The 47,071-nt window shown below is 67.2% G+C and carries 36 protein-coding genes (1 of these 36 cut by a window edge); 13 read left to right on the top strand and 23 right to left on the bottom strand.

Annotation, left to right across the window (positions count from 1 at the left end):
* A partial coding sequence (locus NED98_RS17860; protein ID WP_265313905.1) for a hypothetical protein occupies positions 1 to 221 on the top strand: 221 nt, incomplete at its 5' end.
* Between the two features lie 579 nt (positions 222 to 800).
* On the opposite strand, the gene NED98_RS17855 is transcribed toward NED98_RS17860, so the two are convergent.
* Positions 801 to 2,162, bottom strand: coding sequence for a hypothetical protein (locus NED98_RS17855; protein ID WP_265313904.1), 1,362 nt, complete (start codon positions 2,160 to 2,162; stop codon positions 801 to 803).
* A gap of 1,010 nt (positions 2,163 to 3,172) precedes the next feature.
* Positions 3,173 to 3,502, bottom strand: a complete 330-nt coding sequence (locus NED98_RS17850; protein ID WP_179513442.1) for an NIPSNAP family protein — start codon at positions 3,500 to 3,502, stop codon at positions 3,173 to 3,175.
* A 188-nt stretch (positions 3,503 to 3,690) separates the two neighbouring features.
* Here NED98_RS17850 and NED98_RS17845 point away from each other — a divergent pair, with 188 nt between their 5' ends.
* Positions 3,691 to 4,572, top strand: coding sequence for a TolB family protein (locus NED98_RS17845; protein WP_265313903.1), 882 nt, complete (start codon positions 3,691 to 3,693; stop codon positions 4,570 to 4,572).
* Here the strand turns inward: NED98_RS17845 and NED98_RS17840 are convergent.
* Entirely contained in the window at positions 4,545 to 4,931 is a 387-nt protein-coding gene (locus NED98_RS17840) for a hypothetical protein (RefSeq protein ID WP_265313902.1), read from the bottom strand. The genes NED98_RS17845 and NED98_RS17840 overlap by 28 nt on opposite strands.
* A 121-nt stretch (positions 4,932 to 5,052) precedes the next feature.
* On the opposite strand from NED98_RS17840, the gene NED98_RS17835 reads away from it, so the two are divergent.
* The gene (locus tag NED98_RS17835; protein ID WP_265313901.1) at positions 5,053 to 5,676 is read left to right on the top strand and encodes a hypothetical protein; all 624 of its coding nucleotides are present in this window, start codon (positions 5,053 to 5,055) and stop codon (positions 5,674 to 5,676) included.
* 118 nt (positions 5,677 to 5,794) lie between these two features.
* Here the strand turns inward: NED98_RS17835 and NED98_RS17830 are convergent, their stop codons facing one another.
* Positions 5,795 to 6,961 carry an acyl-CoA dehydrogenase family protein gene (locus NED98_RS17830; RefSeq protein WP_265313900.1) on the bottom strand — a complete coding sequence of 389 codons (1,167 nt, stop codon included), beginning with the start codon at positions 6,959 to 6,961 and terminating at the stop codon, positions 5,795 to 5,797.
* A 111-nt stretch (positions 6,962 to 7,072) separates the two neighbouring features.
* On the opposite strand from NED98_RS17830, the gene NED98_RS17825 reads away from it, so the two are divergent.
* On the top strand, positions 7,073 to 7,711 hold the full coding sequence (locus NED98_RS17825) for a TetR/AcrR family transcriptional regulator (protein WP_265313899.1): 639 nt from the start codon (positions 7,073 to 7,075) through the stop codon (positions 7,709 to 7,711).
* A gap of 39 nt (positions 7,712 to 7,750) precedes the next feature.
* On the opposite strand, the gene NED98_RS17820 is transcribed toward NED98_RS17825, so the two are convergent.
* The 12 genes from NED98_RS17820 to ggt form a co-directional block, all read right to left on the bottom strand.
* On the bottom strand, positions 7,751 to 9,370 hold the full coding sequence (locus tag NED98_RS17820) for an alpha-D-glucose phosphate-specific phosphoglucomutase (RefSeq protein ID WP_265313898.1): 1,620 nt from the start codon (positions 9,368 to 9,370) through the stop codon (positions 7,751 to 7,753).
* Positions 9,371 to 9,537: 167 nt separating this feature from the next.
* Positions 9,538 to 9,894 (bottom strand): HesB/IscA family protein, encoded by a 357-nt coding sequence (locus NED98_RS17815; RefSeq protein WP_179513435.1) that lies wholly within the window; start codon positions 9,892 to 9,894, stop codon positions 9,538 to 9,540.
* Position 9,895: 1 nt separating this feature from the next.
* The gene (locus NED98_RS17810) at positions 9,896 to 10,366 is read right to left on the bottom strand and encodes an SUF system Fe-S cluster assembly protein (protein WP_179513434.1); all 471 of its coding nucleotides are present in this window, start codon (positions 10,364 to 10,366) and stop codon (positions 9,896 to 9,898) included.
* A complete protein-coding gene (locus NED98_RS17805) occupies positions 10,363 to 11,520 on the bottom strand; it encodes a cysteine desulfurase (RefSeq protein ID WP_265313909.1) in 1,158 nt (385 codons plus the stop codon). Before NED98_RS17805 ends, NED98_RS17810 begins: the two co-directional genes overlap by 4 nt.
* Positions 11,521 to 11,570: 50 nt before the next feature.
* A complete protein-coding gene (locus NED98_RS17800) occupies positions 11,571 to 12,644 on the bottom strand; it encodes a SufD family Fe-S cluster assembly protein (RefSeq protein WP_265313897.1) in 1,074 nt (357 codons plus the stop codon).
* Positions 12,641 to 12,949 (bottom strand): hypothetical protein, encoded by a 309-nt coding sequence (locus NED98_RS17795; RefSeq protein ID WP_179513432.1) that lies wholly within the window; start codon positions 12,947 to 12,949, stop codon positions 12,641 to 12,643. The genes NED98_RS17800 and NED98_RS17795 overlap by 4 nt, the downstream gene beginning before the upstream one ends.
* Positions 12,946 to 13,689, bottom strand: coding sequence for a Fe-S cluster assembly ATPase SufC (sufC, locus tag NED98_RS17790; RefSeq protein ID WP_179513431.1), 744 nt, complete (start codon positions 13,687 to 13,689; stop codon positions 12,946 to 12,948). Before sufC ends, NED98_RS17795 begins: the two co-directional genes overlap by 4 nt.
* A gap of 58 nt (positions 13,690 to 13,747) precedes the next feature.
* Positions 13,748 to 14,053: a hypothetical protein gene (locus NED98_RS17785; protein ID WP_265313896.1), complete on the bottom strand. Its 306-nt coding sequence runs from the start codon at positions 14,051 to 14,053 to the stop codon at positions 13,748 to 13,750.
* Positions 14,050 to 15,513, bottom strand: coding sequence for a Fe-S cluster assembly protein SufB (gene sufB, locus NED98_RS17780; protein WP_179513429.1), 1,464 nt, complete (start codon positions 15,511 to 15,513; stop codon positions 14,050 to 14,052). Before sufB ends, NED98_RS17785 begins: the two co-directional genes overlap by 4 nt.
* Positions 15,513 to 15,938: an SUF system Fe-S cluster assembly regulator gene (locus NED98_RS17775; RefSeq protein ID WP_179513428.1), complete on the bottom strand. Its 426-nt coding sequence runs from the start codon at positions 15,936 to 15,938 to the stop codon at positions 15,513 to 15,515. The genes sufB and NED98_RS17775 overlap by 1 nt, the downstream gene beginning before the upstream one ends.
* Positions 15,939 to 16,129: 191 nt before the next feature.
* Entirely contained in the window at positions 16,130 to 16,984 is an 855-nt protein-coding gene (locus NED98_RS17770; RefSeq protein WP_179513427.1) for a helix-turn-helix domain-containing protein, read from the bottom strand.
* Between the two features lie 315 nt (positions 16,985 to 17,299).
* Positions 17,300 to 19,078: a gamma-glutamyltransferase gene (ggt, locus tag NED98_RS17765; RefSeq protein ID WP_265313895.1), complete on the bottom strand. Its 1,779-nt coding sequence runs from the start codon at positions 19,076 to 19,078 to the stop codon at positions 17,300 to 17,302.
* 133 nt (positions 19,079 to 19,211) lie between these two features.
* On the opposite strand from ggt, the gene NED98_RS17760 reads away from it, so the two are divergent.
* Complete coding sequence (locus tag NED98_RS17760; protein WP_179513425.1) at positions 19,212 to 20,996, top strand: AMP-dependent synthetase/ligase; 1,785 nt, start codon at positions 19,212 to 19,214, stop codon at positions 20,994 to 20,996.
* 107 nt (positions 20,997 to 21,103) lie between these two features.
* Here NED98_RS17760 and NED98_RS17755 read toward each other — a convergent pair whose 3' ends face one another.
* Positions 21,104 to 24,010, bottom strand: coding sequence for a M16 family metallopeptidase (locus NED98_RS17755; protein ID WP_265313894.1), 2,907 nt, complete (start codon positions 24,008 to 24,010; stop codon positions 21,104 to 21,106).
* A 198-nt stretch (positions 24,011 to 24,208) separates the two neighbouring features.
* On the opposite strand from NED98_RS17755, the gene NED98_RS17750 reads away from it, so the two are divergent.
* Positions 24,209 to 25,072 (top strand): aspartyl/asparaginyl beta-hydroxylase domain-containing protein, encoded by an 864-nt coding sequence (locus NED98_RS17750; RefSeq protein ID WP_265269308.1) that lies wholly within the window; start codon positions 24,209 to 24,211, stop codon positions 25,070 to 25,072.
* A gap of 43 nt (positions 25,073 to 25,115) precedes the next feature.
* Here NED98_RS17750 and NED98_RS17745 read toward each other — a convergent pair whose 3' ends face one another.
* The 4 genes from NED98_RS17745 to NED98_RS17730 form a co-directional block, all read right to left on the bottom strand.
* The gene (locus tag NED98_RS17745) at positions 25,116 to 26,156 is read right to left on the bottom strand and encodes an isoaspartyl peptidase/L-asparaginase family protein (RefSeq protein ID WP_265313893.1); all 1,041 of its coding nucleotides are present in this window, start codon (positions 26,154 to 26,156) and stop codon (positions 25,116 to 25,118) included.
* Positions 26,157 to 26,193: 37 nt separating this feature from the next.
* On the bottom strand, positions 26,194 to 27,597 hold the full coding sequence (locus tag NED98_RS17740; RefSeq protein ID WP_265313908.1) for an efflux transporter outer membrane subunit: 1,404 nt from the start codon (positions 27,595 to 27,597) through the stop codon (positions 26,194 to 26,196).
* 130 nt (positions 27,598 to 27,727) lie between these two features.
* Positions 27,728 to 28,936: an efflux RND transporter periplasmic adaptor subunit gene (locus NED98_RS17735; protein WP_179513423.1), complete on the bottom strand. Its 1,209-nt coding sequence runs from the start codon at positions 28,934 to 28,936 to the stop codon at positions 27,728 to 27,730.
* Positions 28,929 to 32,120 (bottom strand): efflux RND transporter permease subunit, encoded by a 3,192-nt coding sequence (locus tag NED98_RS17730; protein WP_179513422.1) that lies wholly within the window; start codon positions 32,118 to 32,120, stop codon positions 28,929 to 28,931. Before NED98_RS17730 ends, NED98_RS17735 begins: the two co-directional genes overlap by 8 nt.
* A gap of 203 nt (positions 32,121 to 32,323) precedes the next feature.
* On the opposite strand from NED98_RS17730, the gene NED98_RS17725 reads away from it, so the two are divergent.
* The 7 genes from NED98_RS17725 (at position 32,324) to NED98_RS17695 (ending at position 45,283) form a co-directional block, all read left to right on the top strand.
* A complete protein-coding gene (locus NED98_RS17725) occupies positions 32,324 to 33,232 on the top strand; it encodes a LysR substrate-binding domain-containing protein (protein ID WP_265269311.1) in 909 nt (302 codons plus the stop codon).
* A gap of 90 nt (positions 33,233 to 33,322) precedes the next feature.
* Entirely contained in the window at positions 33,323 to 34,588 is a 1,266-nt protein-coding gene (locus NED98_RS17720) for an efflux RND transporter periplasmic adaptor subunit (RefSeq protein ID WP_265313892.1), read from the top strand.
* On the top strand, positions 34,585 to 37,743 hold the full coding sequence (locus tag NED98_RS17715) for an efflux RND transporter permease subunit (RefSeq protein WP_265313891.1): 3,159 nt from the start codon (positions 34,585 to 34,587) through the stop codon (positions 37,741 to 37,743). Before NED98_RS17720 ends, NED98_RS17715 begins: the two co-directional genes overlap by 4 nt.
* On the top strand, positions 37,740 to 40,991 hold the full coding sequence (locus NED98_RS17710; protein WP_265313890.1) for an efflux RND transporter permease subunit: 3,252 nt from the start codon (positions 37,740 to 37,742) through the stop codon (positions 40,989 to 40,991). The genes NED98_RS17715 and NED98_RS17710 overlap by 4 nt, the downstream gene beginning before the upstream one ends.
* Positions 40,988 to 42,442: an efflux transporter outer membrane subunit gene (locus NED98_RS17705; protein ID WP_265313889.1), complete on the top strand. Its 1,455-nt coding sequence runs from the start codon at positions 40,988 to 40,990 to the stop codon at positions 42,440 to 42,442. Before NED98_RS17710 ends, NED98_RS17705 begins: the two co-directional genes overlap by 4 nt.
* Positions 42,443 to 42,540: 98 nt before the next feature.
* Complete coding sequence (locus NED98_RS17700; protein WP_265313888.1) at positions 42,541 to 44,064, top strand: DUF1800 domain-containing protein; 1,524 nt, start codon at positions 42,541 to 42,543, stop codon at positions 44,062 to 44,064.
* A gap of 10 nt (positions 44,065 to 44,074) precedes the next feature.
* Positions 44,075 to 45,283, top strand: coding sequence for a DUF1501 domain-containing protein (locus NED98_RS17695; protein ID WP_265313887.1), 1,209 nt, complete (start codon positions 44,075 to 44,077; stop codon positions 45,281 to 45,283).
* A gap of 127 nt (positions 45,284 to 45,410) precedes the next feature.
* On the opposite strand, the gene NED98_RS17690 is transcribed toward NED98_RS17695, so the two are convergent.
* Positions 45,411 to 46,586, bottom strand: a complete 1,176-nt coding sequence (locus NED98_RS17690; protein ID WP_265313886.1) for an acyl-CoA dehydrogenase family protein — start codon at positions 46,584 to 46,586, stop codon at positions 45,411 to 45,413.
* Positions 46,583 to 47,071: the 3' portion of a MarR family winged helix-turn-helix transcriptional regulator gene (locus NED98_RS17685; RefSeq protein ID WP_179513414.1), read on the bottom strand. 21 nt of this gene lie beyond the right edge of the window; only the last 489 of its 510 coding nucleotides appear in the window; its start codon lies off the right edge, out of view; the stop codon is at positions 46,583 to 46,585. Before NED98_RS17685 ends, NED98_RS17690 begins: the two co-directional genes overlap by 4 nt.

The raw sequence follows: 47,071 nt of genomic DNA, 5'->3' as shown, positions 1-47,071 counted from the left end.
CGCTTCGCCAGGTCGATGGCGAGGATGTGGACGTCGGTCATCTGCTCCTCCTTCGCTTGGCACCTCCCGGTGCCGGTCCGGCATCATACGACGCCGCTCGAAGGGGGCATCCACCCCATCAGTTCAGATCGCTCAAATCGCTCAAATCGCTCAAATCGCTCAAATCGCTCAAATCGCTCATTGATCGGCCTCTTGTGCAATTTTGCACGCCTATAAACTGAGGCCATGATCCTCCCGTCCGTGATCGATCGCTTGGGCGCCTCATCGATCGACCGCCCTGGATCGAGCTGGATCGCCAGCTACGGCGCGCGACGTTCCAGCGCCTTGGGGAGCGCAGCATCACGGCGGCGGCCCTCGATAATGCCAGCCATGTGCTCTTTCGCCGGGCCGTGCTCGACCGCCCGTTCCCGCGATGATCGCCTTCATCGACGATCATTGAGACCACGTCTGATCCCGCGCAAACCAGCAAAACGCCCAAGCCGTTCCCCTATCATCATCCCATCCGATTCTGGCTTCCCGCGAGACGTTCGATGGCAGCTTCAGTCGATACCCGACGTTCGTCGGCTCTGACTTGAGCGACCGGCTTTGGTCGCCCGCTGCCGCGACCGATCGCTGGATCGTGGGACGACGCCGTCGTTCGCCTGCCGGATGCCGAAGGCCGGCTTTCGGCAGGAGCGGACATTCGCATCGCTCCGGTGAGGGCCGCCTTGCTGAGATCGACTGATATTTTGAGACGGCATCGGTGCAAGTGCCGGTTTTTGCACCGGTACAGGGTGGGGCAGAAGTAATGGCCGACGAAGCTATCCTCGGATCGTCGCAGCTAACCTCCTTAAATCCTCCGATCGCCCAATCGCCTGGCCTATGGACAGGATCTCGAAGAAAATACCGTCCATGGTGTCGACGCGAACTTTATTGATCAATTCTTCCACGAATGCGTAAATTTTCTCCTTTTTCTTATTGGTAGCACGAAGGTGTACACCGCCTCCAACATTTGCAACATATCCAACGATATCGCGTCGCGGTATTTCCTCTCCCCGACGAATGGCCCCTGGGGCATCTAGATAATTCGAGAGATGCCATCTTGTATTCACGAGTCCTGCCAGATCATTATCTTCTGGCTGCCTCCGCGCATCGCGAAGAATGTTGAATGATGCGACAGCAAATCCTTCTTCGGCATCCGCGCTCACGCCGGTGTCGGGATGGTCTACCCGTGCGAAGCCGATCATAGCTGCCTGTAGACCGTTGATCGTAGCGCCGCCCGCGATCAGCGCAGCGACGCGCCCGATTTCGTGACCCTGCTTTGCGGCGAGGGCAATGACGTCTGGGCCCAAGACAATGGGCTGTTTTTTAAATCCGAACTCGCGCCATGCCGCTCCCAAATAGTCTTCTACGAGCAGTCTGCGTAATGCGGCGCTCCCTCGCCGTATGTCCGCATCAGACGGTGGCTCGTACAGCGTGCACCATTCCTTCTCGAACCACTCGATATCGTCGGCGACTGAGTGCCAGGGATCGGCGGGATGGCAAAACGGGGCCGCACGCGACTGCTGTCTCTTGATGAGTTTCTCGACGATCTTCTGGTCGAGAAAGAAGGAGAATTGATGGCCGCCGTCCAACCTTATGATCAGGATGGTTCGGCCTGAAATGGGGTCCTCAGCCACTGTCACGGCTTCAGTCTCTCTCGGCCGAATGTCGACTTTTTGAATTGCTGTTAGATCATCTGTCAGCTGCGCGTCGTGCCATTCACCGGCCGCTTTCGCACCGCGCTCGACGATCTCAAGCATTGCGCCGCTTTGATCGAATGGCAGTACGAACTGGTGTTCGAGGCCGGATTTGCCCTTGAACGAGAAAATCATCTCGCCGGTTTCGGTATTCACGCCACCATTCAGGGGTGCCTCGAGTTCCGTGCGTTTGACTACGGGCTCGGCCCCGTCCGTACTGTCTTCGGCCAGTGCAAGTTGCAGCTGATCGATCAGACGATAAGCGTCAGTACGCGTTAGCCTCAGATGCATACTCGATTTGCCATCTTGAGCGCCGCTGATCTGACTGCTGATCGCAATCCTGTGTGGGGATTGGTTTTCGCGAGCCAGCTTCAACGGTGTTGCCGGATCAAGCCAGATATTTCCTAGGTCATCACCCTCAGCAACGACGATCACCTTAACCATCTGACTCAGCTCCGATTGCCATGACCGCTCCTGAGCGTCGGATTTGAAGTTAGATTGTAGAGACGGCTTTGGGACTTGGCGAAGGTGCCTTCGCATGGATCGGATTGGTAGCGTTTAAATTGTTCGAAAATGTCCAAATTCGATTTTCGCCTATATGGTTCCCCATCATGCGATTTTGACCATTCTCTGATCTCATTTGACGGTCCACCGGTTTCTCATCCAACCCGAGGCCGAGTATCCGATGGCCGGAATGGCCGATCAGAGGATATGGCAATCGTCGGGAACACGGCGATACTCGCATGCCGAGCCGTAGGGCTCAACGAGGCGGGGGGGGAATCAGGACTGCATGAACGAACGGCTGGTTATCCCACTTTTGCTTGGGATTCCGGTCAGTCGCCTAGGTCCTACATTGCCACCTTCCAAAGTAAGCTCCTTTAGCGTCTGCTTTCAGGCGATCGGGGGGTAGCCCGGGCGGCCGATCTGCTCGATGAAGCGGGAACGGTGGGTTTTGGCAAGAGCAGCCGTTCTGGCGCGGGTCTTGAAACGGCGCGAGTTGGCTGGGAGGCGTCACGCCTCATCGCTATGGGAAATGGCGGCTATCAGGGGTCCGCCGACTGGAACCTGAATGTCTCCTGACGGCCCAGTTCCCGAAGTACGAATGGTGTTCGGAGTGACGCCCTATTTTTCGAGTGCTGCGAGGTGCGTCTCCCGCGCCCGACTGGGCGTCATAGGCGGCGCAGTTGAGATTCTCTTGGCACCTATATGGCACCCAGCGCAAATTGAGACCGAAATGGCCGCAAAAATCACCATGCTAACCAATTGAAATTACTCGATTTTCGGTTCGCCGCATCGAACGAACACTTGGTCGCGGAACCAGTTTTTGAGTCCGCTGCGTCTACCAATTCCGCCACACCCGCGTGCCGATTGGCGCTTGGAAGGCCAATGGATCGACTGAGCGCGCCTATAAGCGAGGCTTTACGAGATTGCCAGACGGGAAAATGTCGTTTCGCTCAGCCGCCGTGCAACATCGTCGCCTGGACATTTTCGACGAAGGTGCGTTCCTCGCGCCGGATGATCTTTTCGGACTGGGCGAAGGCGAAATTCGCCCTCGCTTCAGGGTCGTCGCGCAGGCGTGCGCGATATGCCTCATAGGCCGCAAGGCTGTCGAACGCGATCAGCCCCCAGCCGATGTCGTTGGTGCCTTCGTGGGGGAGGAAATAGCCGATCAACTTGCCCCCGGCGCGCGGGATGATCGTCGCCCAGTTTTCGGCGTAGCGGCGAAAGGCATCGCGACGCGCGGGATCGATCTCGTAACGGATGAAGCAGGTGATCGCGGGCATGGAGCGTCTCCCGGTAAAGCTGAGGCCGACGGGCCAGGGGAAGCACGCCCCGAACGCGATCAGCGCCGCGGCGCCGACTTCTCGACGACTGGCATCGCACGCGACCGGTTCGGGGATGGACATCATGCGTTTCTATCAGTGCGGGCGGGATTATGCTTCGCTCCCGATCGAACGATGGGGTTCATGCGATGATGAGATCCGCGGTGATGATGCTTGCGGCGGCAGCGACCGCACCCGCCGCGCCCGAGGTACGCCAGCTCGATCTTCCCGGCATTTCCAGCGCGATGTGGGAATCGCATCCGGCGATCGACCCGCTAACAGGCGATCTCTGGTTCGTGCGCAGCGACGCCGGCTTTTCCGGCTGGCGGCTGTACGTGTCGCGCTGCGTACGCAACCGATGGACCGCCGCCACGCCCGCGCCGACCGCCGCCGCCGGGCTCGAGGCGGATCCGTGGTTCACCCGCGACGGCCGCACCCTGTGGTTCATTTCCAGCCGCGCGACCGGCAGCGCCGCGAGCAAGGGGCTGGATATCTGGCGCGTCAGCCGCGCCCGCGACGGCGGGTGGGAGGCCCCGGAAAAGCTGCCCGCGCCGGTCAATTCGGATGATGCCGAATGGTTTCCGCGCGTCGCACCCGACGGATGGCTCTATTTCGGGTCGCGGCGGCCCGGCGGGCTGGGCAAGGACGACATCTGGCGCGCGCGCCAGGCGGCCGACGGGCGCTGGACGGTCGAGAATGCCGGCCCCGCGATCAACACGGCGGACGCCGAATATGAGTTCGCGCCCGCGCCGGACGGCAAATGGGGCGTTCTCGCCACCGACAAGGGGTTGTTCCGCATCGAGCACACGCCCGCGGGGTGGCGCCGCGCCGGGCGGTTCGGGCCGACGGTCAACGCCAATGGCACCGAGATCGGCCCGCTGATCGCGCGCGACGGGCGCAGCTTCGTCTTCTCGCGCGATGCGGGCGCCGGCAAATCGGGCGAATTGTTCGTCGCCCGGCTCGGCGCGTCACGGGCGGGGCCGGCCCGATGCGACTGGCCGCCTCAGCGCGGGTCGTCGTGGCGGCGATAGGCGCCCTTGGTATCGCCGGGGCGATGCAGGCTGCCGTCGGGCGCCACTTCGAGTTCGAGCTTGTCGAACGCCGGGCGCTCGTCGCCGCCGGATTCGGCGGTCAGCGTCACCTTGTCGCCATCGGCGCTCCAGCGCCCCGTCGCATCGACATCCATCGCGCCATAGGACAGATACCATTGGAAACGATGATCGGGCAGCAACAACAGCTCCGATCCGATCTCCATCACGCCTTCGAGATAATAATGCCCGGCGAGCGCCGGCGCATCGGGCGCCGCGACCGCCGCGCCGGATAGTGCGAGCGCGCCCGCGAGCCAAAATGCTGCTTTGGGCAACGTCCGCCACGCCAGCTTCATCTTCATTCCCTTTTCGCTTCGCGCCGAGCGGCCCGGCGCGATCTTCTCACGGCCGGGCCAATCGCGGTTCTCTTTCGCCCGTGCTTCCAATCTATTGTCTCCTACGATGACGCAAGGGACACAAGCGGTGAACGATCAGGCCGCAATGGGGCCGCTGGCGCGGCAATTGCTCAAGCTCGAAGAGGGCGAGCGCGCGCAACAGCTTCATATCGGGCTGCAGCTCGCCCGCGCGAGCCAGGTCACGCTGCTGCGCCTGCAGCTTGCGCTCCACGGCGCCGACCGGCGCGGCGCGATGGCGGCGCTCGACAGCCTGCTCGATCTCGATGCCGAGATGGAAAGCCTCGCGGCGGCGACGCTCGGCAGCGAGGGGTATGAAACCGCCCAGGATCAGGCGGTGGCCGAGCATATCGCGCGCGAGAAGGCGGCGATCGCGGCGGAAAAACATCTGCTGACCGGGCATGTCGGGCGCGCCGATCCCGGCGGCGACGGGGATTTCCCGGGGGAAGCGCCGAGCGAGCTCCACTTCGCCGCCAGCCCGCCGGTCCCGACGGTGGTGCTCGCCGACGATCCCGAGGCGGACGCACGCTATGCCCCCGAACCGCGCCGATCGCGCTGGCCGGTCGCGCTGGCGCTAATCTGTCTGCTGGCGATCGGTCTCGGCGTGTTCGTCTATCTCCGGCCGGAGCAGGCCGCCGGCCTCGCCGATCAAGCGCGCGCGCAGGCGATGGCGCTGATGGCCCGGTACAGCTGAAGAAGCCTCTTCCGTCATTCCCGCGAAGGCGGGAATCCATTGTCGCTGCGGTCGCGATTCTTTCGCTAGGCCTGCGAGAATAGATTCCCCCCGTCGCGGGAATGACGGGAAGGGTTACTCAATAGGATTTGGGCAGCCCCAGTTTGCGCTCGGCGATATTGCTGAGGATCAGTTGCGGGCTGACCGGCGCGATATAGGGCACCCAGATTTCGCGCAGAAAGCGCTCGACGTGATATTCCTTGGCATAGCCATAGCCGCCGTGGGTGAGGATCGCGGTCTGGCACGCCTTCATCCCTGCCTGTGAGGCGAGCAATTTGGCGGCGTTCGCCTCCGGCCCGCACGGCAGCCCTTTGTCGAGCAGGCTGGCGGCGGCCATCACCATATGGTTCGCCGCCTCGAGCTCGGCCCAGCTTTGCGCCAGCGGGTGCTGGACGCCCTGGTTCATCCCGATCGGGCGATCGAAGACGACGCGATCCTTGGCATATTGCGTCGCGAGCCGCAGCGCGCCCTGCCCGATCCCGACGGCTTCCGCCGCGATCAGGCAGCGTTCGGCGTTCATCCCGTGGAAGATGTAATCGAGCCCCTTGCCTTCCTCCCCGATGCGGTCGGCGGCGGGCACGGGGAGGTTGTCGATGAACAATTCGTTGGTGTCGACCGCCTTGCGCCCCATCTTTTCGATCTCGCGCACGTCGACGAAATCGCGATCGAGCCGGGTGTAGAACAGGCTCAGCCCGTCGCTGCGCTTCGTCACCTGGTCGATCGGGGTGGTGCGCGCGAGGATCAGCATATGATCCGCCACCTGCGCAGTGGAGATGAACACCTTCTTCCCCGAGATGTAATAGATATCGCCCCTGCGCTCGGCCTTCACCTTGAGCTGGGTGGTGTTGAGCCCGGTATCGGGCTCGGTGACCGCGAAACACGCCTTGGTCTCGCCACGGGTGAAGGGCGGCAGCATCCGCCGTTTCTGCTCCTCGGTGCCGAACAGCACCACCGGGTGCAGCCCGAAGATGTTCATATGGATCGCGGAAGCCGCCGCCAGCGCCCCGCCCCCGGCGGCGATGGTGCGCAGGAACAAGGCCGCCTCGGTGATGCCGAGCCCCGCGCCGCCATATTCCTCCGGCATCGCGATGCCGAGCCAGCCGCCGCGCGCCACCTCCTGGAAATAATCCTCGGGGAAACCGCCGTGCAGATCGCGGTCGAGCCAGTAATCGAGACCGAACTTTTCGCAGATCTTCTCCGCCGCGGCGATGATCGCCTGCTGGTCGGCGCTCAGCGAATAATCCATCTCTGCCCGCTCCTCTGCCGCTCGACTCGCTTCGGCGAATTTTCTAACAACCGTTGGACTTTTATGTCGTGCGACGTCAACGGCACCGGCCGGGACCCGAAGGGAGGAAAAGTGTCCGACACCGCGCCGAAGCGGCTGAAGAAACGCGATGTCACCCGCGCGACGATCCTCGCGGCGGCGGCGGGGCGCTTCGCTGAAAAGGGCTATGCCGATTGCTCGCTGCGCGACATCGCCGCGCTGAGCGGATTGCAGGCGGGCAGCGTCTATTATCATTTCTCCTCCAAGGAGGAATTGCTCGACGAGGTGCTCAAGGCCGGGATCGAACGGCTGACCAAAGCGGTGACCGCGGCGGTCGACGCGCTCGGCGAAACGGCATCGGTGACCGAGCAATTGCGCGCGATGATCCGCGCGCACGTCGCCTGCTTCCTCGATCCCGAGGGCGATGCGAATACCTATTTGCGGATCTACGAATATCTGCCCCCGGTGATGAAGCGCAGCCCGCGCAACAGCCGGCTGGCCTATGCCAAGATCTGGTTCGCCGCGTTCGATCGCGGGTTGGCGGCGGGCGAATTCGCCGCGTCGATCGACGGGACGATGTTCGTCTCGTTCCTGCTCGATTCGATGAACGGGGTGACCGAATGGTTCCGCCCGGCGCGGATGACGATCGACGGGGTGTGCGAGGTGATCGAAACGGTGATGCTGGGGGGGATATCGACTGCATCGGAGGGCGCAGCCGAATTGCAACGCTGAACTGCTCCCCTCCCTGGTGAAGGGAGGGGAGAAGGAAGGTCAGGTGATAACGTCCGGTGCCGTCCGCCCGGTGTGCCGCGTGATCCCCGCGATCGCGTCCGCCGCGGCGACCAGATCGGCGAGCATCGCCCCGGTCTCCGCCGCCAGATCGCCCACCGGGGGCTCGTAGCGTTCGAGATAGACGCGCAGCGTCGCCCCGCTGGTGCCGGTGCCCGACAGGCGGAAGACGACGCGGCTGCCACCCTCGAACAGCACCCGCACGCCCTGATGCGCGCTGACCGAGGCGTCGGTCGGATCGCGATAGGCGAAATCGTCGGCCTCGACGACGGTCAGCGCGCCGAAGCCGCGGCCCGGCAGCGTATCGAGCGCGGCGCGCAGATCGCGCATCAGCGCATCGGCGGCGGCGCTGTCGACGCCCTCATAATCGTGCCGCGCATAATAATTGCGGCCGAAGCGCGCCCAATGCTCGCGCGCGATCTCCGCCACCGAGCGGCCGGTCGCGGCGAGGATGTTGAGCCACAGCAGCACCGCCCATAGCCCGTCCTTCTCGCGGACGTGATCCGATCCGGTGCCGGCGCTTTCCTCGCCGCAGATCGTCGCCATCCCGGCGTCGAGCAAATTGCCGAAGAATTTCCACCCGGTCGGGGTCTCGAACGCGGGGATGCCGAGCGCGGCGGCGACGCGATCCGCCGCGGCGCTGGTCGGCATCGAGCGCGCGATGCCCTTCAATCCGACGGCATAGCCCGGCGCGAGCTGCGCATTGGCGGCGAGCATCGCCAGACTATCCGACGGGGTGATGAAGATCCCGCGCCCGATGATCAGATTGCGATCGCCGTCGCCGTCCGAGGCGGCCCCGAAATCGGGGGCGTCGGGGGCCATCATCGCGTCATAGAGCGCGCGGGCATGGACGAGATTGGGATCGGGGTGATGCCCGCCGAAATCCTCCAGCGGCACCGCGTTGCGCACCGTGCCCGGCGCGAAGCCGAGCCGGCGTTCGAATATCTCGACCGCATAGGGGCCGGTCACCGCGCTCATCGCGTCGAACGCCATCGAGAGGCCGGCGGCGCGGATCGCGGGAAAATCGAACAGCCGCTCCATCAGATCGGCATAATCGGCAACCGGATCGATCACCTCGACCGTCATCCCCGCGACCTCGCTGGTGCCGAGCGTGTCGATATCGACATCGGGCGCGGCGGCGATGCGATAATTGTCGAGCGTCGTGGTGCGGCGGAAGATCGCGTCGGTGATCGCCTCGGGCGCGGGGCCGCCGTTGGCGATATTATATTTGATCCCGAAATCCTCGTCGGGGCCGCCCGGATTGTGGCTCGCCGACAGGATCAGTCCGCCGATCGCGCCGCGCCGGCGGATCAGGTTCGACGCCGCCGGGGTCGAGAGGATGCCCCCTTGCCCCACCACGACGCGCGCGAAGCCGTTGGCCGCGGCCATGCGGATCGCCTTGCCGATCACTTCGCGATTGAGGAAACGCCCGTCGCCGCCGATCACCAGCGTCGCGCCGGCCTTGCCCTCGACCACGTCGAACACCGACTGGATGAAATTCTCCGCATAATGCGGCTGCTGGAACAGCCGCACTTTCTTGCGCAGCCCGGAGGTGCCCGGTTTCTGATCGGAATAGGGGGTGGTGGCGACGGTTTCGATCATGCGACGGTTACACTCCCAGCATCGTCATCCCAGCGAAAGCTGGGATCTCGCGCCTCAAGCACGGCGCCTGACGCAGGAGACCCCAGCTTTCGCTGGGGTGACGGATATTTTCGCTGGGGTGACGGATAATGTCGCGCGAGTGAAGGGGAAATTGACGCGCCTATCGATCAGACGGTGAAGCTTTCCCCGCAGCCGCACGCGCCCTTGGCATTGGGGTTGTTGAACACGAAGCCGGCGGTGAAATCGTCCTCCACCCAGTCCATCGTCGAGCCGATCAGATAAAGGATCGACCCGCCGTCGACATAGAGCGTCCCGCCCGGGGTCTCGATCTTCTCGTCGAACGGCTTGGCCTCGGTGACGTAATCGACCGAATAAGCGAGCCCGGAGCAGCCGCGTCGCGGGGTGGAGAGCTTGACCCCGATCGCGCCCTCGGGCGCCTTGGCCATCAGCGCGGCGATGCGCGCCTCGGCGGTCGGGGTGAGGATCAGCGCGGCGGGGCGCGCGCGGGTCTTGACCTCGGTCATCTCACAGCATCCCCAGTTCGAGCCGCGCCTCGTCCGACATCTTGGCCGGGTCCCACGGCGGATCCCACACGAGGTTCACATCGACGATCGCGATCCCCGGCACCGCGCCGACGCGCAGCTCGACCTCGCCCGGCATCGATTCGGCGACCGGGCAATGCGGCGTGGTGAGCGTCATCGTCACCGCGCAATGCCCGGCATCGCTCACCTCGACGCCGTAGATCAGCCCGAGATCGTAGATGTTGACCGGAATTTCCGGGTCGTAGATTTCCTTGAGCGCCTCGATCACCGCCTCGTAGAGCGCGCCGCCGGGCTCGCCCGCGGCGATGCCGGTCGGCTGCTGCGCGAGGAAGCCCGCGAGATAATCGCGTTTGCGCGCGAAGGTCTCGGCCGGCGTATCCGGCGCATCCTCCACCCGCGCGCGCGGCGGCGCGGGCACCGCGTCCACTTCCTCGATGCGGATCGGGTCGTTCATCCGAAAATCCTCGTCACTCGCTCGATACCCTTGACCAAAGCGTCGATATCCGCCGCCCGGTTGTACACGCCGAAACTCGCCCTTGCGGTCGCCTCGACGCCCAGCGCCTCCATCAGCGGCTGCGCGCAATGATGACCGGCGCGGATCGCCACCCCGGCCTCGTCCAATATGGTGCCGACATCGTGCGGATGCACCCCGTCGACCGCGAAAGAGACGATTCCCGCCGCGTCCGCCGGGCCGAACAGCCGCACCGAATTAATCCGCCCGAGCCGCTCGCGCGCATCGGCGACGAGCGCGGTTTCATGCGCGTGGATGCGATCGAGCCCGATGCTCTCGACATAATCGATCGCGGCGTGGAGCCCGACGACGCCGACGATATGCGGCGTCCCCGCCTCGAACCGCGTCGGCGGCGGGGCATAGGTCGTTTTGGCGAAGGTGACGCGATCGATCATCGATCCGCCGCCCTGATAGGGCGGCATCGCCTCGAGCAGTTCGGCGCGCCCCCACAACACCCCGATCCCGGTCGGGCCGTAGAGCTTGTGCCCCGAAAAGACGTAGAAATCGCAATCGAGCGCGGCGACGTCGACCGCCATGCGCGGCACCGCCTGGCACCCGTCGACGAGCAGCTTGGCGCCGACCGAATGCGCAAGATCCGCCGCGCGGCGCACATCGAGCACCGAACCGAGCACGTTCGAGACATGCGCCAGCGCGACGAGCTTGTGCTTGGGGCACAGCATCGCCGCCATCGCATCGAGATCGATCCGCTGGTCGGGGGTCAGCGGCACCACGTCGATATGCGCGCCGACGCGCTCGGCGACGAGTTGCCAGGGGACGATATTGGAATGATGTTCGAGCTGGCTCAGCAGGATGCGGTCGCCGGCCTTGAGCTGGGTCCCCGCCCAGCTATGCGCGACGAGGTTGATCGCCTCGGTCGCGCCGCGGACGAAGACGCAGTCATTCTCCTGCGCGCCGATGAACCGTGCCACCCGCCGCCGCGCCGCCTCATAAGCGAGCGTCATATTGGCCGAACGCTCATAGACCCCGCGATGCACCGTGGCGTAATCGGTGCCATAGGCCCGCGCGATCGCATCGATCACCGCGCGCGGCTTCTGCGCGGTCGCGGCGGTGTCGAGATACGCCCAACCCGCGGGGATCGCGGGGAAATCGGCGAGCGTGTCGAGCGCCTGTTCGGCGGCGGTGACGGTCACAGCGCCGCCTCCAGCCACGCATCGGCATCCGCCTCGAACGCGTCGCGCACCGTCTCATGCCCGATCCGCCCGATCGCGTCGGCGACGAAGGCGTGGGTCAGCAGCGCCTCGGCGCGCGCCGGCGGGATGCCGCGGCTTTCGAGATAGAACAGCGCGCGCGCATCGAGCTCGCCGACGGTCGCGCCGTGCGCGCATTTCACGTCGTCGGCGAAAATCTCCAGCTCGGGCTTGAGATTGACCGTCGCGGTGCGATCGAGCAGCAGCCCGCGCAGACTCTGCTCGCCGTCGGTCTTCTGCGCGTGGCGCGCCACCTCGGCGCGCGCCGCGAGGCTGGCCTGCGAGCGATCGGCGGCGACTGCGCGCCACACCTGACGGCTGGTGCCGTTGGGCTCGGCGTGGTGGACGGCGACCGCGCATTCCTGGCGCTGCTCGTCGCGAGTCAGCAGCGCGCCGCCGTAATCGACGAACGCGCCGTCGCCCGCGAGCGTCAGCGTCGCGTCGATCCGGCTGCCCTGCCCGCCCGCGCCGAGGAAGATCGTGACGAGGCTCGCCGCCGCGCCGATCGTCGCTTCCTCGCGCAGCGAGACGAACCCCGCCGGCTGGAGCAATCGCACCGAGCGCATCAGCCGCGCGCCGGTGCCGAGCGAGACGCGGGTGAAGCGATTGGCCCAGCCCGCGCCGACGAAGGTTTCGACCACCTCCGCCACCGCATCGTCGCCTAGCACGATCTCGGACGGCAAATGGCTCTCGCCGGACGTGGCGATATGGATGATCTGCACCGGATCGGCCGCCGCCTCGGCATCGAGCCGCAGCGACCAGCCCTGCCCCGCGGCGCGGCGCCCGAGCGGGTGATCGCCCGCCTCCAGCGCCTGCAGCGTCACGCGGCGCAGCATGCTGCGCTCGGCATCGAGCACCCCGTCGACGAACACCAGCCGCGCGCCGGGCAGGTCGAGGAAATCCGCCTCGGGCCGCGCGATCGGCGCCAGCGCCGCCGCCGCGGCGAGCCCGCCGAGATCGGCCCAGCGCCACGCCTCCTCGCGGGTCGAGGGAAGATCGAACACCGCCGTCATTGCCGCACCTTCGCCAGCTCGGCGCGCAGATCGGCGAGCAATCTGGGCTTGCGCCGATCGACGCACGCCGACACCGCGCCCTGCTCGGTCGCGCCCTTGCGCACGCAATCGGTCGCAACGCGGCACAGCGCAGCGTCGAGCTTGCCGTTGCCGCTGCTGCCGTCGAGCGCGCAATGATAGCGCCCCGCGGCATCGCGCGTCACCGATGCGGAGAGCCCGGCCAGCCGCTGCCCGATGACGACGATATCGTCGGTCGGCGTGGCCGCCGCCTGAAGCGCGATCGCCGCTGCCAGCGCAAGGATCACGCCGCCGCCTCCGCATAGCCTTCGCGTTCGAGCTGGAGCGCCAGCTCCGGCCCGCCGCTGCGGGTGATGCGGCCGTCGGCCAGCACGTGCACCACGTCCGGCCTCACATAATCGAGCAGCCGCTGGTAATGGGTGATCAGCAGCACCGCCTTGTCGGCCTTGCGCATGATGCGGTTGATGCCCTCGCCGACGACGCGCAGCGCATCGATGTCGAGCCCCGAATCGGTCTCGTCGAGGATCGCGAACTTGGGGTCGATGATCCCCATCTGGACCATCTCGTTGCGCTTCTTCTCGCCGCCCGAGAAGCCGACGTTGACCGGGCGCTTGAGCATGTCCTGCGGCAGCGCCAGCGCATCGGCCTCGCCCCGCGCGAGCTTGAGGAATTCGGCGCCGGTCAGCGGCTTCTCGCCGCGCGCGCTGCGCTGCGCATTGAGGCTTTCGCGCAGGAACTGGACGTTCGACACGCCGGGGATCTCGACCGGATATTGGAAGCCGAGGAACAGCCCGGCCGCGGCGCGCTCGTGCGGCTCCAGCGCGAGCAGATCCTGCCCGTCGAAGGTCACTTTGCCGTCGGTCACCTCATAGCCGGGCCGCCCGCCGAGCACATAGCCCAGCGTCGATTTGCCCGCACCGTTCGGGCCCATGATCGCGTGGATCTCGCCCGCATCGACCGTGAGCGACAGCCCCTTGAGGATCGGCTTGCCGTCGACTTCGGCGTGGAGGTTTTCAATCTTCAGCATCTGTTTCTCGGTTCGGAAATGATTTCACGGAGAGCGGGCGTATCAATCGGGCTTGCGATCATTGCCCGCCCCTTTCGCGGACCAGCGCGGCGACCTTCGCCTCGACGCAATCCGCCAGCGGCTCGGGCTGCGTCACGCCGCCGTTGAAGCAGGTTACGGTCGCCGCGCACGCCGCGCGGTCGATCCCCTCGTCCCCACTCGATACGCGCGCGTGGCAGCCGGTCACCTTGCCGCCGTCGACCTGCGTCGCGATGCGCAATTTGCGCAGCGAGGTCACGACCACGTCCGGCGCGGGCGCACTCGCAGCCGGGGCGGGCGCATTCGCAGCCGGGGCGAGCAGCAGCAGGGCAGGGAGCAGGATCAACCGACGCTCCCTTCGAGCGAGATGCCGAGCAGTTTCTGCGCCTCGACCGCGAATTCCATCGGCAGTTGCTGGAGCACCTCGCGCGCGAAGCCGTTGACGATCAGCGCCACCGCCGCTTCCTGATCGAGCCCGCGCGACATGGCGTAGAACAATTGATCCTCGCTGATCTTGCTCGTCGTCGCCTCATGCTCGATCTGCGCCGAGGGGTTCTTCACCTCGATATAGGGCACGGTATGCGCGCCGCATTGATCGCCGAGCAGCAGGCTGTCGCATTGCGTGAAGTTGCGCACCCCCTCCGCGGTCGGCGCGACGCGCACCAGCCCGCGATAAGTATTGTCCGACCGCCCCGCGCTGATCCCCTTCGACACGATCGTCGAGCGGCTGTTCTTGCCGAGGTGGATCATCTTGGTGCCGGTATCGGCCTGCTGGCGGTGGTTGGTCACCGCGACCGAATAGAATTCGCCGACGCTATTCTCGCCCGCCAGCACGCAGGACGGATATTTCCAGGTGATCGCCGAGCCGGTTTCCACCTGGGTCCAGCTCACCTTGCTGTTCCGGCCCTGGCAAAGCGCGCGCTTGGTGACAAAATTATAGATGCCGCCGACGCCATTTTCGTCGCCGGGATACCAATTCTGCACCGTCGAATATTTGATTTCGGCATCGTCGAGCGCGACCAGCTCGACCACCGCGGCGTGGAGCTGGTTCTCGTCGCGCATCGGCGCGGTGCAGCCTTCGAGATAGGAGACATAGGCCCCCTTGTCGGCGACGATCAGCGTGCGTTCGAACTGCCCGGTATTCTCCGCATTGATGCGGAAATAGGTCGACAGCTCCATCGGGCAGCGCACGCCTGCGGGCACATAGACGAAGGTGCCGTCCGAAAAGACCGCGCTGTTGAGCGTCGCGAAATAATTGTCGTGCTGCGGCACGACCTTGCCGAGCCACTTCTTCACCAGATCGGGATATTCGCGGATCGCCTCGGAGATCGACAGGAAGATCACCCCCGCCGCCTTCAATTCCTCGCGGAAGGTGGTGGCGACCGAGACGCTGTCGAACACCGCATCGACCGCGACCTTGCGCGCGCCCTCTACCCCGGCGAGCACCTTCTGCTCCTCGATCGGGATGCCGAGCTTCTCATAGGTGCGGCGGATTTCGGGATCGAGCTCGTCGAGCGAGGCGAGCGTCTTCTTCTGCTTCGGCTCGGCGTAATAATAAGCGTCCTGATAATCGATCGGCGGGATCGACAATTTGGCCCAATCGGGCGGGGTCATCTCCAGCCACTGGCGATAGGCCTTGAGCCGCCAGTCGAGCATCCATTGCGGCTCGTTCTTCTTGGCCGAGATATAGCGCACCGTGTCTTCGGACAGCCCCTTGGGGGCGAAATCCTGCTCGACCTCGGTGGCGAAGCCCCATTCGTACTTCTTCGATACGGCGGCGAGCGCCTCGGCATTCTTCGTGGCCATTATGCCAATACCTCCTGCCGCTCGCTCACCAGGCTGGCCAGCGACACTCCCGCGAGCGCGCCGCGCACCGCCTGATTGACGACATTCCAATGCGGCTTCACGCGGCAATTCCCTTCCATCGCGCACTCATGATCGCCCATGTCGACGCACGACGTGAGCGCGATCGGCCCTTCCACCGCCTCGACGATATCGGCAAGGCTGATCGTCGCCGGCGGCCGCGCGAGGCGAAATCCGCCGCCGGTGCCGCGCGCGCTTTCGATCAGCCCCGCGGCGGACAGCCGGCTGACCAGCTTCTGCGCGGTGGGCAGCGGCACCCCGGTCTCCTCGGCCAGCACGGTCGCGTTGAGCCGCCCCACGGCACCGCAATGGCGCGCGGCTGCGGTCATCAATACCACCGCATAATCGGCTAGGCTGGACAGGCGCATCGCTCAATAGGTCAATCGGATTGATTCGTTCCGATTGGGCAGATGGTCGCGTTGGCGGGAGAAATCAAGCGGGTGCGCGAGGGATAAACGGCCCGACGCGGCAAAGCCGCGTCGTCGGACGGCGCTTAGGCGCCGCCGGCCGCGCTGCGACCGGGGCTTGCCCCAGCTTCGCTGGAGCGTCGCGTCGCAGCCTAAGTATCCGAAATAATCGGATGCACCCGACCGCCCAGCGCGAGCCGTTGCGCCATCGTGAGCTGCGCGAGCTGGTTGGGCTCGGTGCGGAGCTGCCCCGGGGTGAGCCCGGTGAATTGCTTCACTTCACGGATCAGATGCGACTGATCGTAAAAGCCCACCTCGAGCAACTGATCCAACGTCGCCGATCCATTCGCCAGTGCCACCGCCGCGCGCAACGCACGATATTTGCGCGCGAGCAGCTTGGGCGGTGCGCCGTATAGCGCGTTGCAGCGCCGCTCGACCTGCCGTCGCGACAGCCCGGTGGCGCACACCAGATCCTCGATATCGGGCGACGGGCTGCCCGCCAGCCAGGCGTCGATCCCGCGCGCGAAAGTCACCGCGTCGGTTTCCCCGCCGGCGATCGAGCACTGGACGAACGCGGCGGCGATCGCGACCTTTTCCGCTGTGGTCTGCGCCGCGCGCATCCGGTCGCTCACGTGCCGCACCGCGGTGCCGAAAAACAGCTCGCCGTCGATCGCGCGGTTGAGCATCGCCGAGGCATCGATCCCGAGCAGCGCCGCCCAGCCGGCGGGCTGGAGCCCCATGCCGATCACCTCCACCGGCCCGTCGGCGCAGGTCCGCATCGCCCCGCTCGTCGGGCCGACGACATGCACCTCGGGCGCGGGCTGCACCGTTCCGTCGGGGAAATGATAGCTGCCGTCGCCGCGGCTCAACCGGAAGCGCAATTGCGCGTGATCGGCGCGCTCGACATCGTCGAACCGCGGCAGATCGGCCTTAAAGTGATAGAATAGCGTAACAAAAGGCTGAAGGTCCGCATCCGGGACCACATAGTCCAGCTGGATATCCGCCACGTCTTGCGCCCCGTTTTATCCGACGGATTTTACAACAAGAGACGGCTAAAGAAAAGCGGCCCGGCCGCACAAGCAGCCGGGCCGTTAAGTCGAGAACCCCTGTTACCAAAGGCTCTTCGGGTCGCAGCACCTTTAGACGCCGCGAGCCGCGCGAAGTATTGGATAGATTCGACGTTAACCCCGTTCGATTTTTACAAAGTCAGTAAGTCCTTGATTTGATCTTCCAAATATTTCGGTAGCACCAAAATGACAGCGCAGACATTCCAATTGCTGTCCCAAATCGTAACAAAAGGACATGCCAGGCTAATCCTTATCTCACCGGGCCGCGGCGGGGACGGCGACCGACTCGACCGGCACACGGCCTTCGCGCCGCGGATCATAGCCGCCGTCGATTCGCCCGTTGCGCATGATCACCCCCTGCAGCCCGGAATCCTCGCCCTGCCCGGGCTTGAGCATCACCCCGCGCGCGGCGAGGCCGTCGAGCACCGGGCGCGGGAAGCGATCGACCTCGCCGTTGAAGGTCGCCCCGCGCGCGACGAGGTTGGGCAGCGCGATCGCCTCCTGCATCGACAAGCCCCAGTCGACCGCCGCGACCAATGACTTGCCGACATAGGCGAGGATCGCATTGCCCCCCGCCGAGCCGAGCGCGCCGGCGAAGCCGCGCTCGCCGTCGAGCAGCACCAGCGGGGTCATCGACGAGCGCGGGCGCTTGCCCCCGGCGACCGCATTGGCCGCAGGCCGCCCGTCGGAATCGCGCGGGGTGAAGGAGAAATCGGTCATCTGGTTGTTGAGGAAGAAGCCGTCGACCATCCGCCCCGAGCCGAAGATCGATTCGACCGTGGTGGTCATCGACACGACATTGCCGTGCGCATCGCCGACGATGAAATGCGAGGTGCCCATCGGCTCGAGCGTGCGATCGACCCCGGCGAGCGTCGCCCCCGGCGGGGTGCCGGCGGCGGGCGGCGGGCCGGCGCGCTCGCCGATCAGCTTGGCGCGTGACGCGATATAGGCGGGATCGAGCAGCCCCTTGACCGGCACCGAGACGAACGCCGGATCGCCGACGTAGCGATCGCGATCGGCGTACATGATCCGGCTCGCCTCGGCGAATTCGAACCACGCCTGCGGATCCTGCGGCCCGCGCTTGTCGATATCGGTATGTTCGAGCAGCCCGAGCAGTTCGAGCGTCCCCACCCCGCTCGCCGGCGGCGGCGGCGCGCAGACCAGATAGACGCGATACGGGCGACAGATCGCCTCGCGCTCGACCGGGCGATAGCCGGCGAGATCGGCGAGCGTCATCGCGCCGCGATGCTCGCCCTGATGAACGCGGTCGACGATCGCCTGCGCGGTACGCCCGGTGTAGAGCGCCGAGGGACCCTCGTTCGCCAGCCGGTTGAGGAAAGTGGCGAAGGCGGGGTTGCGCAGCCGGTCACCCGCGCCGACCAGCCCGCCGCCGGGCTTGGCGAAATAGGCGCGGACGTCGGGCGCTGAGGATTGCGGGAACATCGAGCTGGCGAGGAACCGGCCGAGCCGGGGCGAGACGATGAACCCGTCGCGCGCGGTCCGCTCGGCATCGCCGAACAAGGTGCGCCACGGCAGGGCGCCGTGCTCGTCATGGACCAGCGCGAGCATCTTCACCGCGCCGGGCACCCCGGTCGCCCGGCCGCTCAGCACCGCGGTGGCGAAGGGCAAGGGCTTGCCATTGTCGTCGAGGAACATGTCGGGCGTCGCGCCGGCGGGCGCGGTCTCGCGGCCGTCATAGACCCGCACCTTGCGCGTCGCGGCGTCATAATAGGTCATGAACGCGCCGCCGCCGATCCCCGAGCTTTGCGGCTCGACCAGCGAGAGCATCGCCTGCACCGCCACCGCCGCGTCCGCCGCGCTGCCGCCGCGCCGCAACACCGCCATCCCCGCCTCCGCCGCGAGCGGATTGGCCGCCGCGACGAAAATCTGCGCCTGCTTGGATGAGGGCGCCGGCGCCGGCGCGGCGGGAGCCGTCGGCGTCGTCGGCGTGGCGACATGCGACGCAGGCGCGGTGGCGCAGGAGGCGAGCAGGGCAGCGGTAACGGTGGCGAAAAGCGTGTTGGCCAGCTTCATGGATGCTTCCCGAAGATCGTTATTTGCCGACCGCGATAGCGGCCGTGCCGCGCGCCGTCCACGCCTCCTCCGTACCGCCTGTTCTTGCCCGCCAATCGGCCCTAGGGTCACCGCCGCAGCATCCGGAGCCTCCATGCGTACGTTCGAAACTTTCCCCAACCTCGTCACGATGTTCTTCACCCGCGCGGGCGAGAAGGGCGACGCGCCGTTCCTGTGGGCGAAGCGCGACGGCGAATGGCGGGCGACGACATGGGCGGAGGCCGCGCGTCAGGTGGCAAGCCTCGCCGCCGCGCTGCGCGCCGCCGGGCTGCAGCCGGGCGACCGTGTGATGCTGGTGAGCGAGAACCGCCCCGAATGGTGCCTGTCGGACCTCGCGATCATGGCCGCGGGCTGCATCACCGTGCCGACCTACACCACCAACACCGAGCGCGACCACGCACATATCATCGAGAATTCGGGCGCGCGTGCGGTGATCGTCTCCACCCAGAAGCTCGCCGACACGGTGATGCCCGCGGTGGTGCGCACCACGCATGCCGAGATCGTCATCGGCATCGACAAATTGCGGCTCCATCCGTCGGGGATCACCTGCTTCGACTGGCACGAGATGATCGCCGCGCACCCCACCGACCCCGCGACGATCGCCGCCGAGGCAGGCTTCGCGCGCGACGATCTCGCGTGCATCATCTACACCTCGGGCACCGGCGGCGCGCCGCGCGGGGTAATGCAGCATCACGGCGCGATCCTCCACAATGTCGCCGGCTGCATCCGTATCATCGCGGAGGATTTCGGCTGGGGGGAAGAGGTGTTCCTCTCCTTCCTGCCGCTGTCGCACGCTTATGAGCACACCGGCGGCCAGCATCTGCCGATCGCGCTCGGCGGGCAGATCTATTATGCGGAGGGGCTGGAGAAGCTCGCCGCCAACATCGAGGAGGTGCGGCCGACGATCATGGTCGTCGTGCCGCGGCTGTTCGAGGTATTGCGCACCCGCATCAGCAAGGCGATCGCCAAACAGGGTGGGATGAGCGAGAAATTGCTCGGCATGGCGCTCGACATCGGCACCAAGCGCTACGAGGGGCGGCTCAAGCTCACCGACCGGCCCAAAGGGCTTTTGGTCGATACCTTGTTCAAGCCGCGCATCGCCAAGAAGTTCGGCGGGCGGATGAAGGCGATGGTGTCGGGCGGCGCGCCGCTGACCCCCGAGGTCGGGGTATTCTTCCAGTCGCTCGGGGTGACCTTCCTCCAGGGCTACGGCCAGACCGAGGCGGCGCCGGTGGTGTCGTGCAACCGACCGGCGGCGGGGCTCAAGATGGATACCGTCGGCCCGCCGCTCGCCGATACCGAGGTGCGCATCGCCGAGGATGGCGAGATCCTGGTGCGCGGCGAACTGGTGATGCACGGCTATTGGCGCAACGAGGCCGAAACCGCGCGGGTGCTGCGCGACGGCTGGCTCCACACCGGCGACATCGGCGAGATCGACGAGCGCGGTCGGATCAGGATCACGGACCGCAAGAAGGATCTGATCATCAACGACAAGGGCGACAATGTCGCCCCGCAGAAGGTCGAGGGGCTGCTGACGCTCCAGCCCGAGATCATGCAGGCAATGATCGTCGGCGATCGCAAGCCGCATATGGTCGCGCTCATCGTCCCCGATCCCGAATGGACGCAGGAGTGGTGCGCGGCGAACGGCGTGCCCAACGATCGCGCCGCCCTCGCCGACGACGCCGCCTATCGCGCCGCGCTGTCGGCCGCGGTCGATCGCACCAACAAGGATCTGTCGGTGATCGAACGCGTGCGGCGCTTCATCCTCGCCGATGAAGCCTTCTCGATCGAGAACGAACAGCTCACCCCGAGCCTCAAAATCCGCCGCCATGTGCTGCGACAGGTCTACGGGGAGCGGCTCGAGGCGCTGTACCGGTAGAACACACATCCGTTCGGGCTGAGCCTGTCGAAGCCCTGCACTTTCTTCGTCGGAGGAAGGACAGCCCTTCGACAAGCTCAGGGCGAACGGAGGTTAGTGGCTGTCCCTTACTTCCCCGCGACCGGCGGCGCCTCGCCTGCCTTGCGCGGGACCACCGCGAGCGTCCAGTCCTTGTCGGGCCGCAGATATTTCGCCGCGGTCGCCTGCAGCGTCGCCGGGGTGATGCTGGCGAGATCGTCGACCATCGTCTGGATCGCCTCGATCCGCGCCGGATCATAAGCCCCGCCGCTCGACTGGATCAGCCAGAACTGGTTCCCCGACGAGGCACGCGCGAGAAACTGCAGCGTCGGCACGACCGTGCGGCGCAATTCGTCGGTATCGACCGGCTTGGCGACCAGCTCGGCGGCGATCTCGCGGCTCAGTTTGAAGAACAGGTCAACCTTGTCGGGTTGCACCTGTCCCAGCGCGATGATCCGCCCGCCGGTCGACATGCCGAGCGGCCATTGGCTCTGCGCCGACGGGCTATAGCTCGCCCCGGCGACCGAGCGCAGCCGATCGAACAATCGATCCGCGAAGACCGAGGCGAGGATATCGAGCCGCCGCATCTCGGCATGCCCCGCCGCGCCGCCCGCGGTCGGCCAGGCGATCACCGCCGCAGCCTGCGTCTCGGGGCCGCCATGGGTCAGCACCACCGGCTTGTCGACATGCGCCGGGAAACCGACCGGGACCGCCGGCGCATCATCCGGCTTGCGCGGCTTGAGCGCGCCGAAGGTCCGCGCGACCGCGGCGATCGCCTCGTCGGGCTTCACATCGCCGAACACATCGACCTCGATCGGCCCCTTGGCGAGGATCGGCTGCCAGAAAGCGCGGAAGCTTTGCGGAGTCAGCGCCTCGACCTCGGTCTTGGCCGGGGTACCCCAACGCACGTCGCCATCGCGGATGCGCCGCTCCAGATCGCGGCTGAGGATGCCGTCGGGCGAGGAATCGAGCCCCGGATAACCCGCCAGCATCGCCGCGCGCGCGCGCATCACCGGCGCCGGGTCCCAGCGCGGATAGGCCAGTTTCTCGGCCATCAGCAGCAGATTGTCGGCATAATCGCCCGGCGTGGTCATCGCGTTGAACACGAAGGCATCGTCGGTGATGTCGAGATCCATGCCGATCCGCCGGCCGTTGGTCAGCGCATCGAGATCGCCCTGATCGAGCTTGCCGATCCCGCCCGGCACCAGCGCCATGTCCCCCGCCCAGGCCGGGGTGGGCGTCTTCGCCGGCAACGTCGTATAGCCGCGCCCGAAGCGGACGCGCAGGTAGACGCGCCCCGTTTCCGACGCATTGGCGTAGAGCAGCATCCGCACGCCGTTCTTGAAGACGATCTTCTCGATCCCCGGATCCCCGACATGCTCGCGCGTATCGACCTTGCCCGGCTTGCCGAGCTTGGGCAGCCGCGAGAAATCGACGCTGCCCTGCGCCTTGCGCGCGCCGACGAGCCCCGACACGTCCTCCTTCAGCGCCGCGGCCACCGCGGCCGGGGTGGCGCCGTCGGCGGTACGCGTGTTGACCAGCGCGCGCGTTACCCCGGTGAAGATCCGCTTGGTCGATTCGAGGATGCTGGCGGGGGTGAACATCCCCTTGTCATGCGCCTGCTTCAGAATGTCGTAGGAGGTCTGCGGCCCCGCCACCGTCTCGCGGATGTCGAGCGCGCCGACCATATCGTCGGCCTGCTTCGCCCCCGCCTCGACCCGCGCGGTGCCGACGTCGTTGCGCATCGCCGCGTCGAATTCGGCATATTCGCGCTCGATCTCGCCCTGCGTCGGCGGGGTCGCCATCGCATCGGCGATCACCGCGCGCACGTCCTTGAGCGCAGCGTGCCAGTCGTCGCCGAGCGGCAGGATGTTGGTGAAGGTGCCGTTGGCCGAGCGCGACATATCGTCGAGGCTCATCGTCGCCTGGAGGAAGCTGCCCCCGGCGCGCGCGCGCGTCTCGAGCCGCCGGTTGATCACCCGCACCGCGAGGAAATCGATGAACCTTTTCTGGTTGAAGATGATCGTATCGTCGCGCGCGATCCACGGGCGCAGCGTCGCCATCGCCACGATCGGCGGCAGCGCGGGCTCGACGATCGTCGCGGTTTCCGGCGCGCTCGGATCGGGCTTGCCGAAATCGGGGTCGGCGGGATCGGCGCCCTTGCCGTGCCAGCCGCCGAAATTCTTCACCACCAGCTTCGCCGCCACGTCGGGGTCGATATCGCCGGAGATGATCACCACCGTCCGCGCCGGGCGATACCACAGATCGTGGAATGCCTTGATCGAGGCGGGGGTCGCCGCCATCAGCGTCTTGATGTTGCCGATCGGCGAGCGATCCGCGAGCGGCTGGTGCGCGAAGAACAATCCGCGCATCGCATCCGACCAGCGCACCTGCGGCCCCGGTGCCTCGCGCTGCTCCGCGAGCACCGCGGGGCGCTCGGCGGCAAGCCCGCGCTCGGTGATCGCCGGCTCGGCCATCATCCCGGCGAAGATCTTGAGGCTCTCGTCGAGCGACTCCTGCGTCGCGCCGGGCAGATCGAGCTTATAGACGGTCTGCGTCGCGGTGGTTTGCGCGTTGGAATCGGAACCAAAGGTGGCGCCGAAGCGCTGCCATACTCGCTTGGCCTCACCGTCGGGCACATATTTCGAGCCACGGAACGACAGATGTTCGATGAGGTGGGCATAACCCTGTTCGGAATCGCGCTCGTTGAGCGACCCCGCGTCGATCCGCACGCGCACCGCGACCTGCCCCGGCGGCACGCCATTCTTGCGCACGGCATAGCGCAACCCGGTCGAAAGCTTGCCGAAATGCCATTCGGGGTCGGGCGGAATATCCGATCGCTCGAACAGCCACGGCCGCGTGTCGACGGTGACCGCGGGCGCCGCCGGCTGGGCGGCCGGCTTGCGCTTGGGCGCGGGGGCTGCCGGCAGCGCGGCATTGGCAAGCAGGGAAAGGGCGGCCAGAGGCGCCGCCACCGCACGCAGGAAGAACGACATGGCCGACGCTTGTACGGACGCGCGCGCCGATCGGCAACGCTGTCCGACCAACCCGGCTTTTTACCCTTTCAGCGCCATGATTTCGACCCGAATCAGGATTAGCTCCATTCATGAAAACGTCATGATTCCACAATCGTGACGCTCGTGTTTTACCGGCCGGCATCCTCATTGCCGGCGCAAGGACTGGACGAAACAGACGTGACCCCCGACACGCTGCCCTCCCCGATCCGAATAAGGCACAATTCGGGCAATCTGGCCGGCACCGAGCCGTTGATGGTGCCCGATCTCACGATCATCTCGGGCGCGCCGACCCCGGGAAGCGCGCTGCAGGCCGAGCGCGGACGCCCGCTGATCATCACGATCGGCAAGCATCTGCGCGGCGTGTTCGATCGGATGATCGCCTCGTCCTCGCTCGTGTCGAACGAGCCGGTGCTCGACGTCCGGGACTTCGCGTGGACGCAGATGCTGCGCGAAAACTGGCAGGCGATCCGCGACGAAGCGGTGGCGGTCGCCCTGCGCCGCAACGCCGCACCGAGCCTGTCGACGATCTCCCCCGATCACCGCGCGATCGCCGAGGTCGACAAATGGCGCTCGTTCTTCCTGTGGGGCTATGGCTATCGCATCGACGAGAATGCCGATCGCTGCCCGGTGACCGCCGCGCTGGTCGAGCGGATTCCCGGGCTCAATTCGGCATTCTTCTCGATCCTCGCCCCCGGCACCCACATCCCCGTTCATCGCGGGGTGACCAAGGGGCTGATCACCTGCCACCTCGGGCTGGTCGTACCACGCGACGGCGACGTCCGGATGCGCGTGCGCGATCGCATCGTGCGCTGGGCGGAGGGCGAGACTTTGGTGTTCGACGACACCTATCAGCATGAGGTGTGGAACGACACCGACGGCACCCGCGTCGTGCTGTTGATCCAGTTCGAGCGGCCGCTGCGCAATCCCGGCAAATGGATCGCGGACCGCTTCCTCTCGATCGTCCGGCGCTCCGCCTTCGTCCAGGAGGCGCGCGACAATATCCAGACGTGGAATGCCGCGGTGAAGCAGCTCGACGTCTGACCGGGCGCCGCCCCGGCGCGATGCCGGGGTGACGCCGATCGCGCTACCGCCCCGCGATCACCTCATCGGCATAGATCGCGACGCGCGGGGTTTCGTCCGCCGCGCTGGCGCGGCCGCGATACATGCCCTCGGTGTTCATCGCGAAGGCGACCTCGCCCTTGCCGTCGATCGCGATCAGCCCGCCGTCGCCGCCGATCGCCCCGATCGAGGCGATCGTGTCCTTCGCCGCATCGGCGACGCTCTGATTGCGCCAGCGAACCCGGTCGCACAGCTGGCGCGCGGCGCTTTCGCGGATGAAATATTCGCCGGTGCCGGTCGCGGAGACCGCGCAATCGCTATGATAGGCGTAGGTGCCCGCGCCGATCAGCGGCGAATCCCCGATCCGCCCCCAGCGCTTGCCCGTCGTCCCGCCGGTCGAGGTTGCCGCGGCGAGGTGACCGTTGACGTCAACCGCCACCGCGCCGACCGTGCCGAAGCGATGCGTCGGATCGAGCGAGGCGCTGTTCCGACCCTTCTTCCATTCGAGATATTGCTGCCAGCGCTTCTCGGTGCGGAAATAGGAGGGATCGACCTGTTCGATATGCTGTTCGCGCGCGAACTGATCGGCGCCGCTGCCGCTCAGCAGCACATGCGGGCTATGTTCCATCACCGCCCGCGCCAGCATGATCGGGTTCTTGGTCGCGCTCACCCCCGCCACCGCGCCGGCGCGCAAGGTCGTGCCGTCCATGATCGCGGCATCGAGCTGGTTCTTGCCCTCGGCATCGAACACCGCGCCCTTGCCGGCGTTGAACAACGGATTGTTCTCGAGCACCTTGACCGCCGCCTCGACCGCATCGAGGCTGGTGCCGCCCGTCTTCAGCACCGCCGATCCGGCGGCGAGCGCGTCGCTCAGCCCCTGGCGATAGGCGCTTTCCTCGGCGGGGGTCAGCGAGCCGCGCGGGATCACCCCCGCGCCGCCGTGGATCGCGATCGACCAGCGTTGCGCGGGGGCCGGCTTTACCTTCGCTTCGTCCGCGCCGGCAGCGAGCGGAAAGGCCGCCGCCGCCATCAACATCACCGCAAAAAACTGGCCGATCCCGCGCATCCCGTTATCCTCCCCGTTGTCGAAAGGGGGAATCCTATCAGGCGGTCGGGGCGCCGCCCAGTGCCTTCACCAGCGCGATCCCCGCGCGCATCCGGCTGGTCTCGACCGCGATCAGCGCGCGTTCGGAATCGAGCGCCTCGGTCTGCGCGGTGACCACCTCCAGATAATCCGCCGCGCCGTCATGATAGCGGGTCAGCGCGAGATCGCTGGTGCGCTGCGCCGCGGTGGCGGCGTCGCGCTGCTCGACCGCCTGGGTCGCGAGATAGCGGCCCGCGGCAAGCGCATCCTCGACCTGGCGGAACGCGCCGAGCACGGTGTCGCGATAATCCGCCGCCGCCTCGTCATATTGCGCGCGCGACAGCCCGACCTCGGCACGCCGCCGCCCGCCGTCGAACAGGGTCAGCGCCGAGACGAGCGGCCCCAGCCCCCAGAAGGCGCTGGGGGTGGAGAGCAGAGACGGACCGGTCGTCTGCCACCCGCCGGAAAGGCCGAGCGAGAGCGTCGGGAAGAAAGCGGCGCGCGCCACCCCGATCCGCGCATTGGCGGCGTACATCCGGCGCTCGGCCGCGGCGATATCGGGGCGGCGCTGGAGCAAGGCGGACGGCGCGGCGGCGGGCACCGCGAGCGTCCCCGGCGGCTGGATGCGCGGCGCGATCGCGAAATCGGAGGCGACCGCGCCGATCAGCGCGGCGATCTCATGCTCGGTCGCCGCGCGCTGGTTCGCCACCGCGGAAATCTGCGCGCGCGCGTTCGACAGCACGGTCCGCGCGCGGTTGACGTCGACCCCGGAGGCGAGCCCGCCGTCGTGGCGCGTCGCGGTCAGCTCATAGGCGCGGTTGAACGCCTCGACCGAGCGGCGCAGCAGGTCCGCCTCGGCATCCAATCCGCGCAGCCGGGCATAGGCATCGGCGACCGCCGCCTGCAGGCTGAGCTGCGCCGAGGCGAGATCGCCTGCGCTCGCCGCCGCATCGGCGCGCGCCGCCGCGACCTTGTTGCGCACCCGGCCCCACAGATCGATCTCGTAGCTCAGCGCACCGCCGACGACATAATTGTCATAGGTCGGCGCGGTGCCGTTGGTCAGCGGGCGATTGGCGGACTGGCGCTGGCGCCCGGCCTGCGCGTTGACCCCGATCGTCGGAAACAGATCGGCATTGTCGACCCGCGCCGCAGCGCGCGCCGCGTCGTAGCGCGCGAGGGCCGCGGCGAGCGTCGGGCTGGCCGCGGCGGCGCGCGTCTCGAGATCGTCGAGGACGGGATCGTTGAACGCCGTCCACCATTGTCCGCGCGGTGCCGCATCGAGCGGGGTCGCGGCGGTCCAGCCCGGCACTTCCTTGTACGCGGCGGGGGTCGCGATCGCCGGCGGGCGGTAGGCCGGGGCCATCGAGCATCCGCCGAGCAGCGCGGCCACGGCGAGCGACAGGCTGGCGCGGTTGGCGGGCAGAGCTTTTGCCGAGATCCGTTCGCCCTGAGCTTGTCGAAGGGCTGCACTTCCTGCGCGGAAGAAAGTGCAGGGCTTCGACAGGCTCAGCCCGAACGGAAAGTTAGCTGGCCCCGACTTAACGCGACTGGCCTTACCCCGCATGCGCCGCGCCCTTGCCCGCATTCTGCACGCGGACATGATCGCCGGTGTGGATCGCGTCGGGCGGGCTGTCGACGACGCGGTCGCCGGGGGCGAGCCCGGCCGAGATCGCCACCGTCTTGCCCTCGTCGCTGGCGATCGTCACCGGCTTCACCGTCACCCGGCCGTTGCCGTCGACCACCGCGACGGTCGGCCCGTCATTGCCGTAGAGGATCGTGCTACCGGGCACGCTCAGCACATTGCCGCCGCCCGCGCCGACCTTGAACGAAACCTGCGCGAAGGCGCCGGGCTTCAGCGCGCCGTCGGGGTTGGGTGCCTGCAGCTCGACCAGCACCGCGCCCGATTGCGCGTCGACCGCGCCGGCGCTGCGGGTCAGCGTCGCGGCGAAGGTGCGCTGGGGATATTCGGGCAGCGACAGGCTGGCCTCCATCCCCGGATGGACCTGCGCCGAATAGCCTTGCGGCACGCGGACGTAGATGCGCATCCGCCGCACGTCGGAGACGGTGAACAACGGCTGCGCGGCGGCATTGCCCGACACCACGAGCTGGCCGATCTGCGCCGAGCGGCTCGTGACCACCCCGTCGAACGGCGCGTAGAGCCGGGTGAAGCCGAGCACCGCGCGCAGCCGGCGGACATTGGCCAGCGCGGCATTGGCGAGCGCGGACTTGGCGGCGAGATCGCCGGTCTTCTCGTCCGCCTCCTGCCGCGACACCGCATCCTTGGCGAGCATCGTGCTCCAGCGCTGCGCGGTGGTCGCGGCGAGCTTCTGGTTGGCGAGCGCGGTCTGATAATCGGCGCTTGCCTGTGCGAGCTGCTGGTCGACCTCGGGCGCGTCGAGGATCGCGAGCGGCTGGCCGGCGTGGACGCGATCGCCGATATCGGCGAGCCAGCGGCTGACATAGCCGTTGGTCCGCGCGTAGATCGCCGCGCTGTTGAGCGCCTGGACATTGCCCGGCAGCACCAGCGCGTCGCGCGCGCCGCCGGCCTTGGGCGTGACGACCGAGACGCTGGGGACCGCCGCGTCCGCGGCGACTTCCTTGAGGTCGCCGGTCGCGCCGATCCGCGTCGCGATGCCGGCCGCGACGATCGCGATCGCCGCGACCCCCGCGATGATCCCGGCGCGCTTCAGCGTGCGCGGGCTGGGGCCGTCGGACTGCGCCGGGGCGTCGGTGAGAGTTTTGACGTGGGACATGTCAGACATGGGCGGGCTGCATCTCGACGGAAGGTTGCCGGGCGTCGCGCTTGCGGTGGACCAGCGCGAAAATGGTGGGGACGAAGAACAGGGTGGCGATCGTCGCACAGATCAGCCCGCCGATCACCGCGCGACCGAGCGGGGCGTTCTGCTCGCCGCCCTCGCCGAGCCCCAGCGCCATCGGCCCCATGCCGATGATCATCGCGAGCGCGGTCATCAGCACCGGGCGGAAACGCACCATCCCCGCCTCGAGCGCGGCCTTGGTCGCATCGCCCAGCGCATCGAGCCGCTCGCGCGCGAAGCTGACGACAAGGATCGAATTGGCGGTCGCAACCCCCATACACATGATCGCGCCGGTCAGCGCCGGCACCGACAGCGTGGTGCCGGTGGTGAACAGCATCCACACGATCCCGGCGAGCGCGGCGGGCAAGGCGGTGATGATCACGAACGGATCGAGCCAGCTCTGGAAATTGACCACGATCAACAGGTAGATCAGCACGACCGCCCCGGCGAGGCCGAAGGCCAGCCCGGAAAAAGCCGTGTTCATCGTGGCATATTGGCCACGAATGGTGACGGTGGCGCCCTTCGGCAATTCCTTTTCGAGCGACTTGATCGCGCGATCGACATCACGCGACACCGCGCCGAGATCGCGGCCCTGGGTGGTGGCGTAGAGGTCGATCACCGGCTGGATATTATAGTGCGAGATGATCGGCACGGTGTTCGACCGGCTGATCCCCGCGATCCCGCCCAGCGGCTGCGTGCTGGCGCCAGGCGCGCCCGAGATCGGCACGTTGCTCAGCGCGTTGATCGATCCGACCAGATATTCGGGCGCCTGCGCGATCACCGAATAGGAGACGCCGCTCTTCGGATCGACGAAGAACACCGGCGCCGATTGCGCGCTGCCCGCGAGCGAGGTGCCGAGGCTGTTCGTCACGTCGCGCTCGGTGAGGCCATATTGGCTGACGCGCGAGCGATCGACGTTGACGTCGAGCTGCGGCGACCGCCCCGGCTGCTGGATCCGCGCATCGGCAAGCCCGGGGATGCGCGCGATCTTGGCCAGCAGCTTTTCGGCATAAGCGCGCACCGCGGCCTGATCCTTGCCCGAAACCTGCACATCGATCGGGGCCGGCGCGCCGAAATTGAGGATCTGGCTGGTGATGTCCGCCGGGAGGAAGGAGAAGGTCGTGCCGGGGAAGCGGCGCGGCAGTTCGCGACGCAGCGTGGCGACGATCTTCTCGGTCGGCACATGGCCTTCCTTGAGCGTGATCAGGATGTCGCCGTCCTGCGGCCCGATCGTCCCGCTGTTGTTGTAGACGGTGTTGATCGAGCTGACCGGCAGCCCGATATTGTCGGCCATCGACGCCACCTCGCCGGCGGGGACGATCTCGCGCACCGTGCGGCCGATCGTGTCGAAGCGCGCCGCGGCATCCTCGATCCGCGTCCCCATCGGGGTGCGGACGTGGAGCGCGATCTGCCCCGAATCGACGCTGGGGAAGAAATTGCTGCCCAGCCACGGCATCAGCCCGAACGACAAGAGCACCACCGCGAGGAAGCCGAGCAGGAACGGGCGGCGCGCACCCAAGGCGCGCGACAGCATCCCGCCATAAGCGGTGCGGATCCGCTCGAACCGCGCCTCGAACCCGCGCTGGAAGCGAACCAGGGGATTGCGCGCAGCGGCATCGCCCGCGGCATGCGCGTCCTCGCCCGCCCGGTGCGGCTTGAGCAGATACATCGCCATCGTCGGCACCAGGGTGCGCGACAGGATGAACGAGGCGATCATCGAGAAGACGACCGACAGCGCCATCGGCACGAACAGGAAGCCGGCGACCCCGGGGAGGAAGAACATCGGCACGAACACGATGCAGATGCACAGCAAGGAAACGAACGCCGGGGTGACGATCTGCTGCGCGCCGTCGAGGATCGATTCGGTGACGCCCTTGCCCTGTTCGAGGTGCCAGTTGATGTTCTCGATCGTCACCGTCGCGTCGTCGACGAGGATGCCGACCGCAAGCGCGAGCCCGCCCAGCGTCATCACGTTCATCGTCTGGCCGAACGCCGCCAGCGCGGCGATCGCGGCCAGGATCGCGAGCGGGATCGAGATCGCGATGATGATCGTCGAGCGCCACGAGCCGAGGAATAACAGGATCATCAGGCTGGTCAGCGCGGCGGCGATCGCGCCCTCCTTCACCACCCCCGACACCGCCGCCTTGACGAACAGCGACTGGTCGCCGACCGGCAGGATCTTGAGCGTATCGGGCAGCCCCGCGGCGATGCGCGGGATCGCCTGCTTCACCCCCTCGACGATCGACAATGTCGAGGTCGCGCCGTTCTTGAGCACGGTGAGCAGCACCGAGCGCCCGCCCTCGACATGGACGACATTGGTCTGCGGGCCGTTGCCGTCCTTCACATGCGCCACGTCGCGCATGTAGATCGTCGCGCCGTTGACCACCTTGACCGGCAGCGCGTTGAGCCCCTCGACCGAATCCGGCGCGTTGTTGAGCCGCACGCTATATTGCGTCGGCCCGATCTTGACGAAGCCCGCCGGGTTGATCTGGTTCTGCGCCGCGATCGCGTTGCCGACATCCTGCGCCGACAGCCCCTTGGACTGGAGCGCGAGCGGATCGAGGTCGATCTGGATCTGGCGCTGCTTGCCGCCCGAGGGATAGGGCATGGCAAGGCCGGGGATCGTCACCAGCTGGGTGCGGATCTGGTTCTGGCCGATATCGAACAATTGCTGTTCCGACAGGCCCTTGCCCGAAAGCGCGAGCTGCAGGATCGGCACCGTCGATGCGCTGTAGTTGAGGATCAGCGGCGGATTGGTGCCCGGCGGCAATTGCTTGAGGATCGTCTGCGAGGCGGAGGTGATCTGCGCGGTCGCGGTGCGGATGTCGACGCCGGGCTGGAAATAGACCTTCACCACCCCGATGCCCTGCAGCGACTGGCTCTCGATATGCTCGATGTCGTTGACCGTGGTGGTCAGCACGCGCTCATAGGGGGTGATCAGCCGGTCCGACATGTCCTGCGGCGGCAGCCCGGCATAGGTCCAGGCGACGGCGACCACCGGGATGCGGATATTCGGGAACATATCCACCGGCGTGCGGATCGCCGCCAGAACCCCGACGATCGCGATCAGGATCGCCATAACAATGAAGGTCAACGGTCTTGTCAGCGCGACCTTGACGATACCGATCATCCAATATCCTCAAGCTGACGCCGCACGACGCACCCGCGCCGCACGACGTTTATGCCTCGTCCACTCTCCTGCTGGACATACGAATCGCCTTGCTCGCTCTCCCGCAGCGGCATGGCCGATCGTCGGCACGCGCCAATGCGCCCTTGGTCGGGTCGGGTCTAATATATAATATAGCTTGATCAATATGTAACGGGACATGATCGTTGGACCTTCGCCATCTGCGCTATTTCCTGTGCGTTGCCGAGGAGATGCATTTCGGCCGCGCCGCGCAGCGACTCGGCATCTCGCAACCCCCGCTCAGCCAGCAGATCCGCGCGCTGGAGGATGAGCTCGGCACCCGGCTGTTCGATCGCACCAGCCGCCGCGTGCGGCTGACCGAGGCGGGCGAATTGTTCGTCCCCGAGGCGCGCGCGACATTGTCGCAGGCCGATCACGCGATCGAGACCGCGCGGCTCGCCGGGCGCGGCGAGCTCGGGCGGCTCCGCATCGGCTTCACCTCGTCGGCGCCGTTCGTGCCGCTGATCGCCTCCACCCTCTATCGCTTCCGGGAGAATTATCCCGAGGTGCAGCTGACGCTCAACGATCTGGCGCGCGACGCGCAGATCGAGGCGCTGCGCCGCGGCGGGCTCGATATCGCGCTGGTGCGCGGCATCCGCGCGCCATGCCTGCCCGACGAATTCTCCGCGCGCTGCATCCTCGAGGAAGATATGGTGGTGGCGGTGCGCGCGGGGCATCCGCTCGCCGACCGGCCCGACGATCCGACGGTCGCCGATCTCGCCGCGATTCCGCTGGTGCTCTATGCGCCGACGCTGGGCGCGGGGTTCAACGAATATTTCTTCGGGCTGTGCCACGAGGCCGGGTTCGAGCCGCAGATCGCGCATGAGGCGAGCAGCTTCGCGACGCTGCTCGGGCTGGTCGCCGCGGGGTTCGGCGCGACGATCCTCTCGCGCTCACTGGAGCGGCTGCACCTCGAGAATGTCGTCTATCGCCGCCTCGCGACCCCGGTGCCGAGCCGGTTGTGGTTGGTCCACGGTCTGTCGCTTTCCCCCACCGCGGAGGCATTTCGCGACACGATCGACGAATTGCGCCTTGACGCGAAGGGGCAATCGTAAGGATCACGAAAGGCTAGGAAGCGAAAGAGATTGCGTCGGTGTCCCGCGTGGACGCCCCGATCGTCATCGAATCGAAGGAAGAAGAACAGCATGGCCGACGATCACGATCAGGTTGCCGGGCAGCATGCGGGGGTGGAACCGGCGCCGCCGCGGCGCAGATCGTGGAAGATCGTCGCGATCATCGTCGTCGTGCTCGCGCTGATCGCGTTCGCGGCGAATCGCATCGCCAAGAGCGGCGGCGACCGCGGCGGCGGGCGGCCGCCTGCGGCAGTGTCGGTCGGCAAGGCGGCGACCGCCGATATGCCGGTCTATGTCACCGCGCTCGGCACCGTCCAGCCGCTCGTCACCGCGACGGTGCGCACCCAGCTCGCCGGCACCCTGTTCAAATTGCTGTTCACCGAAGGGCAGATCGTTCGCCAGGGACAGGTGCTGGCGCAGATCGACCCGCGCCCGTATCAACTCGCGCTCGCGCAGGCCAAGGCCAATCTGGCGCGCGACACCGCGCAGCTCGCTGCGGCGCAAGTCGACCTCAACCGCTACGAGACCCTGCTCAAGCAGGATTCGATCGCGAGCCAGCAGGTCGATACGCAACGCGCCACCGTCCGCCAGCTCACCGGCACCGTCGCCGCCGACCGCGCCGCGATCGGCACCGCCGAACTCAACCTCAATTACACCGCGGTGAAATCGCCGATCACCGGGCGCGTCGGCATCCGCCAGGTCGATATCGGCAATTACCTCACCCCTTCGGACACCAACGGCATCGTCGTGGTGACCCAGCTCGACCCGATCGACGTCGGCTTCGCACTGCCGCAGGCGCAGCTTTCGGACATCGGCCATGCCGCGGGGAGCGGCGCCGGGCTGCCGGTGCAGGCGCTCGACCAGAACAACAATAAGGTGCTCGTCACCGGCCGTTTCCTGACCTTCGACAATCAGGTCGACACCACCACCGGCACGGTCAAGGCCAAGGCGCGGTTCGACAACAAGGGCAATGCCCTGTTCCCGAGCCAGTTCGTCAACGTCTCGATGCTGGTCAACACGCTGCACAATGCGGTGACGGTGCCGGTCACCGCGGTGCGCCACGGCGCGCCGGGCGATTTCGTGTTCGTGCTGCAGAAGGACCGCACGGTGAAACTGGTCCCGGTCAAGATCGGGCCGAGCGCCAACGGGCAGGTCGCGATCCTCTCGGGGATCGCCGCCGGCACGACGGTCGTCACCGAAGGCGCCGACGGGCTGGAGGACGGATCGACTGTCCGCCTGCCGGGCGACAAGGGCGGCCCCGGTGCGGGCGGTCGCGGCGGTAAAGGCGGCGGCGGTCAGGGCCGCCACCACCGCGGTCAGGGCAATTCGGCCGGATGAGCGACGCCGCCGCGCCCCCCGCGCCAATGCCGACCGAGCCGCCCGCCCAGCCCGGCGGCCCGTCGCGCGCGTTCATCCTGCGCCCGGTGGCGACGACCTTGCTGATGGTCGCGATCCTGCTCGCCGGGCTCGTCGCCTATCGCTCGCTGCCGCTCTCGGCATTACCCGAGGTCGACTACCCGACGATCCAGGTCTCGACGCTCTATCCCGGCGCCAGCCCCGATGTGATGGCGCTGACCGTCACCTCGCCGTTGGAACGCCAGTTCGGCCAGATGCCGGGGCTGACGCGGATGACCTCCGCCTCCTCGTCGGGGGCGTCGGTGATCACGCTGCAATTCCGGCTCGATCTGTCGCTCGACGTGGCGGAGCAGGAAGTGCAGGCAGCGATCAACGCGGCGAATACCCTGCTGCCGACCGATCTCCCCGCCCCGCCGATCTATGCCAAGGTCAACCCGGCCGACGCGCCGATCATCTCGCTCGGCATCACCTCCGACACCCGCCCGCTGGGTGAGGTGCAGGGGATCGTCGAGCGCCAATTCGCCAACAAGATCGCGCAGGTTTCCGGGGTCGGGCTGGTCTCGATGTCGGGCGGGCAGCGGCCGGCGGTGCGCATCCAGGCCAATGTCGCGGCGCTTGCGGCGCGCGGCATGTCGCTCGAAACGATCCGCACCGCGATCGGCAACGCCAATGCCAATGCCGCCAAGGGCAGTTTCGACGGCCCCACCAAGAGCTGGACGATCGACGCCAACGACCAGCTCGGCGACGTCACCAGCTATCGCACGCTCGTCATCGGGTTCGCCAATGGCGCGCCGATCCGCCTGTCCGATGTCGCCAATGTCGTCGAGGCGACCGAGAATGTGCGGCTCGGCTCGTGGATGAACGGCAAGCCCGCGGTGGTGATCGACGTCCAGCGCCAGCCGGGCGCGAACGTCATCGGCACGGTCGATGCGATCAAGGCCGGGCTGCCCGATCTGGAGGCGCAGCTTCCCGCCGACGTGCATGTCACCGTGCTGACCGATCGTACCGCGGGAATCCGCGCCTCGGTGGCCGACGTGAAGCTCGAACTGGTGCTTGCCGTCCTGCTCGTCACGCTCGTGATCTTCCTGTTCCTTGGCTCGCTCCGCGCGACGATCATCGCCAGCATCTCGGTGCCGCTGTCGCTCGTCGGCGCGTTCGCGGCGATGTATTTCCTCGGCTTCTCGATCAACAATCTCACCTTGATGTCGCTGACGATCGCGTCGGGGTTCGTGGTCGACGATGCGATCGTCGTGCTGGAGAATATCAGCCGCCATATCGAGGACGGGATGCGCCCGTTCGAGGCCGCGCTGAAGGGCGCGAGCGAGATCGGCTTCACGATCATCTCGCTGACGGTCAGCCTGATCGCGGTGCTGATCCCGCTGCTGTTCATGGGCGATGTCGTCGGGCGGCTGTTCCGCGAATTCGCGGTGACCCTGGCGGTGACGATCCTGCTGTCCGCGGTGGTCGCGCTGACGCTCGTGCCGATGCTCTCCGCGCGCTGGCTCCGGGCTGAGCATGAGGAGCGGCAGCATCGCCTGTCCGAAGTGACCCGCGACTGGTTCGATCGCGTCGCGCATCATTATGCCCGCGCGCTCGATTGGGTGATGGCGCGCGCGGCACTGACGATGCTGGTGTTCGCGGGCACGCTCGCGGTGACCGGATTGCTGTTCTACGTCATCCCCAAGACCTTGTTTCCCGAGCAGGATACCGGCCAGATCGCGGTGACGACCAGCGCGGCGCAGGATATCGGCTTCACGCGGATGGCGGGGCTCCAGCAGCAGGTCGCGCAGGCGTTGCTCGCCGATCCGTCGGTCGCCAGCCTCAGTTCGGCGATCGGGGTCGACGGACAGAATGCCACCTTGTCGCAAGGCCGGATGATCGTGAACCTCAAGCCCGAGGGCGAGCGCGGCAATCTCGAAGAGGTGCTCGCCAGCCTCAATCACGCGGTGTCCAATGTGCCGGGAATGCGGGTCTATTTCCGCCCGGTGCAGGATCTGACGATCGATACCTCGACCGGGGTCAATGCCTATCGCTTCTCGCTGCAGGGCGCCGACGAGGCCCTGGTCGACCAATGGGGCGCCAAGCTCGCCGCGGCGCTCAAGAAGGACAAGCATCTCAACAACGTCACCTCCGACGTGCTCGCCAACGGCCGCGCGGTGGTGGTCGATATCAACCGCGACGTCGCCGGCCGGCTCGGGCTGAGCGCGCTGGCGATCGACAATGCGCTCTACGACGCCTTCGGCCAGCGCATCGTCTCGACGATCTACACCCAGTCGAGCCAGAATCGCGTCATTCTGGAGGCGCAGCCGGGCACGGTCGCCGACCCGCAAGCGCTGGGCGATCTGCGCATCCCGCTGGCGGGCGGGGCGAGCGTTCCGCTCTCGGCCGTCGCGACGATCCGTACCGAGGATGCGCCGCTGGTCGTGGCGCGCGAGGCGCAATTCCCCGCGGCGACGATCGGCTTCGATCTCGCTCCGGGCGTGTCGCTGGGCAGCGCGGTGAGCGCGATCGAGCGCGCCGAGCGCCAGATCGGCGTGCCGCCCGCGATCACCACCAATTTCACCGGCGCGGCGAGCGCGTTCAAGGCGTCGCTCGCCAACGAATTGTGGCTGATCCTCGCCGCGATCGTCGTGGTCTATATCGTGCTGGGGGTGCTCTACGAGAGCTTCGTCCACCCGGTGACGATCCTGTCGACCCTCCCCTCCGCCGGGATCGGCGCGCTGCTCGGGCTGTGGCTCACCGGATCGGGGCTCGGGGTGATCGGGATCATCGGCATCGTCCTCTTGATCGGCATCGTGAAGAAGAATGCGATCATGATGATCGACTTCGCGCTCGATGCGATGCGTGAGGAAGGCGCCGATGCGCATCACGCGATCCGTCAGGCGGCGCTGCTGCGTTTCCGCCCGATCATGATGACCACCTTTGCCGCCTTGTTCGCCGCGATCCCGCTGATCTTCGGCGGCGGGATGGGGCATGAGCTGCGCCAGCCGCTCGGCATCGCGATCGCCGGCGGGCTGATCTTCAGCCAGGTGCTGACCTTGTTCACCACCCCCGTCATCTTCCTCGGGCTCGAAAACTGGCGCGAGCGCGGCTGGCGCGTACGGCGCGGCACCGCGGGCGAGGCGCGCCCGGCGTGAACATTTCCGCGCCCTTCATCCGGCGGCCGGTGGGGACGATCCTGCTGACGATCGGGCTGATGCTCGCCGGCGTCGGGGCGTTCTTCATGCTGCCGGTGGCGCCGCTGCCGCAGGTCGATTTCCCGACGATCATGGTGCAGGCGAACCTGCCCGGCGCGAGCCCGTCGACGATGGCCTCCAGCGTCGCCGCGCCGCTGGAGCGGCACCTCGGCACGATCGCCGGGGTGTCGGAAATGACCTCGCGCTCGGGGGTCGGTTCGTCGTCGATCGTGCTGCAATTCGATCTGTCGCGCGACATCGACGGCGCCGCGCGCGACGTGCAGGCGGCGATCAACGCCTCGCGCGCCGATCTCCCCGCGACGCTCAGGACCAACCCGAGCTACCGCAAGGCCAATCCCGCCGAGGCGCCGATCCTGATCCTCGCGCTCACCTCGCCGACGCGCAGCCCGTCCGAAATCTACGACGCCGTCTCGACCGTGGTGCAGCAGAAACTGCTCCAGGTGCAGGGGGTCGGCAATGTCGAGCTGGGCGGCGCGGCGCTCCCCTCGGTGCGGATCGAGGTCAATCCGCTCGCGCTGTCGCGCTACGGCATCGCGCTCGAGGATGTGCGCACCGCGCTGCAATCCGAAAGCGCCAACCGGCCGCGCGGCATACTCGATGCCAAGGGGTTCAGCTGGCAGATCTATTCCAATCAGGCCGGGCTCCACGCCGCCGATTATCGCGGGACGGTGATCGCGTGGCGCAACGGCGCGGCGGTGCGGCTGTCCGATATCGCCGATGTCGTCGACGGCCCCGAAGACATCCGCACGATGGGCTTGTTCAACGGCAAGCGCGCGGTGCCGGTGCTGATCAGCCGCCAGCCGGGGGCAAATATCGTCCAGGTGGTCGATTCGCTGAAGGCGCAGCTTCCCGCGCTGCGCGCCGCCGTCCCGCCCGATATCCATCTCGACGTCGCCAGCGATCGCACGCTGACGATCCGCGCCTCGCTGCGCGAGGTGGAGGTGACCTTGCTCATCGCCACCCTGCTGGTGGTGCTGGTGGTCAGCCTGTTCCTGAGAAGCTGGCGCGCGACCTTGATCCCCGCGGCGGCGGTGGTCGCCTCGTTGCTCGGCACGATCGCGGTGATGTATCTCGCCGGGTTCAGCCTCGACAATCTCTCGCTGATGGCGCTGACCGTCGCGACCGGGTTCGTCGTCGACGATGCGATCGTCGTGGTGGAGAATATCAGCCGGCATATCGAGGCGGGGATGAAGCCGCTCGCCGCCGCCTTCGCCGGCGCGCGCGAGGTGGGATTTACCGTGCTCTCGATCTCGCTGAGCCTGATCGCGGTGTTCGTGCCGCTGATCTTCATGGGCGGGCTGGTCGGGCGGCTGTTCCGCGAATTCGCGCTGACCATGTCGATCGCGGTGATGATCAGCCTCGTCGTCTCGCTTACCACCACCCCGATGCTCGCCTCGCGCGTGCTGCTGGGCGAGGAGAGCGAGGGACGGGTGATGCGCTGGGCGCGGCAGTCGTTCGATTGGGCGCAGGCGCGCTACGCGGTCGCGCTCGATTGGGCATTGCTCCACCGCGGCGCGGTCCTCATCCTCCTCACGGGCACGGTGGTGCTCAACATCTATCTGATCGCGATCGCGCCCAAGGGGTTCTTCCCGCAGCAGGATACCGGCGGGCTGATGGGGGGCTTGCGCGCCGACCAGAGCATCTCGTTCACCGACATGCAGAACAAGCTCACCCGCATCGTGCATATCGTGAAGGGCGATCCGGCGGTGGCGACGGTGGTGGCGTTCACCGGCGGATCGCGCGCCGGCGGCGGGTTCATGTTCGCGACCCTGAAGCCGCGCAACCAGCGCCCGCCGGTACAGGCGGTGATCGCGCGGCTGCGGCCCAAGCTCGCGCGGGTCAGCGGGGTCAGCCTGTTCCTCAATCCGGTGCAGGATCTGCAGGTCGGCGGGCGATCGAGCAACAGCACCTATCAATATGTGCTCAAGGCCGACGACCCCGATGTGCTCAAGGCCGCCGGGCAGAAACTGGTCGATGCGCTGAAACAGCATCCCGACACCGTCACCGATGTCGATATCGACCAGCAGGATGCCGGCGCCGATGCCTTCGTCGAGGTCAATCGCGACGCCGCGGCGCGGCTCGGGGTGACGATGCAGGCGGTCGACGCCGCGCTCTACGATGCTTTCGGCCAGCGCCAGGTGGCGAACATCTATTCGGGGCTCAACCAATATCATGTCGTGATGGAGGCGGCGCGGCAGTTCAACGGATCGCCGGCCTCGCTCGCCAACATCTATCTGCCGCTCAATCCGCCGGCCAACAATGCGACCAACAACCCGACCCCGACGCCGAGCGCGTCGGCGACCCCGACCGCCGCCGCGCCGACCGCGAGCACCGGCGGCACCGGCGCCGGCGGATCGGCGGTCGCCGCGGGCAATGCGGTGAGCACCACCGCGCGGACGATGACGCCCCTGTCGGCGATCGCGCGCTGGTCGACCGGATCGACCAACGCCTCGGTCAGCCATTCGGACGGCGAGCCCTCGGCCACCGTCTCGTTCAACCTCCCCGCCGGCGTCTCGCTGGGACAGGCGGCGCAATTGATCGCGCAGGTGCAGGCGAGCCTCGCGCTCCCCGCGACGGTCCACGGCGAATTCGGCGGCACCGCCAAGGTGTTCGCGCAATCGACCGGATCGATGCCGCTGCTGATCCTCGCCGCCTTGCTCGCGATCTACATCGTGCTCGGCATCCTCTACGAAAGCGCGATCCACCCGCTGACCGCGCTCTCCACCCTCCCTTCGGCGGGTGTCGGGGCGATGATCGCGCTGATCGTCACCGGCGGCCAGTTCGACATCATCGCGCTGATCGGGATCATCCTGTTGATCGGGATCGTGAAGAAGAATGCGATCATGATCATCGATTTCGCGCTGGAGGCGGAGCGCGGCGAAGGGCTCGATCCGGTCGCTGCGGTGCGCGAGGCGTCGCTGCTGCGCTTTCGCCCGATCCTGATGACCACGCTCGCCGCCGCGCTTGGCGCCTTGCCGCTGGCGATCGGCTTCGGCGACGGCGCGGAGCTGCGCCGTCCGCTCGGCATCGCGATCTTCGGCGGGCTGATCGCCAGCCAGTTCATCACCTTGTTGACCACCCCGGTCGTCTATCTCGCGCTCGATCGCTTCCGTCGCCGACACGGCGCCGCTGAGCGGGGCCTGGCGCGCCACGGCGATCTACCGCTTGCTCCCGGAGCCACCGCATGAAGCGCGCCCTGCCCGTCGTCTCCGCCCTGCTGCTCGCGGGGTGCAACATGGCGCCGACCTATCGCCCGCCGACCAATGTCACGATCCCGCCCTCGTTCAAGGAAGCCCCCGGCTGGGGCGTCGCGCAGCCGAGCGACGCGGCGGCGCGCGGCGAATGGTGGGCGCTGTTCAACGATCCCACGCTCGACGCGCTCGAACGCAAGGTGGTGGTCACCAACCAGAATGTCGCCGCCGCGCGCGGGGCCTATGAAGCGGCGCGCGCGCTGGTAATGGTCCAGCGGTCGGCCCTGTTCCCCACCGTCACCGGATCGGCGAGCGGGCAGCATTCGCAGGCCTTTTCGGGCGGCACCGCGACGAGCATCGGCGCGGGGAGCGGCAACGGCGCCGGGGTCGGCAGCAACACCGTCACCACCTCGGGCTCGCGCTATGCGCTCAGCATCGGCGCGAGCTGGGAGCCCGATCTGTGGGGCCGGCTCGGCAACGCGGTGACGCAGGCCAAGGCCAATGCGCAGGCGAGCGCGGGCGACCTCGCCAATGCGACGCTCTCCGCGCAGGGCGAGCTCGCCACCAATTACGTCGAATTGCGCGGGATCGACGCGCAGATCGTGCTGCTCGACGCGACGATCAAGGATTATCAGCGCGCGCTGACGATCACGACCAACAAGTACAAGGCCGGGACGGTCGCGCATTCCGACGTCTATCAGGCGCAGACCTCGCTCTCGAACGCGATCGCCTCGCGGCAGGATCTCGATCGCCAGCGCGCGGTGCTCGAACATGCGATCGCGGTGCTGGCGGGGGAAAATCCCTCGACCTTCACGCTTCCGCCGGTCGCGTGGCAGCCGACGGTGCCCGCGGTGCCGGGCGTGCTCCCCTCGACCCTGCTCGAACGACGCCCCGATGTCGCGGCGGCCGAGCGGCGGGTCGCGGCGGCCAATGCCAATATCGGCATCCAGCGCGCGGCCTATTTCCCGCAATTCACCTTGTCGGGCAATGCGGGGACGAGCGGCAGCAAGGTCAGCCAATTGTTCTCCGCCGCGACCAGCCTGTGGTCGTTCGGGCTCAGCGGGCTGATGACCCTGCTCGATTTCGGCGCGCGCCACGGGCAGGTGCTGCAGGCGCGCGGGCAATATGATCAGGCGGTCGCGACATATCGCCAGACGACGCTCACCGCCTTCCAGCAGGTCGAGGACAATCTCGCCGCGACGCGCTCGCTCGCGGATGTGACCAAAAGCCGCGCCGACGCCGCCGAGGCCGCGACCCGCGCCGAGACGATCGCCAACAACCAATATCGTTCCGGGCTGGTCGACTATTCGGAGGTGATCGTCGCGCAGACCACCGCACTCAGCGCGCGCCAGTCGCAGATTCAGGCGGTGATCAACCAGCAGACCGCCGCGATCGCGCTGGTCCAGGCGATCGGCGGTGGGTGGAGCCCGGCTGCCCCAGCCAAGTAATTGGTAAATGACGGTTAGTTCATGCCTACGTCAGGGCATGTTCAGTCATGGGCGTGCACCTTGCGCTTCTGTCGAGGCGAGTCGAGCGGAGGCAAGGGATGGCATTGGCATGGTCGCGTGGCGCAGGGTCGATCGCGCTCCTGGCGATGCTGTCCGGCGGCGCGCTGCCGGCGCAGGCGGCGCCGTCGGGCGCGGCGCAGCGGATCGCCTGGGCCAACCGGCTGACCTGGGGCGCGACCGCCGCCGATCTCGCCGCGAGCGACGGCCCCGGCAGCGACCGCTGGCTCGCCGCACAACTCGAAGCACCGCCCGCCGATCTCCCGCCCGATGCCGCTGCGCAGGTCGCCGCGATGCGCATCACCCGCGAGCCGCTGGCGCAGATCGTCGTCACGCAGCAGGCGATGCAGCGCGATGCCAATGCGCTGGTCGATCCCGAGCAGAAGAAAGCGGCGCGCGAGGCGTATCAGAAAAGCATGAACGCGCTGGCCGACGAGGCGCGCTCGCGTTCGATCCTGCGCGATCTCTATGCCCCCGATCAGCTGCGCGAGCAGATGACGTGGTTCTGGTTCAACCATTTCAACGTCCAGGCCGGCAAGCGCGATATCCGTGCGATGGTCGGCGATTATGAGGAGACGATCCGCACCCACGCCTTCGGGCATTTCCGCGACCTGCTCGAAGCGACGCTGCGCCACCCGGCGATGCTGCGCTATCTCGATAACGATCAGAATGCCGCGGGGCGGATCAACGAGAATTACGCGCGCGAGATCATGGAATTGCACACGATGGGGGTCGGCTCCGGCTACACCCAGCAGGATGTGCAGGAACTGGCGCGGATCCTCACCGGGGTGGGGGTCGATCTCAACCACGACGCGCCACGGATGCGGCCGCAGCTCCAGCCGCTCTACCTCCGCGCGGGCCTGTTCGAGTTCAACCCCGCGCGGCACGATTTCGGCGACAAGCACTTCCTCGGCCACACGATCAAGGGATCAGGCTTCGGCGAGGTCGAGCAGGCGCTCGATCTGATCGCCGCGGCGCCCGCCACCGCGCATCACGTCTCGGCGCAGATTGCCGGCTATTTCATGGGCGACGCCCCGCCCCCCGCGCTGGTCGATCGCATGGCGCAGACCTTCCAGCGCACGCATGGCGATATCGCGCAGGTGATGCGCACGATGATCCGCGCGCCCGAATTCGCCGCGTCGCTGGGCAAGACCTTCAAGGACCCGATCCACTATGCGATCTCGGCGGTGCGCCTGACCTATGGCGATCGCGTGATCCTCAACCCGCAGCCGATCAACAACTGGCTCAACCGCATGGGGCAAGGGCTCTACAACCACGAGACCCCCGACGGTTACGACATGCACGCCGCCGCCTGGTCCGGCCCGGGACAGATGGCGACGCGGTTCGATATCGCCAAGCAGATCGGCGGCGGCGCCTATGGCCTGTTCCGCTTGCCCGGCACGACCGCCGACCGCCCTGCCTTCCCGCAATTGCAGAACGCACTCTATTTCAACGGCCTGCAGGACGCGCTCGCCCAACCGACGCGTGCCGCGCTGGCCGAGGCGACGTCGCCGCAGGAATGGAATGCGCTGTTCCTGTCGTCCCCCGAATTCATGCACCGTTAGCGAGGTTGCCATGACGCCGCATGTCCATCGCCGTGATCTGCTCAGGGGCGCCGCCGCGCTCGCGCCGCTGGTGATCGCCGGCCGCGCTTTCGCCGCGCCGCAGGCGGGAAGCCGGCTGCTCGTGATCTTCCTGCGCGGCGCCTATGACGCGACCAATGTGATCGTGCCGACCGGGAGCGACTTCTACCGTCAGGCGCGCCCGACGATCGCGCTCGGCAAGCCCGATCCGGCCGATCCCAAGGCGCCGTTGCCGCTCGACGCGCACTGGAGCCTCCACCCCGCGCTCAAGGACAGCATCCTGCCCTTGTGGCAGCAGCGCCAGATCGCCTTCGTCCCGTTCGCCGGCACCGACGATATGAGCCGCAGCCATTTCGAGACGCAGGACACGATCGAGCTCGGCCAGCCGGTCGGCGGCCATCGCGATTACGGGTCGGGCTTCATGGCGCGGCTGGCGGGGATATTGGGGCGCGGCGACAAGCCGATCGCCTTCACCGATCAATTGCCCTTGTGCTTCCGCGGCGGCGCGGCACCGGTGCCCAATCTCGCGCTCGCCAATGTCGGCAAGCCGATCGACACGCGGCAGGCCAAGCTGATCGAGCGGATGTATGCCCAGCAACCCGCGCTGTCGCGATCGGTGGCGCAGGGGTTCGAGGTGCGCGACACCGTCTATCGCACGCTCGACGAGGAGATGAAGGCGGCAAGCCGCGGCGCGGTGAGCGCCAAGGGCTTCGCTCTGTCCGCCAGCCGGATCGGCACGCTGATGCGCGCGCAGTTCAACCTCGCCTTCGTCGATGTCGGCGGGTGGGATACGCATGTCAATCAGGGCGGCGCGACCGGCTATCTCGCCGATCGGATCGGCGAATTGGGGCGCGGGCTGGCGGCCTTTGCCGAGGCGATCGGCGCCGAGGCGTGGCGCAGCACCAATGTCGTCGTCGTCTCCGAATTCGGCCGCACCTTCCGCGAGAACGGGGATCGCGGGACCGATCACGGGCACGGCAGCATCTATTGGGTGCTCGGCGGCGGGGTGGCCGGCGGGCGGCTGGCGGGGGATCAGGTCGCTTTGTCCCCCACGACGCTCAACCAGGGGCGCGACCTGCCGGTGCTGACCGATTATCGCGCGCTGATCGGCGGGCTTGTCGCGCGGCAATTCGGGCTGGGGGCGGATCGGCTCGCGGGGCTGTTCCCGGGGGCGAAACCGCGCGATCTGCAGTTGATCTAGCGCCCCCTCTCCGTTCGCCCTGAGCTTGTCGAAGAGCTGCCCTTCTTCATCGGAAGAAAGTGCAGGGCTTCGACAGGCTCAGCGCGAACGGTGGAGAGGGAAGCCGGAGGTATCGCGCGGCGCTCGATTACCCGCCGTGCGCCGCCTTCCAGTCGCGCTTCACCTTTTTGGCGAGGCTCCATTTGTGCACCTCGGTCGGGCCGTCGTAGATGCGGAAGGCGCGGACTTCGCGGAATACCTGCTCGACGATCGTGTCCCCGGTCACCCCGCTCCCGCCCATCACCTGCACGCAGCGATCGGCGATGCGCATCAGCGCTTCCGACACGGCGACCTTGGCCATCGAGCTTTCCGCGGTGCCGAGATAGCCGCTATCGAGCACCCCCGCGCACCAGTCGATCATCAATTCGGCCTGTTTCAGATCGATCAGATTTTCTGCCAGCATGAAGCCGACGCCCTCGTGATCGACCAAAGCCTTGCCGAACGCATGGCGCCGGCAGGCGTAATCGGTCGCGATTTCGTTGGCGCGGACGCAGGCGCCATACCAGCGCATGCAGTGCGACAGCCGCGCCGGGCTCAGCCGAACCTGGGCATATTTGAACCCCTCCCCGGCCTGGCCGAGCATCTGATCGGCGGGAACGCGGAGGTTGTCGATGCGGATCGTCGCGTGGCCGCCGGGCATCGAACTGTCGATCGTATTGGGGACGCGCTCGATGACGATCGCCGGATCGGGCAGGTCGACGAGGAACATGCACGCGCCCTCGTCGGCCTTGGCCATCACGATCCCGACCTTGGCCCCGGCGGCGCCGGTGATGAACGCCTTGCGCCCGTTGATCACCCAGTGATTGCCGTCCGGGCGGCAGGTGGTGAGCATCATCGACGGGTCGGAGCCCGCCCCGCCCTCCGCCGCGGGCTCGGTCATGAAAAAGGCCGATCGCGCACGGCCCTCGACCAGCGGCTTGAGGAAGCGCTCCTTGATCTCCGGGCTGCCGACCTTGCCGAGCAGATACATATTGCCCTCGTCGGGCGCGGCGGTGTTGCAGGCGAGCGGGCCGAGCGGCGACAGCCCGGAGCGCTCGAGGACGATCGCGGTCTCGCGCTGCGACAGATGGCGGCCGTCGGGCAGGATATGCGGGGTCAGCACCCCCGCGGCGCGCGCCTTTTCGCGCATCTCCATCACCAGCTCGTCGGTCGGCGCATCGTGGTGGTCGCGGCGCGGATCGCGCTCATAGGGGACGATCACCTCGCGGACGAAGCGCTCGACGCGATCGGCGATCTCCAGCGTCTTGTCGATGCCGATGCTCATGGATTCTTCTCCTCGACGGGTTCGTAAGTGGTGGGGGTGGTCACCTCGGGCGGGTCGCCCCAGTCGCGCGCCAGCAGCGCGCCGAGCGCTGCCATCGCGTCCGCGCCGAGCCGCTGGCCGAGTTCATGCTCGATCGCATACATCGTCGCGCGCGCCGCCCGCGCCAGCGCGCGGCCTTCGGGCTGGAATTCGACGATGCTCGCGCGCCCGTCGCTCGGATCGGGCGAGACACGAACGATATTGCGGCGCGCCAGTTCGTCGAGCATCTGGCTCATCGACTGCCGCGTGATGCCAAGGTTATGCGCCAGCCGCGCCGGGCGGCGCACCCCGAGCGCGAGATTGGCGAACAGCATCGACTGGATCCGCGTCACCGGGGGCCAGCCCGCGCGGCGCAGCGCCGCCTGCAGCGCCTCGTCATACCAATAGACCGCGCGCAGCAGGTTCATCAGCATCATCGGATGCGGCGCGGCGATCGGCGCCTGGGG

This window comes from Sphingomonas lycopersici, from assembly GCF_026130605.1.
GTDB classification, from domain to species: Bacteria; Pseudomonadota; Alphaproteobacteria; order Sphingomonadales; family Sphingomonadaceae; genus Sphingomonas; species Sphingomonas lycopersici.
The sequence above is the reverse complement of the archived record's forward strand: the minus strand, read 5'-3'. Positions and strand labels throughout refer to the sequence as shown.

Excerpts from the sequence above, each read along its gene's own strand:
- NED98_RS17855 (WP_265313904.1), bottom strand. The coding sequence starts at position 2,162 with ATGGTTAAGGTGATCGTCGTTGCTGAGGGTGATGACCTAGGAAATATC.
- NED98_RS17850 (WP_179513442.1), bottom strand. The coding sequence starts at position 3,502 with ATGCCCGCGATCACCTGCTTCATCCGTTACGAGATCGATCCCGCGCGT.
- NED98_RS17845 (WP_265313903.1), top strand. The coding sequence starts at position 3,691 with ATGATGAGATCCGCGGTGATGATGCTTGCGGCGGCAGCGACCGCACCC.
- NED98_RS17840 (WP_265313902.1), bottom strand. The coding sequence starts at position 4,931 with ATGAAGATGAAGCTGGCGTGGCGGACGTTGCCCAAAGCAGCATTTTGG.
- NED98_RS17830 (WP_265313900.1), bottom strand. The coding sequence starts at position 6,961 with ATGGATTATTCGCTGAGCGCCGACCAGCAGGCGATCATCGCCGCGGCG.
- NED98_RS17820 (WP_265313898.1), bottom strand. The coding sequence starts at position 9,370 with ATGATCGAAACCGTCGCCACCACCCCCTATTCCGATCAGAAACCGGGC.
- NED98_RS17815 (WP_179513435.1), bottom strand. The coding sequence starts at position 9,894 with ATGACCGAGGTCAAGACCCGCGCGCGCCCCGCCGCGCTGATCCTCACC.
- NED98_RS17810 (WP_179513434.1), bottom strand. The coding sequence starts at position 10,366 with ATGAACGACCCGATCCGCATCGAGGAAGTGGACGCGGTGCCCGCGCCG.
- NED98_RS17800 (WP_265313897.1), bottom strand. The coding sequence starts at position 12,644 with ATGACGGCGGTGTTCGATCTTCCCTCGACCCGCGAGGAGGCGTGGCGC.
- sufC (WP_179513431.1), bottom strand. The coding sequence starts at position 13,689 with ATGCTGAAGATTGAAAACCTCCACGCCGAAGTCGACGGCAAGCCGATC.
- sufB (WP_179513429.1), bottom strand. The coding sequence starts at position 15,513 with ATGGCCACGAAGAATGCCGAGGCGCTCGCCGCCGTATCGAAGAAGTAC.
- NED98_RS17775 (WP_179513428.1), bottom strand. The coding sequence starts at position 15,938 with ATGCGCCTGTCCAGCCTAGCCGATTATGCGGTGGTATTGATGACCGCA.
- ggt (WP_265313895.1), bottom strand. The coding sequence starts at position 19,078 with ATGAAGCTGGCCAACACGCTTTTCGCCACCGTTACCGCTGCCCTGCTC.
- NED98_RS17760 (WP_179513425.1), top strand. The coding sequence starts at position 19,212 with ATGCGTACGTTCGAAACTTTCCCCAACCTCGTCACGATGTTCTTCACC.
- NED98_RS17755 (WP_265313894.1), bottom strand. The coding sequence starts at position 24,010 with ATGTCGTTCTTCCTGCGTGCGGTGGCGGCGCCTCTGGCCGCCCTTTCC.
- NED98_RS17745 (WP_265313893.1), bottom strand. The coding sequence starts at position 26,156 with ATGCGCGGGATCGGCCAGTTTTTTGCGGTGATGTTGATGGCGGCGGCG.
- NED98_RS17735 (WP_179513423.1), bottom strand. The coding sequence starts at position 28,936 with ATGTCTGACATGTCCCACGTCAAAACTCTCACCGACGCCCCGGCGCAG.
- NED98_RS17730 (WP_179513422.1), bottom strand. The coding sequence starts at position 32,120 with ATGATCGGTATCGTCAAGGTCGCGCTGACAAGACCGTTGACCTTCATT.
- NED98_RS17720 (WP_265313892.1), top strand. The coding sequence starts at position 33,323 with ATGGCCGACGATCACGATCAGGTTGCCGGGCAGCATGCGGGGGTGGAA.
- NED98_RS17715 (WP_265313891.1), top strand. The coding sequence starts at position 34,585 with ATGAGCGACGCCGCCGCGCCCCCCGCGCCAATGCCGACCGAGCCGCCC.
- NED98_RS17705 (WP_265313889.1), top strand. The coding sequence starts at position 40,988 with ATGAAGCGCGCCCTGCCCGTCGTCTCCGCCCTGCTGCTCGCGGGGTGC.
- NED98_RS17700 (WP_265313888.1), top strand. The coding sequence starts at position 42,541 with ATGGCATTGGCATGGTCGCGTGGCGCAGGGTCGATCGCGCTCCTGGCG.
- NED98_RS17695 (WP_265313887.1), top strand. The coding sequence starts at position 44,075 with ATGACGCCGCATGTCCATCGCCGTGATCTGCTCAGGGGCGCCGCCGCG.
- NED98_RS17690 (WP_265313886.1), bottom strand. The coding sequence starts at position 46,586 with ATGAGCATCGGCATCGACAAGACGCTGGAGATCGCCGATCGCGTCGAG.